The sequence below is a fragment of the Arthrobacter wenxiniae genome (genome assembly GCF_013376105.1).
Lineage (GTDB): Bacteria > Actinomycetota > Actinomycetes > Actinomycetales > Micrococcaceae > Specibacter > Specibacter wenxiniae.
The window spans coordinates 1-56,814 of record NZ_JAAMFM010000001.1 but is presented as its reverse complement, the minus strand read 5'-3'; the positions used below and the strand labels follow the sequence as shown (position 1 = coordinate 56,814).

52 protein-coding genes and 3 tRNA genes (1 of these 55 only partly in view) are annotated in these 56,814 nt (G+C 68.5%); 41 read left to right on the top strand and 14 right to left on the bottom strand.

Annotated elements, in window-relative coordinates; genetic code table 11:
* On the bottom strand, positions 1-146 hold the 5' end (the start) of the coding sequence (locus G6034_RS00275; RefSeq protein ID WP_343037883.1) for a hypothetical protein. 250 nt of this gene lie to the left of the window's left edge; 146 of the gene's 396 nt are visible here — the first part of the coding sequence; the start codon lies at positions 144-146; its stop codon lies beyond the left edge, outside the window.
* Positions 147-399: 253 nt separating this feature from the next.
* Here G6034_RS00275 and G6034_RS00270 point away from each other — a divergent pair, with 253 nt between their 5' ends.
* The 3 genes from G6034_RS00270 to G6034_RS00260 all read left to right on the top strand — a co-directional run bounded on the left by G6034_RS00270 (position 400) and on the right by G6034_RS00260 (position 4,337).
* Positions 400-1,785 carry a cystathionine beta-synthase gene (locus G6034_RS00270; RefSeq protein WP_176633100.1) on the top strand — a complete coding sequence of 462 codons (1,386 nt, stop codon included), beginning with the start codon at positions 400-402 and terminating at the stop codon, positions 1,783-1,785.
* A gap of 67 nt (positions 1,786-1,852) precedes the next feature.
* Positions 1,853-3,013: a cystathionine gamma-synthase gene (locus tag G6034_RS00265; RefSeq protein ID WP_176633099.1), complete on the top strand. Its 1,161-nt coding sequence runs from the start codon at positions 1,853-1,855 to the stop codon at positions 3,011-3,013.
* Between the two features lie 667 nt (positions 3,014-3,680).
* Positions 3,681-4,337 (top strand): transglycosylase family protein, encoded by a 657-nt coding sequence (locus G6034_RS00260; RefSeq protein ID WP_176633098.1) that lies wholly within the window; start codon positions 3,681-3,683, stop codon positions 4,335-4,337.
* 78 nt (positions 4,338-4,415) lie between these two features.
* On the opposite strand, the gene G6034_RS00255 is transcribed toward G6034_RS00260, so the two are convergent.
* Positions 4,416-5,840 (bottom strand): amidohydrolase, encoded by a 1,425-nt coding sequence (locus G6034_RS00255; protein ID WP_176633097.1) that lies wholly within the window; start codon positions 5,838-5,840, stop codon positions 4,416-4,418.
* 118 nt (positions 5,841-5,958) lie between these two features.
* Between G6034_RS00255 and G6034_RS00250 the strand changes: the two genes are divergently transcribed.
* From G6034_RS00250 to G6034_RS00180, 15 genes are all read left to right on the top strand, one after another.
* Positions 5,959-6,708, top strand: coding sequence for an SDR family oxidoreductase (locus tag G6034_RS00250; RefSeq protein WP_176633096.1), 750 nt, complete (start codon positions 5,959-5,961; stop codon positions 6,706-6,708).
* Between the two features lie 160 nt (positions 6,709-6,868).
* Complete coding sequence (gene kdpF, locus G6034_RS00245) at positions 6,869-6,961, top strand: K(+)-transporting ATPase subunit F (protein WP_176633095.1); 93 nt, start codon at positions 6,869-6,871, stop codon at positions 6,959-6,961.
* Between the two features lie 10 nt (positions 6,962-6,971).
* Positions 6,972-8,621, top strand: coding sequence for a potassium-transporting ATPase subunit KdpA (gene kdpA, locus G6034_RS00240; protein ID WP_176633362.1), 1,650 nt, complete (start codon positions 6,972-6,974; stop codon positions 8,619-8,621).
* Entirely contained in the window at positions 8,618-10,744 is a 2,127-nt protein-coding gene (kdpB, locus tag G6034_RS00235; protein ID WP_176633094.1) for a potassium-transporting ATPase subunit KdpB, read from the top strand. Before kdpA ends, kdpB begins: the two co-directional genes overlap by 4 nt.
* 22 nt (positions 10,745-10,766) lie before the next feature.
* Entirely contained in the window at positions 10,767-11,348 is a 582-nt protein-coding gene (kdpC, locus tag G6034_RS00230; RefSeq protein ID WP_176633093.1) for a K(+)-transporting ATPase subunit C, read from the top strand.
* A gap of 21 nt (positions 11,349-11,369) precedes the next feature.
* On the top strand, positions 11,370-13,976 hold the full coding sequence (locus tag G6034_RS00225; RefSeq protein WP_176633092.1) for a DUF4118 domain-containing protein: 2,607 nt from the start codon (positions 11,370-11,372) through the stop codon (positions 13,974-13,976).
* On the top strand, positions 13,973-14,647 hold the full coding sequence (locus tag G6034_RS00220) for a response regulator (RefSeq protein ID WP_176633091.1): 675 nt from the start codon (positions 13,973-13,975) through the stop codon (positions 14,645-14,647). The genes G6034_RS00225 and G6034_RS00220 overlap by 4 nt, the downstream gene beginning before the upstream one ends.
* A 114-nt stretch (positions 14,648-14,761) precedes the next feature.
* Complete coding sequence (locus tag G6034_RS00215; RefSeq protein ID WP_176633090.1) at positions 14,762-15,421, top strand: MOSC domain-containing protein; 660 nt, start codon at positions 14,762-14,764, stop codon at positions 15,419-15,421.
* Positions 15,422-15,824: 403 nt separating this feature from the next.
* Positions 15,825-17,789, top strand: a complete 1,965-nt coding sequence (locus G6034_RS00210; RefSeq protein WP_176633089.1) for a DEAD/DEAH box helicase — start codon at positions 15,825-15,827, stop codon at positions 17,787-17,789.
* Positions 17,790-18,159: 370 nt separating this feature from the next.
* Positions 18,160-18,231, top strand: a tRNA-Thr gene (locus tag G6034_RS00205).
* A 62-nt stretch (positions 18,232-18,293) separates the two neighbouring features.
* Positions 18,294-18,367, top strand: a tRNA-Met gene (locus tag G6034_RS00200).
* 136 nt (positions 18,368-18,503) lie between these two features.
* Entirely contained in the window at positions 18,504-19,151 is a 648-nt protein-coding gene (locus G6034_RS00195; RefSeq protein ID WP_176633088.1) for an NAD(P)H-binding protein, read from the top strand.
* A 519-nt stretch (positions 19,152-19,670) separates the two neighbouring features.
* A complete protein-coding gene (locus G6034_RS00190; protein ID WP_176633361.1) occupies positions 19,671-20,543 on the top strand; it encodes an HpcH/HpaI aldolase/citrate lyase family protein in 873 nt (290 codons plus the stop codon).
* 4 nt (positions 20,544-20,547) lie between these two features.
* Positions 20,548-21,507 (top strand): DUF2797 domain-containing protein, encoded by a 960-nt coding sequence (locus G6034_RS00185; RefSeq protein ID WP_343037891.1) that lies wholly within the window; start codon positions 20,548-20,550, stop codon positions 21,505-21,507.
* Between the two features lie 242 nt (positions 21,508-21,749).
* Complete coding sequence (locus G6034_RS00180; RefSeq protein WP_176633087.1) at positions 21,750-22,013, top strand: DUF3188 domain-containing protein; 264 nt, start codon at positions 21,750-21,752, stop codon at positions 22,011-22,013.
* Between the two features lie 36 nt (positions 22,014-22,049).
* Here G6034_RS00180 and G6034_RS00175 read toward each other — a convergent pair whose 3' ends face one another.
* The gene (locus tag G6034_RS00175) at positions 22,050-23,600 is read right to left on the bottom strand and encodes an MFS transporter (RefSeq protein ID WP_176633086.1); all 1,551 of its coding nucleotides are present in this window, start codon (positions 23,598-23,600) and stop codon (positions 22,050-22,052) included.
* A 79-nt stretch (positions 23,601-23,679) separates the two neighbouring features.
* On the opposite strand from G6034_RS00175, the gene G6034_RS00170 reads away from it, so the two are divergent.
* From G6034_RS00170 to G6034_RS00140, 7 genes are all read left to right on the top strand, one after another.
* The gene (locus G6034_RS00170; protein WP_176633085.1) at positions 23,680-24,255 is read left to right on the top strand and encodes a TetR/AcrR family transcriptional regulator; all 576 of its coding nucleotides are present in this window, start codon (positions 23,680-23,682) and stop codon (positions 24,253-24,255) included.
* A gap of 228 nt (positions 24,256-24,483) precedes the next feature.
* Positions 24,484-24,933, top strand: a complete 450-nt coding sequence (locus G6034_RS00165) for an FAS1-like dehydratase domain-containing protein (protein WP_176633084.1) — start codon at positions 24,484-24,486, stop codon at positions 24,931-24,933.
* Positions 24,933-25,358, top strand: a complete 426-nt coding sequence (locus G6034_RS00160; RefSeq protein ID WP_176633083.1) for a MaoC family dehydratase — start codon at positions 24,933-24,935, stop codon at positions 25,356-25,358. Before G6034_RS00165 ends, G6034_RS00160 begins: the two co-directional genes overlap by 1 nt.
* A complete protein-coding gene (locus tag G6034_RS00155; RefSeq protein ID WP_176633082.1) occupies positions 25,355-26,776 on the top strand; it encodes an MFS transporter in 1,422 nt (473 codons plus the stop codon). Before G6034_RS00160 ends, G6034_RS00155 begins: the two co-directional genes overlap by 4 nt.
* Positions 26,773-27,897: a UDP-N-acetylmuramate dehydrogenase gene (locus G6034_RS00150; protein ID WP_343037882.1), complete on the top strand. Its 1,125-nt coding sequence runs from the start codon at positions 26,773-26,775 to the stop codon at positions 27,895-27,897. The genes G6034_RS00155 and G6034_RS00150 overlap by 4 nt, the downstream gene beginning before the upstream one ends.
* A 193-nt stretch (positions 27,898-28,090) precedes the next feature.
* Entirely contained in the window at positions 28,091-29,218 is a 1,128-nt protein-coding gene (locus G6034_RS00145; RefSeq protein ID WP_176633081.1) for a fatty acid desaturase family protein, read from the top strand.
* Between the two features lie 31 nt (positions 29,219-29,249).
* Positions 29,250-30,377 (top strand): winged helix DNA-binding domain-containing protein, encoded by a 1,128-nt coding sequence (locus G6034_RS00140; protein ID WP_176633080.1) that lies wholly within the window; start codon positions 29,250-29,252, stop codon positions 30,375-30,377.
* Between the two features lie 66 nt (positions 30,378-30,443).
* On the opposite strand, the gene asd is transcribed toward G6034_RS00140, so the two are convergent.
* The 7 genes from asd to G6034_RS00105 all read right to left on the bottom strand — a co-directional run bounded on the left by asd (position 30,444) and on the right by G6034_RS00105 (position 38,885).
* Positions 30,444-31,589 carry an aspartate-semialdehyde dehydrogenase gene (asd, locus tag G6034_RS00135; protein ID WP_176633079.1) on the bottom strand — a complete coding sequence of 382 codons (1,146 nt, stop codon included), beginning with the start codon at positions 31,587-31,589 and terminating at the stop codon, positions 30,444-30,446.
* 85 nt (positions 31,590-31,674) lie between these two features.
* Positions 31,675-32,271, bottom strand: coding sequence for a dihydrofolate reductase (locus tag G6034_RS00130; RefSeq protein WP_176633078.1), 597 nt, complete (start codon positions 32,269-32,271; stop codon positions 31,675-31,677).
* A complete protein-coding gene (locus G6034_RS00125) occupies positions 32,268-33,086 on the bottom strand; it encodes a thymidylate synthase (protein ID WP_176633077.1) in 819 nt (272 codons plus the stop codon). Before G6034_RS00125 ends, G6034_RS00130 begins: the two co-directional genes overlap by 4 nt.
* 70 nt (positions 33,087-33,156) lie before the next feature.
* Positions 33,157-34,122: an NUDIX hydrolase gene (locus G6034_RS00120; protein WP_176633076.1), complete on the bottom strand. Its 966-nt coding sequence runs from the start codon at positions 34,120-34,122 to the stop codon at positions 33,157-33,159.
* Entirely contained in the window at positions 34,122-36,365 is a 2,244-nt protein-coding gene (locus G6034_RS00115) for an RNA degradosome polyphosphate kinase (protein WP_176633075.1), read from the bottom strand. The genes G6034_RS00120 and G6034_RS00115 overlap by 1 nt, the downstream gene beginning before the upstream one ends.
* Positions 36,366-36,456: 91 nt before the next feature.
* Positions 36,457-37,434, bottom strand: a complete 978-nt coding sequence (mshD, locus tag G6034_RS00110; protein ID WP_176633074.1) for a mycothiol synthase — start codon at positions 37,432-37,434, stop codon at positions 36,457-36,459.
* A gap of 752 nt (positions 37,435-38,186) precedes the next feature.
* Complete coding sequence (locus G6034_RS00105; RefSeq protein WP_176633073.1) at positions 38,187-38,885, bottom strand: response regulator transcription factor; 699 nt, start codon at positions 38,883-38,885, stop codon at positions 38,187-38,189.
* 169 nt (positions 38,886-39,054) lie between these two features.
* Here G6034_RS00105 and G6034_RS00100 point away from each other — a divergent pair, with 169 nt between their 5' ends.
* The 5 genes from G6034_RS00100 to G6034_RS00080 all read left to right on the top strand — a co-directional run bounded on the left by G6034_RS00100 (position 39,055) and on the right by G6034_RS00080 (position 44,049).
* Entirely contained in the window at positions 39,055-39,789 is a 735-nt protein-coding gene (locus G6034_RS00100; protein ID WP_176633072.1) for a permease, read from the top strand.
* Positions 39,790-39,949: 160 nt separating this feature from the next.
* Positions 39,950-40,549 (top strand): heme-binding beta-barrel domain-containing protein, encoded by a 600-nt coding sequence (locus G6034_RS00095; protein ID WP_176633071.1) that lies wholly within the window; start codon positions 39,950-39,952, stop codon positions 40,547-40,549.
* A 143-nt stretch (positions 40,550-40,692) separates the two neighbouring features.
* The gene (ygfZ, locus tag G6034_RS00090) at positions 40,693-41,790 is read left to right on the top strand and encodes a CAF17-like 4Fe-4S cluster assembly/insertion protein YgfZ (protein WP_176633070.1); all 1,098 of its coding nucleotides are present in this window, start codon (positions 40,693-40,695) and stop codon (positions 41,788-41,790) included.
* A 137-nt stretch (positions 41,791-41,927) separates the two neighbouring features.
* A complete protein-coding gene (locus tag G6034_RS00085; RefSeq protein ID WP_176633069.1) occupies positions 41,928-42,533 on the top strand; it encodes a PadR family transcriptional regulator in 606 nt (201 codons plus the stop codon).
* Positions 42,534-42,543: 10 nt separating this feature from the next.
* Positions 42,544-44,049: a DHA2 family efflux MFS transporter permease subunit gene (locus tag G6034_RS00080; protein WP_176633068.1), complete on the top strand. Its 1,506-nt coding sequence runs from the start codon at positions 42,544-42,546 to the stop codon at positions 44,047-44,049.
* A gap of 173 nt (positions 44,050-44,222) precedes the next feature.
* Here the strand turns inward: G6034_RS00080 and G6034_RS00075 are convergent, their stop codons facing one another.
* The 3 genes from G6034_RS00075 to G6034_RS00065 all read right to left on the bottom strand — a co-directional run bounded on the left by G6034_RS00075 (position 44,223) and on the right by G6034_RS00065 (position 47,210).
* On the bottom strand, positions 44,223-45,248 hold the full coding sequence (locus G6034_RS00075) for a 6-phosphofructokinase (protein ID WP_176633067.1): 1,026 nt from the start codon (positions 45,246-45,248) through the stop codon (positions 44,223-44,225).
* Positions 45,249-45,381: 133 nt separating this feature from the next.
* The gene (locus tag G6034_RS00070) at positions 45,382-45,636 is read right to left on the bottom strand and encodes a hypothetical protein (protein ID WP_176633066.1); all 255 of its coding nucleotides are present in this window, start codon (positions 45,634-45,636) and stop codon (positions 45,382-45,384) included.
* Positions 45,637-45,668: 32 nt separating this feature from the next.
* Complete coding sequence (locus tag G6034_RS00065; RefSeq protein ID WP_176633065.1) at positions 45,669-47,210, bottom strand: PspC domain-containing protein; 1,542 nt, start codon at positions 47,208-47,210, stop codon at positions 45,669-45,671.
* Positions 47,211-47,324: 114 nt separating this feature from the next.
* Here G6034_RS00065 and G6034_RS00060 point away from each other — a divergent pair, with 114 nt between their 5' ends.
* Both G6034_RS00060 and G6034_RS00055 read left to right on the top strand, forming a co-directional pair.
* Positions 47,325-48,656 (top strand): ATP-binding protein, encoded by a 1,332-nt coding sequence (locus G6034_RS00060; RefSeq protein WP_176633064.1) that lies wholly within the window; start codon positions 47,325-47,327, stop codon positions 48,654-48,656.
* Positions 48,653-49,309 (top strand): LuxR C-terminal-related transcriptional regulator, encoded by a 657-nt coding sequence (locus G6034_RS00055; RefSeq protein WP_176633063.1) that lies wholly within the window; start codon positions 48,653-48,655, stop codon positions 49,307-49,309. Before G6034_RS00060 ends, G6034_RS00055 begins: the two co-directional genes overlap by 4 nt.
* Positions 49,310-49,457: 148 nt before the next feature.
* Here G6034_RS00055 and G6034_RS00050 read toward each other — a convergent pair whose 3' ends face one another.
* A complete protein-coding gene (locus tag G6034_RS00050) occupies positions 49,458-50,681 on the bottom strand; it encodes a pyridoxal phosphate-dependent aminotransferase (protein ID WP_343037881.1) in 1,224 nt (407 codons plus the stop codon).
* Positions 50,682-50,968: 287 nt separating this feature from the next.
* On the opposite strand from G6034_RS00050, the gene G6034_RS00045 reads away from it, so the two are divergent.
* From G6034_RS00045 to rplL, 9 genes are all read left to right on the top strand, one after another.
* A tRNA-Trp gene (locus G6034_RS00045) sits at positions 50,969-51,041 on the top strand.
* 137 nt (positions 51,042-51,178) lie between these two features.
* Positions 51,179-51,472, top strand: a complete 294-nt coding sequence (gene secE / locus G6034_RS00040; protein ID WP_176633358.1) for a preprotein translocase subunit SecE — start codon at positions 51,179-51,181, stop codon at positions 51,470-51,472.
* Between the two features lie 90 nt (positions 51,473-51,562).
* Positions 51,563-52,411, top strand: a complete 849-nt coding sequence (nusG, locus tag G6034_RS00035) for a transcription termination/antitermination protein NusG (RefSeq protein ID WP_176633061.1) — start codon at positions 51,563-51,565, stop codon at positions 52,409-52,411.
* Positions 52,412-52,539: 128 nt separating this feature from the next.
* Positions 52,540-52,971, top strand: coding sequence for a 50S ribosomal protein L11 (rplK, locus tag G6034_RS00030; protein WP_026555792.1), 432 nt, complete (start codon positions 52,540-52,542; stop codon positions 52,969-52,971).
* A 165-nt stretch (positions 52,972-53,136) separates the two neighbouring features.
* Positions 53,137-53,844, top strand: coding sequence for a 50S ribosomal protein L1 (rplA, locus tag G6034_RS00025; RefSeq protein WP_176633060.1), 708 nt, complete (start codon positions 53,137-53,139; stop codon positions 53,842-53,844).
* Between the two features lie 119 nt (positions 53,845-53,963).
* Positions 53,964-54,215, top strand: a complete 252-nt coding sequence (locus tag G6034_RS00020) for a GNAT family N-acetyltransferase (RefSeq protein ID WP_176633059.1) — start codon at positions 53,964-53,966, stop codon at positions 54,213-54,215.
* Positions 54,216-54,233: 18 nt separating this feature from the next.
* Positions 54,234-55,325: a GNAT family N-acetyltransferase gene (locus G6034_RS00015; RefSeq protein ID WP_176633058.1), complete on the top strand. Its 1,092-nt coding sequence runs from the start codon at positions 54,234-54,236 to the stop codon at positions 55,323-55,325.
* A 334-nt stretch (positions 55,326-55,659) separates the two neighbouring features.
* A complete protein-coding gene (gene rplJ / locus G6034_RS00010; RefSeq protein WP_176633057.1) occupies positions 55,660-56,244 on the top strand; it encodes a 50S ribosomal protein L10 in 585 nt (194 codons plus the stop codon).
* Between the two features lie 139 nt (positions 56,245-56,383).
* Positions 56,384-56,761, top strand: coding sequence for a 50S ribosomal protein L7/L12 (gene rplL / locus G6034_RS00005; RefSeq protein WP_113719175.1), 378 nt, complete (start codon positions 56,384-56,386; stop codon positions 56,759-56,761).
* Positions 56,762-56,814: the final 53 nt, after the last annotated feature.

Below are 56,814 nucleotides of genomic sequence, written 5' to 3'. Positions count from 1 at the left end.
CGGATGAGCCGGCGCATCGACACCGCCACCGGAAAGTCCAGCCACACCAGAAGCTCCGCCCGTTCCGCCAGCAACGGCCGCGCCGCAGGATACTGCCACTCCGTGACCCAGGCCGGCGCACTGGTGAGGTGTGCGACGTCGTCCATGAAGTCCGCGCGCGGCTGCCAGTTGGGCCCGTGGAAAAGGGAGTCGATTTCCGTGTGCCGCAGATCCAGCAGCTGCCCGATGCGCGCGGCGAGCGTGGTCTTCCCGGACCCGCTGACGCCGCCACCAGGATCCGGCGCGGTCGTGCCGGCAAAGGATCGGACGCGGTGAGCATTCTCCCGATTCTAGGGCTGCGAACGCCCCAAGGGGTAACCTCCTTTGGCTGCAGCGGCACGCCGGGGATACTTTGGACTTATGAAGTATGCAAACTCCGTCCTTGACCTTATTGGCAACACCCCTTTGGTGAAACTCAACAAGGTGACCTCCGGGCTCAAGGCCACCGTGCTGGTCAAGCTGGAATACATGAACCCGGGCGGCTCCGCCAAGGACCGCATCGCCGTCAAGATGCTGGACGAGGCTGCCAGGGAAGGCAGGATCAAGCCCGGCGGCACCGTGGTGGAACCGACCAGCGGCAACACCGGCGTTGCCATGGCCATGGTGGCGCAGGCACGCGGCTACAACTGCGTGTTCGTGGTCCCGGACAAGGTGGGCGAGGACAAGCGCGCCGTGCTGCGGGCCTACGGCGCCGAGGTGGTGGTGACCCCGTCGGCGGTGGCCGCCGACTCCCCGCAGTCCTACTACGGCGTCTCCGACCGCCTCGTGACGGAGATCCCGGGTGCCTACAAGCCGGACCAGTTCTCCAACCAGAACGGTCCGCTCAGCCACTATGAGACCACCGGACCCGAAATTTGGCGCGACACCGAAGGCAAGGTCACGCACTTCGTGGCCGGCGTGGGCACGGGCGGCACCATCACCGGCACCGGACGCTTCCTGCGCGAGGCCTCCGCGGACCGCCCCGCCAAAGACGGCGGCGAGGTCCAGATCATCGGCGCCGACCCGGAAGGCTCCGTCTACTCCGGCGGCACCGGCCGGCCGTATTTGGTGGAGGGCGTGGGCGAGGACATCTGGCCCGCCTCCTACGATCCCAAGGTCCCGCACCGGATCATCGCCGTCACCGACAACGACTCCTTCGCCATGACCCGCCGCCTGGCCCGCGAGGAGGGCCTGCTGGTGGGCGGCTCCTCCGGCATGGCCGTGGTGGCCGCGCTGGAAGCGGCCAAGGGGCTGGGCGAAGAGGCCGTCGTCGTGGTGCTCCTGCCGGACAGCGGGCGCGGCTACCTGGCCAAGATCTTTGACGATGCGTGGATGCAGTCGTACGGCTTCCTCAAGGCCACCGACGAGCCCGCCATTGGCGACGTCCTCAAGACCAAGACGGGGCAGCTGCCGGACCTGGTCCACATCCACCCGAACGAGACCGTCCGCGACGTCATCAACCTCATGGCCGAATACGGCGTCTCCCAGATCCCGGTGCTTTCCGCCGAGCCGCCCGTGGTGATGGGCGAGGTGATCGGCTCCGTGGACGAACGCACGCTGACCGGCAAGCTGTTCCGCCACGAGGCCAAGCTGACGGACAAGATCACGGAGCACATGCAGCCCCAGCTGCCCATCATCGGGTCCCTCGAGCCCATTTCCGCCGCACGCACCAAGCTGCAGGACGTGGACGCGCTCATGGTCACCTTCGTCGGCGCCCCCGTTGGCGTCCTGACCCGCCACGACCTGCTGCACTACCTCAACGACTAGCGGTAATCGAGCTTGTCGGGATCCCTGGTTTCGACAAGCCCAACCACCGGAACCCCAAGGAGACACCATGACCGAAGGCTTCAACACCCGCGCCGTCCACGCCGGGCAGACCCCCGACCGCACCACCGGCGCCGTCATCCCGCCCCTCTACCAGACCACCACGTTCGCCCAGGACGGGATCGGCAAGCTGCGCAACGGCTACGAGTACGGCCGCGGCACCAACCCCACCCGCGACGCCCTCCAGGCCCAGCTCGCCGCGCTCGAGGGGGGCAGGTTCGCGTTCAGCTTCTCCTCCGGCCTGGCCGCGGAGGACGCCCTGATCCGCGCCCTGCTGGTCCCGGGCGACCACATCGTCATGGGCAACGACGTCTACGGCGGCACCTACCGGCTCATCAACCGGGTCCTGTCCGTCTGGGGCATCAGCAACGCGGCGGTGGACATGAACGACGCCGGTGCGCTGGCTGCCGCCGTTGCCGCCGGCGGTCCCGAGGGCAAGACGAAGATGGTGTGGGTGGAGACGCCGTCGAACCCGATGATGAAGATCACCGACATCGCCGCGCTGGCGAAGGTGGCGCACGGCGCCGGCGCCCTTCTGGTCGTCGACAACACCTTCGCGTCCCCCTACCTCCAAAACCCGCTCGCCCTGGGCGCCGACGTCGTGGTGCACTCCACCACAAAGTACATCGGCGGGCACTCCGATGCCTCCGGCGGCGCGATTGTGCTGTCCGACGCCGAGGCCGCCGAGAAGATCGGCTTTGTGCAGTTTGCGGTGGGTGCCGTGTCCGCGCCGATGGAGGCCTGGCTGACCACCCGGGGGCTCAAGACGCTCGGCGTGCGCATGGACCGCCACTCCGCCAACGCCCAGGCGATCGCCGAATGGCTGCTGACCCGCCCCGAGGTGGAAACCGTGCTGTACCCGGGCCTGCCGGACCACCCCGGGCACGAGCTCGCCGCCCGCCAGATGCGCGGCTTCGGCGGCATGATCTCCGTGCAGTTCAAGGGCGGCGAGGCGGCGGCGCGAAAGGTGGCCGAGTCCACCCACGTGTTCACGCTGGCGGAGTCCCTGGGCGGCATCGAATCGCTCATGAACTACCCGTCGGCGATGACCCACGCCTCCGTCAAGGGCACCGAGCTGGCCGTGCCGGAAAACCTGGTCCGCCTGTCCGTGGGCATCGAAGACGTGGCCGACCTGATCGCGGACCTGGACCAGGCCATCAGCTCCCTCTGACCCTCCGGGGCCTCCTCGGGGTCCGGGGTTCCACCGCACACGGGGTTCCACCGCACACGCGGCACAGCCCCAAATGGTCGTGCCCTCTCCTGACTTCCGGGATGAAAATCCGGGCATGTGTTCGAGTGGCCACCGGCCAGGCCGAGGCCTGCCAAGCAGCCCAAGCTGAGCCAAGGCCAAATCCGGCGCGGAGGGCTCCCTTTCAGCGCGGGCCGAAGGCCCCGGACGCGCAGGACCGTCCGGCAGCCGCCGCTGCTCGAAGACGGTTGCCCAGAGGATGCGCCAAGGAAGGGCCGGGCTCGCGCTGGCTGCGGACAGCTGAGGCGGCAGCGGGATCCGGGCAATGGGAACGGTGCGTAGAACAGGCGTGCGGGAAAAGTCCGGGGACACACAGCGGCGCCTTAAAATACACCATTATCCTGATGAAATCAGTGACAGTAAGGTCACGATTACCTGATTTGCATATCAATTTGGTTTCGATTTACGGTTGAGCATGCCCTCAGGGGCCGGCCGCGCCTCGTGCGGCCCACGAATGCCCGGGCCTGCCCACACCGCACACCGTCATGCGGCAGGCCACGGAAACGACCTCCAGATCAACAGGTTCGACGGTGGCGCGCGGAAGTCCGGGGACGGATGGAGCGAAGGTGGCCATTGGGAGCACGCATCCATGAAGAACTCCACATTGACCCGCAACATCAGCCGCGGACTCGCCATTGCCGCGATTGCCGGTGCCGGGCTGGCCGTCGCCGGAACAGGCGCGAACGCGGCATCCGGCAGCACCTGGGACGCCCTTGCGCAGTGTGAAAGCGGCGGCAACTGGGCCATCAACACCGGCAACGGATTCTCCGGCGGCCTGCAGTTTACGCCCAGCACCTGGGCAGCCTACGGCGGCACCGGCGCTCCGGAAAACGCCACCCGGGCACAGCAAATCGCAGTGGCCGAGCGCGTCCAGGCCGGCCAGGGCTGGGGAGCGTGGCCCGCCTGCGCCGCCCAGCTGGGCCTCTCCGGCGGTGGCGGCCAGGCCTACACCCCGGCAGCTGCGCCGGCCCCGGTGGCTGCACAGTCAACCAACGTCGCCCCCCTCCAGCAGGCACCGGTGCAGCAGGCCCCCGCCGAGCAGGCACCGGCCGAGCAGGCCCCCGCCCCGGCAGCGGTCCAGCTCAGCGGCAAGACCTACACCATCAAGTCCGGCGACACCCTGAGCACCATCGCCCAGAAGCTCGGCATCAAGGGCGGGTGGGAGGCCCTCTTCCAGGCGAACGCGAACACCGTGATCCACCCCGACCTGATCTTCACGGGTGCCGCACTGCAGCTCCCCGCCTGACCCCGCGCCCTGAGGGGGCGTTCCACCTGCACGAACGGAGGTGGAACGCCCCCTCCCTGCGTTTTAAGACCAAAGTCCCTACACGCGCGACGCCACGGTGCCCTGCCGGGAAACGGCGTCGTACGTGTAGACGGGCTTGCCGCCAATGAACACCTTAACGGCCCGCTGCATGACGTCCAGCGGATCGCCGCTCCAGAGCACCAGGTCCGCGTCCTTGCCCACTGCCAGGGAGCCGATCCGCCCGTCGAGTCCCAGCACCTTGGCCGGGTTGAGGGTGAGGGAGCGCAGCGCCGTGCGCCGGTCCAGCCCCTCCTTCACGGCGAACGTGGCCTGGTGGACCAGGAAGTTGATGGGCACCACGGGGTGGTCCGTGATCAGCGAAATTTCCACTCCAGCCGCAGCCAGCTTGGCCGGGTTGGCAATGGAACGCCCGCGCAGTTCAGGTTTGGACTTGGTCGTGAAGAGCGGGCCAATGAGGACGGGGACCCCGCGGGCGGCAAGCACGTCGCCAATGACATGCGCTTCCGTGCCGTGGTCAATGACCAGCTCGTAGCCGAACTCCCCGGCCAGGCGGAGGGCCGTGGCGACGTCGTCGGCGCGGTGGCAGTGCTGCCGCAACGGAATTTCGCGCCGCAGCACCATGGCCAGTGCCTCCATCTGGGCGTCCCGCGGGCGTGGCTCCGGCTTGGCCATCCAGTTCTGGGCCTCCATGAACGCCTGGCGGATCACCAGCGCGGTGCCCAGCCGGGTGGAGGGCGTCTGCTTCTTTTCGCCGTAAACGCGCTTCGGGTTCTCGCCGAGCGCTGATTTCAGCCCGCTGGGGGAGCGCAGCACCATTTCCTCGATGTAGCGACCGTGTGTGTGGAGGGCGACGGCCAGCCCGCCGATGGGGTTGCCCGAGCCTGGGTTGACGTTCACGGCCGTGATGCCGCCGGCCAGGGCGTCGTCGAAGCCGGGGTCGAAGGGGTCCACGGCGTCGATCGCCCGCACCGCCGCCATCACGGGGTCCGTCATCTCGTTGACGTCGCTCGTGGAGCCCACCTCGCCCTCCGGGTGCATGCCCAGGTGCACGTGGGCGTCGATGAAGCCGGGCAGCAGCCACTGGCCCTTCGCGTCCAGCACGTCCGCCCCGTCCGGGACCTGCACGGAGGCGCCGAGGGCCAGGATCCTGCCGCCCTCCACCAGCAATGTGCCGGTGAACTCCTCGCCGCCAATCGGCACCACACGGGCGTTGGTGATGGCCAGCACGCGCCTCTTGGCGGCGTCGGCGGCTTCCCGGATGGCGGCGCTGATCGAGGCGGTGTCCGCGGCAGGGCGGCCGGCCGCGGGCCCGACGCCCTTGGCCGCGGGCCCGGCGCCCGGCTTCCCGGCGCCCGGCTTCCCGGCGCCCGGCTTCCCGGCGCCCGGCTTCCCGGCAGGCGTGGCCGGGTGGGCCGGGGTGGCCGGCTTCGTCACGCGGCCCGGGACGAAGCCTGGCTTGGGGGTGGGCAGTGAGGGGGTCATGACGGCCTTTCGGTGCATGCGCGCGGGGTCGCGGCGGAAATCCGGCGGGCAGGTGGCCCATTCCCAAGCTACCGCTTCTGGCGCCGTGAAGCGCGGCTCCGGCCCGTAGGGTGGGTGCATGAACCACAAAACCGCACTTGTCACCGGCGTGGGCCGCACCGTTGGGATCGGCGCGGGCATTGCCCGGGCGCTCGCCGCCGACGGCTGGGACCTGGTGCTGACCCATTGGCAGCCCTACGATGCCCGCATGCCCTGGGGCGAGCAGCCCGACGACGTCCGCACCCTCACCGCCGAACTCACCGCCGCCGGCGCCCGGGTCTGGACCGTGCCGGCGGACCTCGCCGACCCGTCCGCCGTCGAACGCCTCTTTGCGCAGATTCAGCGGGAGGCCGGCCGGCTGAAGGGCCTGGTGCTCTCCCACAGCGAATCGGTGGACTCCACCATCCTGGACACCTCGCTGGAAAGTTTTGAACGGCATTTTGCCGTCAACACCCGCGCCAGCTGGCAGCTCATTGCAGCCTTTGCGCGCCAGGCCGGGCCCGACGGCGGGGCCATCGTTGCGCTGACCAGCGACCACACGGCATTCAACCTGCCGTACGGCGCCTCGAAGGGAGCCCTCGACAGGATTGTCATCGCGGCCGCCCGCGAGCTGGGCGGACAGGGAATCAGCGCCAACGCGCTCAACCCGGGCCCCGTCGACACCGGCTGGATGGACGGCGACGTCCGGGCGGAACTGACCGCACTGCAGCCGGGCGGCAGGCTTGGCACCCCCGCGGACGTTGCACCGACCGTGGCCTTCCTGCTCTCCCCGGGCGGGCGCTGGGTGAGCGGTCAGCTGATCAAGGCCGACGGCGGCTTCTCCTCCTGAGTGCCCGGCGCCGGCACTGCGCCGGCACGCAAGGGCTGTGCGGAAACCGTCAAGATGGCGCCGGCCGGCATCAAGAACGCGTCAAAGCGGGCTTCCCGTGCCCCGCCCGGGTGTGCGATGGAACCAGACATCACCGCAGACCGTGAAAGCAGGTTTCGCCATGGCATCGCTGACTTGGCTGCTCTTGGGACTCGTGGGGCTCGCCCTCCTCGTTTACCTTTTCGCCGCCCTCTTCCGGCCCGAGAAGTGGTGACGGCGTGGAGCTGAATACTTTCTCCTTCATGACCCAGATGGCCATGCTGGCCCTCGCCCTGGGAATTGTCCACCAGCCGTTTGGCGCCTACCTGGCCCGGACGTTCACCAGCCGCCGGCACCTGGCCCTGGAACGCGGGCTGTACAGGCTGTCCGGCGTGGACCCCCAGGCCGACCAGCATTGGAAGGTCTACCTGAGGTCGCTGCTGGCCTTCAGCGCGGTTTCCATCCTGGTGGTGTTCCTGGGCCAGCTGCTGCAGGGGGTGCTGCCCCTCAACCAAGGTCACGGGGCGGTGGACCCGTGGATTGCCATCAACACGGCCGTCTCCTTCGCCACCAACACCAACTGGCAAACGTACGTGCCGGAGGCAACCCTTGGCCTTGGCGTGCAAATGCTGCTGCTGGCTGTCCAGAACTTTCTCTCGGCCGCCGTGGGGCTGGCCGTGGTGGTGGCCCTGGTCCGCGGCCTGGTCCGGTCCGAGACGAGCAGGATCGGCAACTTCTGGGTGGACCTGGCCCGCGGCGCCATCCGCGTGCTGCTGCCGCTGAGTGTGGTGGGCGCCGTGGTCCTCATCCTGACGGGCGTGGTGCAGAACTGGGGCGGCACGGACATCCATACGCTTGCCGCGCACGCCGCGCAAACCGTGCCCGGCGGGCCGGTCGCGTCCCAGGAGGCCATCAAGGAGCTGGGGACCAACGGCGGCGGCTACTTCAACGCCAATTCCGCGCACCCGCTTGAAAACCCCACGGCGTTCAGCAGCCTGTTCGAGGTGTTCCTGCTCCTGTTGATCCCCTTCACCCTGCCGGCCATGTACGGGCGGATGGTGGGGGACAGGCGCCAAGGGCACACGGTGCTGACGGTCATGGTGGCGTTCTGGCTGGCCTCCAGCACCCTCATGGCCTGGGCCGTCGGCGCCTACGCCCGCACCGGCACGGGTGTGGGTGAAGGTTTCGAGCAGCGTTTCGGCGCCGCCCCGAGCGCCATCTTTGCCACCGCCACCACCCTGACCTCCACGGGCGCCGTCAACGTGGCCCACGACTCCCTGCCCCCGCTGGCTGGGGGCCTGGCCATGCTGAACATGATGCTGGGCGAAATCGCCCCCGGCGGCGTGGGCTCCGGCCTCTACGGCCTGCTGGTGCTGGCCATCGTGGCCGTGTTCATCGGAGGCCTCATGGTGGGGCGGACCCCGGAGTTCCTGGGCAAGAAGATCGGGGCCGGACCCATGAAGCTGGTGGCCTTCTATATCCTCACCACCCCCGTCCTGGCGCTTGCCGGGACGTCCCTGACCGTGGCCATCCCGTCCTTGTCAGCCAACGCCCCGGCCGCCGGCCCGCACGGGTTCAGCGAAATCCTCTACGCCTTCACCTCGGCCGCCAACAACAACGGCTCCGCCTTTGGCGGCATCACCACCTCCGGGCCCCCGCTTGCCGCGATGCTGGCGTTGGTCATGCTGCTGGGCCGCTTTGTGCCCATCGCCCTGGTCCTGGCGCTCGCCGGCACCCTGGCCGGCCAGCGCAAGGTCCCGGACACCGCGGGCACGCTGGCCACGCACGGGCCGCTGTTCGCCACGCTCCTGGGCGGAGTGTCCCTGCTGGTCGCCGCCCTGACCTACTTCCCGGCGCTCGCCCTGGGCCCGGCTGCTGAAGGAATCCTGAAATGACCCTTGCCAACACCCTGGCCGCGCTTCCGCTGGCGGTCCGCAAGCTCAATCCCCGCACGATGGTCCACTCCCCGGTCATGTTCACCGTGCTCATCGGCTCGCTGGTGTGCACCTTGGTCAGCGTCCAGCAGCTGGCGGCGGGCTCGCCGGCGGCGGTCTTCTCCATCTGGGTCACCGTGTGGCTGTGGCTGACCGTCCTGTTCGGCAATCTGTCCGAGGCCATCGCCGAGGGCCGCGGCAAGGCGCAGGCGGACAGCCTGCGCGCCGCCCGCACCTCCGTCATGGCACGACGCCGGGTGCCCGCCAGGGTGTCCGCGCCCAGCGGCGCCGCCAGCGGATTGGGCGCCGGCTTCGCGGAGGAACTGGTGGCCGGCACGGACCTGGCGGTGGGCGACATCGTGGTCTGCGAGGCCGGGGACCTGGTCCCCAGCGACGGCGACGTCATTGAAGGACTCGCCAGCGTGGACGAATCCGCCATCACGGGCGAGTCCGCGCCCGTCATCCGCGAATCCGGCGGCGACAGGAGTTCCGTCACCGGGGGTACCCGGGTCCTCTCGGACCGGATCGTGGTGCGCATCACGGCCGCCAGCGGCAAGACCTTCCTGGACAGGATGATCGCCCTGGTCGAGGGCGCCACCCGCCAGCGCACACCCAACGAGATCGCCTTGAACGTGCTGCTGGCCTCGCTGACCATCGTGTTTGTGGTCTGCGTGATGGCCCTGGCCCCCATGGCGCAATTTGCCGGCGCCCTGCCCACCCCTGTGGTCCTGGTGGCACTGCTGGTCTGCCTGATTCCCACCACCATCGGGGCCCTGGTCCCGGCCATCGGCATTGCCGGCATGGACCGGTTGATCCAACACAATGTCCTGGCCACCTCCGGCCGGGCCGTGGAAACGGCGGGCGACATCACCACCCTCCTCCTCGACAAGACGGGCACCATCACCTACGGCAACCGCCGCGCCGTGGAATTTGTGCCGGCCGACGGCGTGGATCCCCGGGTGCTCGCTGCCACCGCCCGCCTGTCGTCGCTGGCAGACGAAACACCGGAAGGCCGCTCGATCGTCGAGCTGGCGCTGCCGCGGGCCGGCGGCAGCGGCCCGGTGACCGGACCGGTGACCGGCCCGGAGGAGCTCACGCCGGACGTTGAGGTGATTGAATTCAGCGCCGCCACCCGCATGAGCGGGCTGAACCTGCCCTCCGGGCACCCCGCCAACCCGGGGACAGGCGTGCTGGAGGTGCGCAAGGGGGCCGCGTCCGCCGTCGTCAGCTACGCCAAGGAACGCGGCGGCTTTGAGCCGCAGGAGGTGGAGGAGGCGGTCCTGGAGATTTCCGGCACGGGAGGCACCCCGCTGCTGGTGGCCGTGTTCGACGGCGGGCGGGCGCGGATCCTGGGCACCATCCACCTCGCCGACGTGGTCAAGCCTGGCATGACGGCCAGGTTCGCGGAACTGCGCGCGATGGGCATCAGGACCATCATGATCACCGGCGACAACAAGATCACGGCCGGGGCCATTGCGGGGGAGGCCGGCGTGGACGACTTCCTGGCCGAGGCCACGCCGGAGGACAAGCTGGAGGTCATCAGGCGGGAGCAGCGGGCCGGGCGGCTGGTCGCCATGACGGGGGACGGCACCAACGACGCCCCGGCGCTCGCCGCCGCGGACGTGGGAGTGGCCATGAATTCGGGCACCAGCGCCGCGAAGGAGGCCGCCAACATGGTGGACCTGGATTCGGACCCGACGAAACTGATCGACGTGGTGGGGATCGGCAAGCAGCTGCTGATCACCCGCGGCTCGCTGACCACATTTTCCGTGGCGAATGACGTTGCCAAGTACTTCGCGATTGTCCCGGCGCTCTTTGCCGCCACGTTCCCGGGGCTGGGGCTGCTGAACATCATGGGTCTGCATTCCCCCGAGAGCGCCATCCTGTCCGCGGTTATTTTCAACGCCATCATCATTGTGCTGCTGGTGCCGCTGGCCCTGCGCGGGGTGAAATACCGGGCGGTGTCCGCGGCCAGGGCGCTCTCCCGGAACCTGCTGGTTTACGGGCTGGGCGGCGTCATAGCGCCGTTCATCGGCATCAAGTTCATTGACCTCGCGGTCGCCCTCATCCCCACCATCGGCTAGACCTCACGGACAGGAATTGGCAATGAACGCTTATGGACGCCAGCTGCTCACCTCGCTGCGGTTCCTCTTTTTCACCACGATCCTGCTGGGCCTGGCCTATCCTGCGCTGGTGTTCGGCATCGGGCAGCTTGTGGCACCCGCGCAGGCCAACGGATCCATCATCACCGTGTCCGGGCAGCCCGCCGGATCGTCCCTGCTGGCCCAGCCTGTCACGGGTCCCGCCTACTTTTACCCGCGGCCGTCCGCAGTGGGCTGGGACCCGTCGACGTCGTCGGCCTCCAACCTCGGACCCAGCCAGCGCGCCCTGGCCAAGGCCATCGCGGCCAACCGGGCCGTGGTGGCCCGCCGGGAAGACGTGCCGCCGGCCAGCGTCCCCCTCGACGCCGTGACGGCCAGCGGCTCCGGACTGGACCCTGACATCTCCGTGGCCTATGCGGCCCAACAGGAGCCGCGCGTTGCCGGGGCCACGGGGCTCGGGAACGCCAAGGTGCGCGAACTGGTGGCCGCCAGCACGAGCCGCGGATTCAACGCCTTCCTCGGCCAGCCCTCCGTGAACACCACCACATTGAACGCCGCGCTGCAACAAGCCATGGCCCGGCCGTAGCGTGCTGCGAGAATAGGCGCTATGGCACGGGGCATATTGCGGATTTTCCTGGGGGCGGCCCCCGGCGTGGGTAAAACCTACACCATGCTGGAGGAGGGGCACGTCCAGGCGGCCGCGGGCGTGGACGTCGTGGCCGGGATTGTCCTGGACCACGGCCGTGACCAGACGCGCGCAATGTTGGATGGCCTGGAGCAGCTGCCCGCCAAGACGGTCAGCTACCGCGGCTCCAACTTTGACGAGCTCGACGTGGCCGCCCTGCTGGCGCGCCGGCCCGCCCTGGCGCTCGTGGACGAATACGCCCACTCCAACGTGCCCGGCGCCGGAAACGGCAAGCGCTGGCAGGATGTGGAGCAGCTGCTGGCGTCCGGGATCGACGTCTACTCCACCGTCAACATCCAGCACCTGGCATCCCTGGGGGACGTGGTCGAGGCCATCACGGGGGTCCGGCAGCAGGAAACCGTGCCGGACGACGTGGTGCGCCGGGCCGAGCAGATCGAGCTGGTGGACATCCCGCCCGAACTCCTGCGCCAGCGCGTGAGCGCCGGCAACGTCTATGCCAGGGACCTGGTGGACGCGGCCCTGGCGAACTACTTTCGGCTGGGCAACCTGACGGCCCTGCGCGAACTGGCCTTGCTGTGGCTGGCCGACCGCGTCGAGGAAGGCGTGGCCAAGTATCGCGAAACCCACGGCATCGAGGCCAGCTGGCCCACCCGTGAGCGCGTGGTGGTGGGCCTGAGCGGCGGCGCCGAGGGCGAGTTCCTGCTCCGCCGGGCCGCACGGATTCTGAGCCGGGTCAGCGGCGGTGAGCTCATGGCGGTGCACATTCCCCGGTCGGACGGGGTGGCGGGCGGCGTCCCGCTGGCGCTGGAAAGCCAGCGCCAGCTCGTCACGGACCTTGGCGGCACCTACCACTCCGTGGGTGGGGACGACCCTGCCCGGGCGCTGCTTGATTTTGCGCGCAGCGTGGCCGCAACCCAGATCGTTATCGGCACGTCCCGGCGCAAGCCGCTGCTGGGCGTCCTGGCCGGACCCGGCGTGGGTGCCAGGGTGGTCCGCGACGCCGGGGACATCGACGTCCACATGGTCCCGCACCCGCTGGGCGGCAAGTCCGGCCTGCGGTTCAGCCGCGGCGAGCTGGACAGGGGGCGTGTCATTGCCGGATTTGTCCTGGCCGCCGTGCTGCCCATGCTGGTGCAGCTGGGCACGGGTGAGCTCAGCCTTCAACTGACCATGCTCATACAGTTCGCCGCGACCATCGCGGTGGCCCTGGTGGGCGGGCTCTGGCCGGCCGTGGTGGCCGCTGTATGGAGCAGCCTCCTGCTCAACTTCTACTCCGCCCCGCCCATCGGCACGCTGACCATCAGCGACCCGCAAAACCTGCTGGCACTGCTCGTGTTCCTGGTCGTCGCCGTGGCCGTGGCGCTCGCCGTGGACCAGTCCGCGAGGCGGTCCCGGGAGGCCGGCAAAGCCAGCGCCGAGGCGGCCACCCTGAGCGAACTGGCCCGCGGCATCCTGGCCTCCAGCGACACCGTCCAGGTGTTCCTCGAGCAGGTCCGAGAACACTTTGGCATGAGATCCGTGGCCCTGTTTTCCGGCCTGGGGGCCGCCGGCCTGGGAGCAGGCCCGGGAGCCGGCCCGGGAGCCGGCCCGGGAGCCGGACACGGCAACTGGCTGCCCGGCGCCAGCGTGGGGGACAACCCGCCGCCAAGCCCGGACGCCGCGGACAACGTCCTGGAGATTTCCGACCACTGGATCCTCGGGCTGAGCGGGCGCATCCTGCCTGCCAGCGACCGCCAACTGCTGAGCGCCTTTGGCGCGCACCTGATCGCCTTGGAGCAGCGCGAGGCGTTGACACTCACGCAGCGCGAGTACCGGCTGCTGGCTCAGGACAACAAGATCCGCACCTCCGTGCTGCGCGCAGTGTCCCACGACCTCCGCACGCCGCTGGCCGGCATCAAGCTGGCGGTCAGCAGCCTGCGGCAAAGCGAGGTGCGGTTCTCCGCGGACGAGGAGGCGGAGCTGCTGGCCACGATAGAGCACTACTCGGACAGGATGGACGCGCTGGTGGGGAACCTGCTGGACATGTCGCGGCTGAGTGCGGACATGGTCGCTCCCGTGCTGGGCCCGGTGGCTTGGCAGGACGTGCTTCCCGCCGCGCTGCACGGCGTCCCCGCGGGCCGGGTCCGCCGCGATCTCCCCGCCAACATGCCGCCCGTGGAGGCCGATCCGGGGCTGTTGGAGCGGGTCATCGCCAACATCGTGGAAAACGCCGTGAAATACGCGCCGGAGTCGGACATCCTGGTGGTCGGCTCGGTGGGCGGCAGCGGCAGCGCCACCGTGGACGGCCGGCCCGCCAGCGAGCTGCGCGTGGTTGACCACGGCGAGGGCGTCCCCGCGGAAAGCGTCATGGCCATGTTCCGCCCTTTCCAAAGGCTCGACGACGTCTCCTACGGCGCGGAGGGCGGCACCGGGGTGGGGCTGGGACTGGCAGTCGCCAAGGGCTTCACCGAAATCATGGGCGGACTCCTTGAGGCCGAGCCGACACCCGGCGGCGGGCTGACCATGGTCATCCGGCTGCCGCTGTCCACGGGGATCAGGACCACCAGGAGCCCGAGGGGGACCGCATGAACACTGTGCTGGTGGTGGACGACGAGCCGCAGATCCTGCGCGCCCTGCAAATCAACCTGCACGCCCACGGCTACCAGGTGGTCACGGCGCCCAACGGGGCCGCGGCGCTGCTGGCCGCACAAACCCACGCGATCGACGTCGTCGTGCTTGACCTGGGCCTGCCTGACATGGACGGGCTTGACGTGATTGCCGGGCTGCGCGGCTGGACGGAGGTGCCGATCATCGTGCTGTCGGCGCGGCACGGCTCCCTTGACGTGGTGGAGGCGCTCGACGCCGGGGCCGATGACTATGTGACCAAGCCGTTCGGGCTGGACGAGCTCCTGGCAAGGCTGCGGGCGGCGTCGCGCAGGGCCGGGCCGCAGACCGCCGAACCCCTGGTCTCCACCGCCGAGTTCACCGTGGACCTGGCCAACAAGATCGTGCTGCGGAAGGGAGTTCCGGTGCGGATGACGCCCACCGAATGGAGCGTGCTGGAGCTGCTGGTGCGCAACCCGGGGCGGCTGGTCAGCCAGCAGCAGCTCCTCACCGCGGTCTGGGGCCCGGCCTACGCGAAGGAGACCCACTACCTGCGCGTCTACATGGCACAGCTGCGGCGCAAGCTCGAACGCGACCCGGCGAACCCCGCGCACCTGCTCACGGAGGCCGGCATGGGGTACCGCTTCCAGCCGTAGCGGCCGTCCTGTCGGGCGCCGCGTGCCGGCCCCAGGCGGCGCTTGACGGTGTCCTGCGCATCGGCGGTGGCCAACGGGGCGCAGAACAGGACGGCGCTGCCGTAAATTGGAAGCATGAACCCCACCGCAGAAGGGACGGTCCTTGCCCTGTGCCGCGTCCACCAGCTGGCCGCGACCCAAACGGGCTTCGGCGTCACGGCGATTGACAAGCGGCCCGTGCCCGGGACCGTGGACATCCGCAAATATGGCGTCTTTGGCGACGTGCAGGGGGACCGGGAACACCACGGCGGGCCGGACCAGGCCGTATACGCCTACTCCCAGGCCGACGCCGATTTCTGGAGCCGGGAACTGGGCCGCGCCATCCCGCCGGGGCTCTTTGGCGAGAACCTGCGCACCCAGGGCGTGGAAACCACGGGCGCCGTGATTGGCCAGCGCTGGCGCGTTGGCAGGCACCTGCTGCTGGAGGCGACGTCGCCGCGCGTGCCGTGCGCCACCTTCGCCGAGCGCATGGGCGAGCCGCAGTGGGTCCGGCGGTTCACGGAGGCCGGCCGCGTGGGCGTGTACTTCCGGGTCCTGCACAAGGGCAAGGTGCAGGCGGGAGACAGCATCACGGTGGAACCGGCCCCGGCCCACGGCATTACGGTGGGCAAGTTCTTCTCCAACCCCACCGTGGAGGACGTCCACACGCTCCAGGCCCTGCACGACGCCGGGGAGCTCACCTTGAGTGCCCATTACGACAAGTACTTCCGGCGGATCCTGAAAAGCGACGTCTAGGCGGGGGGCGCCCGGGCGCGGCGGGCGGCGTCGAACATCCCCTCCGCAGGGCAGGCAACGGGGCCCTGTGCCCAACCTCACGGGGCCCCATCGACAACTGGGTCGGTGAATGGGTAGCGTATGCCCTATAATTTAAACATCCCCCACTCCGGTATCTCCTTTTATTTCTGCCCAATTTTTGAGGCAGGAGCCTGAAGTGTATGGGGCCCGCAAAGCAAGTTGGGCGGGCAGTAAAGCGTTCATAGGGGATTGCCGGCAAAGTAAACGCCATGTGGCGCCGGCACCCGCTGACGCCTGCAGACGCGCTAAAAGCGCCCAGCAATGGTGCGGAATTCCTGCCACGGGATGGTCCATAGCGGCTGGTTTTCCTTTGTAATGCGGCTCTCACAGGCCGCTTGGCCCTATGAATGAGGACATACTCACCATGCCCGAAAACCTGACCGAAACCAGCCCGGACGCCGTCACCATCAACAAGGACGACGCCCCGGAAGTAACTTTTGCCGAGCTCGGCATTGACCGCCGCGTGCTCTCCGCCCTGAGCGACGTCGGCTACGAGACGCCCTCGCCCATCCAGGCCGCCACCATCCCGCTGCTGCTCGAAGGCCGCGACGTTGTGGGCCTGGCCCAGACGGGCACCGGAAAGACGGCAGCATTCGCCGTCCCCGCGCTGTCCCGCATGGCCGAGCTGATGGACCTGAACGGCCCCACCAAGAACACCCAGATCCTGGTGCTGGCCCCCACCCGCGAGCTGGCACTGCAGGTCGCCGAGGCTTTCACCTCCTACGCCAAGTACATGGAGAACTTCAGCGTCCTCCCGGTCTACGGCGGCTCCGCCTACGGACCCCAGCTGGCCGGCCTGCGCCGCGGCGCCCAGGTGGTTGTCGGCACGCCCGGCCGCGTGATCGACCACCTCTCCAAGGGCTCCCTGGACCTGTCCAACCTCCAGTACCTGGTCCTGGACGAGGCCGACGAGATGCTGCGCATGGGCTTCGCCGAGGACGTGGAGCAGATCCTGTCCCAGACCCCGGCGGAAAAGCAGGTTGCCCTGTTCTCCGCCACGATGCCCGGCCAGATCCGCCGCATCTCCAAGCAGTACCTGAACAACCCGGCCGAGGTCACGGTCAAGTCCAAGACCACCACCGGCGCCAACACCCGCCAGCGCTACCTGCAGGTCATGGGCCCGCACAAGCTCGACGCCCTGACCCGGGTGCTTGAGGTGGAGGAGTTCGACGGCGTCATCGCATTCGTGCGCACCAAGATGGCCACCGAGGACCTCGCCGACAAGCTCAAGTCGCGCGGATTCCAGGCTGCCGCCATCAACGGCGACATCCCGCAGCAGCAGCGCGAACGCACCATTGAGGGCCTGCGCGACGGCCGCTTCGACATCCTGGTCGCCACCGACGTGGCCGCCCGCGGCCTGGACGTGGAGCGCATCTCGCACGTCATCAACTACGACATCCCGCACGACACAGAGTCCTATGTGCACCGCATCGGCCGCACGGGCCGTGCAGGCCGTTCCGGCGACGCGATCCTGTTCATGACCCCGCGCGAGAAGTACCTGCTGCGGGCCATTGAAAAGGCGACCCGCCAGCCGGTGGAGCAGATGCACCTGCCCTCCGCCGAGACCATCAACTCGCTGCGCCTGGGCAAGTTTGCCGAGAAGATCACGGAGACGCTGGCCAGCCAGGACGTGGCCAAGTTCCGCGACCTCATTGCCAGCTACGAGGAAGAGCACGACGTCCCGGCAGCGGAGATCGCCGCGGCCCTGGCCGTCATGGCCCAGGGCGGCCAACCGCTGCTGGTCAACGACCTGCCGGCCGCCCCGGAGTACCAAAAGCGCGAGCGCGCCAAGGACGGCTTCGGCTCCCGCGGCCCGACCCGCACGCTCACGGAGGGCAACGCCACCTACCGCATCGCGGTGGGCCGCCGCCAGCGCGTCATGCCCGGATCCATTGTGGGCGCCATTGCCAACGAGGGCGGCCTGTCCTCCTCGCAGATCGGCGGGATCGACATCCGCGCCGACCACACCCTGGTGGAGCTGCCGGCGGAGCTGTCCAAGGACCAGTGGCGTGCCCTGAGCAAGACCCGCATTGGTGGCGAGCTCATCAACCTCGAGCTGGACAATGGCCGCCGCCCGGCGTCCTCCGCCGCCGGCGGTGCCCCCTACCGCGACCGGAATGACCGCGGCCAGGGCGGCTTCAAGAAGAAGTTCGAGGGGGGCCAGGGCGGCTACCGCGGCGACCGTGACCGTGGCGCGGAACGCGGCTTCGGCGCAGACCGCGCCCAGGGCCACACGGGCCACGGCGGCGGCGACCGCCGTCCCCGCCATGAAGGTGGGCAGAGCTTCAACAGCAAGGGCAAGTGGTAGCAGGCGACGTTGCCGGACAAAATGATCCGGCCGGTGCCTTGAACCGGTTCGCCGACCCCGCGTCTTGAACCAGTTCCCACAAAAAGGGGGCGGACATTGGAAACAATGCGCCGCCCCCTTTTGCATGCCGCGGCGGCGGTGCGTCCAGGGAGCGGGGGCCTGTGAGGCATCTCATCATGCGGGGTTCCAGGCCCGGACAGGGCAGGGTTCTTGCGGGGATTCGGCCCGGTGAGGGTCCGCTTCGATCCCCCAACTGGCCCGTTTTCGGCGCAGAGGCAAGGAAGCCCGCATGTGATTTCAACACCCTCGAAAGGGGGCCGCACCCCCGATTTCGCTTCCTGCAAAACCGCTGGTAAAGTATTTTCTCGTTGCCCCCCTAGCTCAGTGGTAGAGCGCGTTCTTGGTAAGAACGAGGTCACCGGATCGATTCCGGTGGGGGGCTCGCAAATGGGGTGGCTCGTGTCAAGACGGTTTTGGCCGGCAACACGGACCAGACTCATTTATGGCGGCGTAGCTCAGTTGGTTAGAGCGCACGACTCATAATCGTGAGGTCGGGAGATCGAGCCTCCCCGCCGCTACCGAGAAAGGACCCGTGGTGCCCGGCCCGAAAGCCGGGCGCCACGGGTCCTTTGTTGTGTGTGCGCCGTGCCCGGTGTCTACTGGGAGGACGCAGGCAGGGGTCCGGGACCGCTGCCGTGACGAAGGGGCAAGCGCATGGGCAAGGTCATGATCATTGGCGGGCACGGGAAGATCGCGCTGCTGCTGGCACCGCTGCTGAAGGCCGGCGGCTGGGAGGTCTCCGGGGTGATCCGCAACGCGGCCCAGATCGACGACGTTGCCGCCGCGGGCGCCACGCCTGTGGTGCACGACGTCGTCTCCTCCTCCGCGGACGAGCTCGCCGCCCTGATGGCCGGGCAGGACGCGGTGGTCTGGTCCGCCGGGGCCGGCGGCGGAAGCCCCGAGCGCACCTATGCCGTGGACCGCGACGCCGCCATCCGCTCCATGGACGCGGCAGAGGAAGCCGGCGTGGGACGCTACATCATGGTGTCCTACCTGGGGGCCCGCACCGACCACGGGGTGCCGTCCGGGGACAGCTTCTTTGCCTACGCCGAGGCCAAGGCTGCAGCCGACGCCCACCTGCGCGGCACGGCACTGTCCTGGACCATCCTGGGACCCGGGGCGCTGACCCAGGACGAACCGACGGGGACCATCACCACCGCGCCGGATCCCGACCGCCGAAACACCTCCCGCGCCAACGTTGCCCTCGTGGCGGCGGCCGTCCTGAACCGGCAGGACACGGTCCGCCGCACCATCGAATTCACCGACGGGGACACCCCCATCGAAGAGGCCTTGGCCCCCTGAGCCCCGGCCGCCAGTGACTGTCAGGAACGGGGGCGGCCATGATGCGGACAACAACGGCGGTCCGGACGACGGCGACGGAGTCACGTGACCCCTCCGCCGGCCCGGACACCCGCCGTCCGGCCATCCGTTCGCCGTTGAACCAACGGCCCACGGTGAACGCCTTCAACGAATACACAACATCGCGGACCAAGGGAGGTCCCCTGCATTTCCTTCAGCTCACGGCCCAAGAGCGGCCTCAACCCGTAGGGGGTCGCCGTGGTGGCGACCGTGCTGGAGATCGAAAGGCATGCCCGCGCCGAGGACGCCGCCGAGCGAACTGCCCGCGCCGCATTCCGGGACGTCGCGGAGCTGCTGGTCACCGGGCGGGCGTTCGGCTTGGTGGGGCTCAGCGTGCCCGTCGTTGCGGTCCCGCAACCGCTCCGGCACCTCCCCACAGCTGGCGCATTCCGCCAGCCATTGGCGCCGGGTCTTGTAGACAGGCGCAGCGCCCCGGGCGCCAACTGCGTATACGGTAGATGTATGTCTAGTACCGCTCACACCGACGCCGTTTCCAAGCCCGCCCGCACCCGCAACATCCCGGCCGAAATTGCCCGGTCCTGGCTGCTCGTGCCCGCGACCCGCCCGGAGATCTTTGACGAGGCAGCGGATTCGCGCGCGGATGCCGTCGTGCTGGACATCGAGGACGCCGTGGACCCCAAGAAGAAGGACGCCGCGCGTGCCGACGTCATCGCGTGGCTGCGCAACGGCGGAGAGGCCTGGGTCCGCATCAATGACGTCCACTCGGATTTCTGGGCCGACGATGTGGCGGGCCTGCGCAACATCCCCAACCTGCTGGGCGTCATGCTGGCGAAGACTGAAAACGCCGAACAGGTCAAGGAGACTTACCACCGCCTCGATGGCAAGACCCGGGTCCTTGCCCTCGTGGAGTCCGCCCTCGGCATCGAGGAAGCCAACAACATCGCCCGCGCCGAAGGCGCCTTCCGCCTCGCGTTCGGCTCCGGCGACTTCCGCCGCGACACCGGCATGTCCTCCGACCGTGAGGCCATGGCCTACCCGCGCGCCAAGCTCGTGGTGGCCAGCCGCGTCGGCAACCTGCCCGGCCCCATCGACGGCCCCACGGTCGGCACCAACCACCCCATCCTGCGCGAGCAGTCAGCCATCACGGTCTCCATGGGCATGACCGGCAAGCTGTGCCTGGCCACCGACCAGACCACCATCATCAACGAGGTCATCAGCCCCACGCCCACCGACGTCGCGTGGGCCACCGACTTCATGAACGACTTCAACGCCCGCGGCGGCGTCATCCGCGACGGCTCGGACCTGCCCCGCCTGGGCCGTGCAGAGAAGATCATGAAGCTGGCCGTGGCGTACGGCGTCCAGCCAGCCGTCTAGCTTGGTGGACAGCCCGGTGGTCGGTCCTGTCGAGAGCCTGGCGCCCGGCGGAGCCCCGGCCTTGGTCCGCGGGATCACGTGGTCCCCGGACGGGCCCGCCCTTTCCCTGGCCGCTGACGACGGCGATGCCCGCCTCCCGCTTGGCCCTGGCCTGTGGCTGCGGTTCCGTGTGCTGTCCGGACCGGGTGTTCCGGCCCGGTACTGTCTCGGCTATTCGGCGGTGCACGGTCCGACGGAGGCCCGGCACCACCCGTGCCCCACGGGCCAGGCTGCCGAGCGTGGCTACCAGTGCGGCGCCTGTTTTGCCCGGGACGACTTCCGCTTCATGCACGACTTTCACCGCAGCGGCATCGCACCGCCCGGACTACGCGCGTACTTGGGTCAGCCGCACTGGCTCTACGTTGCCACGTTCGCCGACGGCACGGTCAAGGTGGGCACCGCCTCCCAGCGCAGCAAATGGGCCCGGCTGGCGGAACAAGGTGCCATTGTTGCCCGGTATGTTGCCCATGCCCGGGACGGCTCCGTGGTGCGCCTGCTCGAGGACGCCGTCTCCGAAGGGCTGGGCCTGACGCAGTTCGTCCGGGGCACCGCCAAATATGCGGCGCTGCTGCAGCCCAGGCCGGAAGCCGACCTTGATGCCGCCAACGGGGCCGCGGCGGACGCCGTGCGGGAATTTCTGGACGGCGTGGCGCTGGACGGCTTTGAGGCTGTGTCCGAACAGTTCGAGCCCCATGCCTTCACCGGGGCCGTGTCCCGCCCGGGCCGGCGGATTGCCTACCCGCGGCCGCTGGATTCAGGGGAGCACGGCATGCGGCTGGACTCCATGGTGGGCAGCCATGGGCTGGTGGCCGTCGACGGCGCGGAGTCGGTCTTCCTGGCAGACCTCGCAGCCCTGAAGGGCCACAAGATCGAGCTCGGCAGCTACACCACCGACATCCCCGCGCTTCAGGAGTCCCTCTTCTAGCGGGAGTTTCCCGGCGCCGGCGGCCGCCTGTGGCCCCGGATCGCCGGGGCGTTGCCACACCGCACGTGCGGTGCATCTTGCCGGTGCGGTCGCGGGGTGGGACAGTCATCGCGGAATCAACTTGCGGCGAGCCGCCGTCCTCGCCAGTGGCACCGTTTTCGGCGGGCGCATCGCGGCGTCGGCGGGCCTTTCCCGGCCAGGAGGCGGGGTTGGGGCTCAGTTTCCTCCACTAGACTTGGGCCGTGCTTAACGATTTTTGGGAAACCGCGCCCCCGGCGTACAAATACGCCGTCTTCGGCGGCATGGGCCTGACCGCCATCGGCATCATCATCATCGTGATCGGCGCCGTGGGCTCCACCCCGGCCCTGACTTTTGTGGGCTTGCCCTTCATCGGCGCGGGGGTCATTGCCCACATGACGTCCCTGATGCTCCGTGGCCGCGCCGTCCGCAAGGCGCTCAAGGACGCGGAACTGCGCGAAAAGGGGCGGCGCCAGCCGCGTCGGTGAAACGCTGCTGGCCTGACGGGGAACGGAGCGCCCTGGTCAGTGACCCGCGGGTCCGGAGCCGGATCCCGCGCTGCGCAGGGTGCGCAGGCACATGGCGGCAGTACCCGCCATCAAGGCAACACCCACCAGTGCCACCAGCCCCGAACCGGAATCAAACGCGTGCCTGGCGGATGCCAGCAGCGCCGATCCCTGGGCGGCAGGCAGGGTGCCGGCAACGTCGATTGCCCCGCCCAGCGTCTGGGCGGCCGTGTGCCGGTCCGCAGCGGGGAGCGATTCGGGCACCACCACGTTGATCCGGTACGCGGCGGCCAGGATGCTGCCCAGCACGGCAGTCCCCAGGACCGAGCCCACCTCGTAGGCCGTCTCCGAGATGGCCGATGCCGCCCCCGCCTTGGCCGGCGGCGCGGCACTGAGGATGAGGTCGTTGGAGATGGTCTCGGCGATGCCCACGCCCGCCCCCAGCACGGCAAACGCCGCCACAGTTCCCGCCACCGACCCGCCCGGGTTCAGCCACACTAGCCCAAACCCCACCGCGTTGAGCAGCAGCCCGAAGGACACCAGCCTGGACGGCCGGAAGAACTTGGCCACCGACGCGGCCAGCAGCCCGGTCACAATGGATACCACCAGCCCCGGGACCAGGACGAACGCCGCGGCCGTGGGGGAGAGCCCCACCACCAGCTGCAGGTGCTGGGTGACAAAGTACAGGAACCCCACCAGGGAGAAGATGCTCAGCAGGTTCGCCAGCACACCCCCGCTGAACACCGGATTGCGGAACAACCGGACGTCCAGCATGGGCTCGGCGCGGCCCAGTTGCCGCCGGACAAAAACAACGCCCAGCACCACGCCGGCAACGATCAGGGCACCATTGGCGAGGCCCGGCCCGCCCTGCGCCATTTCCTTGATGCCAAGGATGGTCGGCACCATCGCGCCGAAGGACAGCAGGATGCTCACGGGATCAATTTGTCCCGGCGAAGGGTCCCTCGACGCCGGCACGAAAATCGGCGCCAGGACCAGCAGCGGCACCAGGACGGGGACCGAGAGCAAAAAGACGGCACCCCACCAGAAATGCTCCAGCAGGAGCCCGCCGACAATGGGGCCCAGCGCGGCGCCGCCCGAGAAGCACGCGGCCCAGACGGCGATGGCCGTGCGGCGCTGGTCGTGGTGCACAAAAAGGTTCCGGATCAGTGAAAGGGTTGAGGGCATCAGCATGGCGCCAAACACGCCCAACAGCGCACGGTAGCCGATCAGGGCGGGTGCCGACGGCGCAAAGGCCGCCAGTACGGAGACCGCGGCAAAACCAATGCTCCCCAGCAGCAGCAGGCGGCGGCGGCCAAAGCGGTCGGCCAGGCTGCCCATCGGGACCAGCAGTGCGGCCAGCACCAGAGGGTAAACGTCAATGATCCACAGCAGCTCGGTGGCGGAGGGAACCAGCGCCAGGGAGATGGAGGGGACGGCAAAGCTCAGCACCGTGTTGTCAACCGAAATCAACAGCACAGGCAGCATGAGCACGGCCAGGGCAATCCAGGCGCGCGTGCCCGCACGGGGCGCGGTGGCCCCCGTCTTCGGAGTGTCAAGGATGAAGGCCATGACCATTAGTCTAGACCGTCCAGCCGGTACAGTAAACCGTCCGGACGGTGCAGTTCATCACTTCTTGTAGTCTTGTCCAATGACCACACAACCGTCGCAACCGCCAGCCCGCTCCCGGGTCCTGCAGGCCTATGAGGACCTGTTGATCAACGACGGCCCCCGCGCGGCCACCCTGGACGCGGTGGCGGCGGCGGCCGGCGTCTCCAAGGGCGGCCTCCTCTACCACTTCAAGAGCAAGGAAGCACTGACCGCCGGCCTCGTTGAAAAGCTGGGCGAACTGGCCGAGGTGGACTTTGCGCTCATGGCCAAGGACCCCGACGGCTGCGCCAAATACTACGTGCGCACCAGCGTCTTTGGCGGCACCACCTTCGACCGGACCGTGGTGGCGGCCATGCGGCTGGCCCAAGGCGACGACACCACCGTGCGGGCCGCCTTCTCAAAAATGCACGAGCGCTGGTACCAGCTCATCCTCGGCGACATCGGGGACCCCGCCATTGCCCGGGCCGTCATGCTGATTGGCGACGGCCTCTACTACAACGCGGCCCTTTTTGGACTGCCGGCCCATGTGGGGAACGACGCCGGACCGGACGGCAGCGTGGACGTCCAGTCGCTGCTCGCGGTGGTGGAGCGCATGGGGTCCGCACCCCGGACATAGCGTGCCGCCCCGCCCTGCCAGGCGATGGCGCCCACCGTCCTCCCCGCCGTCGCTTCTCCCCGGCGGCTCCCACGGCTGGCAAGCCCGCGGCGGGCCCCTCGGACGGTAGCGCCCACCGGCCTCCCCGCCTTCGCTTCGCTCAGGCGGGGCCTCTCGGACGGTAGCGCCCACCGGCCTCCCCGCCTTCGCTTCGCTCAGGCGGGGCCCCTCGGACGGTAGGCTTGCCGCATGACCATCAACCCCCACTTGCAGGGCCGCAGCTATCCGGCCGGCGACGTCTACAGCGTCGGCCGCGAGTCCATCCGCGAATTCGCGCGCGCCGTCAAGGCCGGCCACCCCGCCCATTTCGACGTTGCCGCCGCGCGGGAACTGGGCCATGCCGACCTCGTGGCCCCGCCCACCTATGCGATCATCGTCGCCCAGCGCGCGGACGCCCGGCTGATCAACGATCCCGAGTCCGGGATCGACTTCTCCCGGGTGGTCCACGCGGAGCAGAAATTCACGCACCACCGCCCCATCACGGCCGGCGACGAGCTCGTGGCCGAACTCCACGTGGACACCGTCCGGGCCATGGGCGGCGGCGCCATGATCACCACGCGCGCCGAGATCTCCACCGTGGACGGGGACGCCGTGGCCACCACGGTTTCCGCCATCCTGGTGCGCGGGGAGGGCCAGTAATGAACCTTGCAGAACTCACCGTCGGCCAGGACATCGGCAGCCGGCGCCTGGAAATCTCCCGCGCCGACCTGGTGAAGTACGCCGGAGCCTCCGGGGACTTCAACCCGATCCACTGGAACGAACGCTTCGCCCGCGAGGTGGACCTGCCCGGCGTCATCGCCCACGGCATGTTCACCATGGGCTCGGCCGTGCAGCTGGTGACCGACTGGGCAGGCGACCCGGCCGCCGTCGTCAGTTACGGCACGCGCTTCACCAAGCCGGTGCCGGTGGCGGACCTGGACGGGGCGCCGGGCGCCGTCGTCGAGGTCTCCGGCACCATCGGCGCCCTGGATGCGGCCGCCGGCACGGCCCGGATTGACCTCAACGTCACCCTCGACGGGCAAAAGGTGCTGGTCAAGGCGCAGGCCACGGTCCGCGTGGCGTGAGCGGCAGCAACGCCGGTGGCACGGATTCCGGCACCACCGGCGCGGATGCACGCACCGTCAAGGCCTGGCGCAACGGCGTGGTCGCCGCCTATGCGGGGTCGGGGCTGGTTTTCTCCACCTGGGTCTCGCGCATCCCCGCGATCCGCGACGGGCTTGGCCTGACCCCGGCCACTGTGGGGCTGATCCTGCTGTGCATGTCGCTGGGGTCGTTTGTGTCCGTGGCCGCGTCCGGGCTGGTGGTGCTGCGGCTCGGCTCCAGGCTGACCACCCGCGTGTGCACCACCGTTCAGGCGGTGGGCCTGGTCCTCATGGGCGTGGGTGCCAGCGTGTTCGTCAACCCGCTGGTGGTGGGCGCGGGCCTGGTCGTTGTGGGCCTGGGCACGGCGAGCTTCAACACCGCCTCCAACATTGAGGGCGCCGCCGTGGAGCGGGCGCTGGGCCGCCACATCATGCCGCGCCTGCACGGATCCTTCAGCATCGGCACCGTGGTGGGCGCCGGCCTCGGCGCCCTTGCCGCCTCCGTGCACCTGCCCGTGGCCATCCACGTCGCCGTCATTGCCGCGATCGTCTGGACGGCCATCTGGGTTGCCACCCGCCACTATCAGGCGGACCGGCACGCCGCGGACGCCGGACGTGGACAGGGCGCCGTCCGGCTTGGCGAGCTGGACTCCGTGCCGGGCACCGGGCCCATCCCCCTTGTCCGGCCGGGCACGACGGCGCGTCCCCCGGCCAAGGGGGCGGCCCCACCCGCCGCGGACGCGGCCGCCGCGCTCGCTGCGGAGACCCGCAGGCTGGCCCAGGCCAGGCTGGACGGCAGGGCCAAGATCGCCGCAGCCTGGCGGGACCCCCGCACCCTGCTGATCGGCGTGCTGGTCCTGGGCCTGGCCCTGGCCGAGGGCGCTGCGGGCGACTGGGTGGCCCTCGCCCTGGCGGACGGCCACGGCTCCTCCAACGCCACCGGCGCCCTGGGGTACGGCATCTTCGTCTCCGCCATGACGGTGGGCCGCTTCGCCGGCACCATGGTCCTGGACCGCTACGGCCGGGTGGCCGCCCTGCGCGTGAGCGCCGCCCTCGCCGTGGCCGGGCTGGCGGTCTTCGTCTTTGCGCCCAGCCAGGAGGCGGCCCTGGCCGCCCTGGTGTTCTGGGGCCTGGGCTCCGCGCTCGGCTTCCCCGTGGGCATGTCCGCGGCGTCCGACGACCCAGACCATGCAGCCGCCCGGGTCTCGGTGGTTTCAACCATCGGCTACGGCGCGTTCCTCGGCGGGCCGCCGCTGCTGGGCCTGCTCGCCGAACACATCGGGGTGCTGCACTCCCTGCTGGCCGTCCTCGTCATGCTGGTGGTCGCCTTTGTGCTGACGCCCGTGGTGCGCCAGCCCGCCGCGGCCGGCGCCAGGGAAGGCACTACTGTTGAAGCGTGAGTGAAAACGTGCTGCTGAGTTCCCTGACCACCCTCGGCGTGGGAGGGCCCGCGCGCAACTACGTTGAGGCGGCCACCGAGGCGGACATCATTGCCGCCGTCAGGGCCGCGGACCGCGCCGGCGAGCCCTTGTTGATTGTGGGCGGCGGCTCCAACCTGGTGGTCTCCGACGATGGCTTTGACGGCACGGTCCTGAAGATCGCCAGCCAGGGCTTCAAGGCCACTGCCCGGGACTCCTGCGGCGGGGCCTCCGTCGTGGTCCAGGCCGGCCACGACTGGGACCATTTTGTCCACGAGTCGGTGCTGCACGCCTGGAGCGGGCTCGAGGCCCTCTCCGGCATACCCGGCCTCACCGGGGCCACACCCGTGCAAAACGTGGGCGCCTACGGTGCCGACGTCTCGCAGACCATCGCCGCCGTGCGGGTCTGGGACCGGGAGAAGGACGCCGTGCACACGTTCACCAACTCGGAGCTGGGCTTTGGCTACCGTGATTCCCTCATCAAGCAGACCACCGTCAACGGCTCGCCGCGCCACGTGGTCCTGACCGTGGAATTCCAGCTGCCGCTGGGCCGCATGAGCGCCCCCGTGAAATACGCCGAACTCGCGCGCCGCCTGGGCGTGGAAGTCGGCAAGCGGGCCAACTCCCTGCAGCTGCGCCGCACCGTGCTGGAACTCCGCGCCGCCAAGGGCATGGTCCTGGATCCGGGCGACCGGGACACCTGGTCCACGGGCTCCTTCTTCACCAACCCGGTCGTCACGGCGGCCGAGGCCGCGACGCTCCCGGCCGACGCCCCGGGCTGGCCCGCCGCGGATGGCCGCACAAAGCTCAGTGCCGCCTGGCTCATCGAGCACGCCGGCTTCTCCAAGGGCTACGGCCTTGCCCGGGACGGCCTTGCCCGGGACGGCGTTGCCCGGGACGGCGTTGCCCGGGACGGCGTGGACGAGGCCGGGACGACGCCGCGCGCCTCGCTGTCCACAAAGCACACCCTCGCCGTCACGAACCGCGGCGGAGCCACGGCAGGGGACGTGCTGGAGATCGCGCGGGAGGTGCGGGACGGCGTCGTGCGCCGGTTCGGCATCACCCTGCACCCGGAGCCGGTGCTAGTGGGCTGCCACCTTTGACGCCGCACCACTTTTGACCGGTTTTTTGCTGACGCCGCACCACTTCCGGTGCCGCACCCCTACCCCGGTAGGGGGTCAAGACGGCTCCCCGGTGTGATGTGTCCCGGTTCCTTTTTACATAACGTAGAAGTTAGATTCAGACTTTTTCGTTTACGTGATGATTGGGCATCCGTGAGAAACCATGAGGAGCACCATGTCATCGACAACGCTGGACAGCGCGGACCTGCTGCTGGAAGAGACGCCGGCAGCCAAGCCCGTCCGCAAGCGTCCCGTCCGGGACCGCCACGTCACCGACTTCATCCAGCTCTGCGAGCAGGTGCGCGCCGCAGGCCTCATGGAGCGGGACATCACGTGGTACGTCACCCGCATTGTCCGCCAAAGCCTTGGCTACCTGGCCGTTTTGGCGCTGTTCCTGACGCTGGGCCAGAGCTGGTGGCAGCTGGTCACCGCCGTGCTGTTCGCCTTCCTGTGCACGCACACCGCCTTTCTCTCGCATGACGCCGCGCACCGCCAGGTGTTTGCCTCGGCGAAAAAGAACGCGTGGCTGGCCCGGATCGCCGGGAACCTGTTTGTGGGCCTGTCCTACGGCTGGTGGATGAACAAGCACGGCAAGCACCACCTGAACCCGAACAAGATCGGCGTGGACGGCGACATCGATCCCGGCGCCCTCGTCTTTGACCCGGAAAGCGCCGCGAAGCGCACCGGCTTTGCCAAGTGGTTCGCCCGCCGCCAGGGCGCCTTCTTCTTCCCCCTGCTGACACTGGCCGCCCTGGACCTGCACATCGCCGCCGTGGGACGCGTGCTGGACCGCCGTCAGGTTGTCCCCGAACGCAGGGCCGAGATCGCCATGCTCGTGGTCCGCCTCGTGATCCTCCCGGCCTTCACCGTCTTCTACCTGGGCTGGGCGATCGGCCTGGCGTTCATCGCCGTGCAGTTCATGGCGCTGGGCGTCTACATGGGCGGCTCCTTCGCCCCGAACCACAAGGGCATGCCGCTGGTCCCGAAGGACGTCAAGATCGACTTCATGCGCCGCCAGACGCTCATGAGCCGCAACATTTCCGGCGGCTGGTGGGTGGACGCCGGCATGGGCGGGCTGAACTACCAGATCGAGCACCACCTCTTCCCCACCATGTCCTCCAAGAACCTCAAGGCCGTCCAGCCGATGGTCAAGGCATACTGCGCCGAGCGCAACATCGCCTACACCGAAGCCACCCTCGGCCAGTCCTACATGATCGTGATGCGCTACCTGAACCGCGTGGGCCTGGGCCAGCGGGACCCCTTCGAATGCCCCATCACCGCCCAGCTGCGCTCCGCCCGCTGAGGCCACTCCGGGCGGGCGCTAGATTGGGTGCATGACACCTAGCGTCACCCCAAACACGATCGCCAGGCTCCGCCTCGCAGCCCAATGGATACTGCCCGCGTCCGCCAGTCCCAGTCCGGGGCCGGCGGACGTTGTGCGCCGGCTGACCGCACTGCAGGGCCAGGACTTCCCCGGCGCGCTGTGGTCCATCGGGCTGCGCGCGCCCGGCACCACCCGCGCGGATGTCGAGGCCGCCTTCAACAGCGGCGAACTGGTGCGCTCCTGCCCCCTGCGCGGCACCCTCCACGTCACGCTGGCGCAGGACCTTGGCTGGATCCTCGCACTGACCGCGGATCGCATGCGCGCGGGCCAGGCCACCCGCCACCGCCAACTGGGGATTACGACGCCGGACGTGGACAAGGTGCGCGGCATTGCCCTTGCGCTGCTGGAACAGTCGGACGGGAAAGCGACGCGCGAGGAAGTGCTTGCCGCATTTGAGCAGGCAGGCCAGGGGACAAAGGCCCAGCGCGGCTACCACCTCCTGTTTCTGCTCTGCGTCGAGGGGACCCTGGTCCAGGGGCCCGTCAATCCGGAGGGCGGAAACGGCAAGACACAGTACTATGTCAGCCCGGCCGCCTGGATCAGGAATTCACGCGACCTGGACCGCGGGGAGGCCCTGGGCGAGCTGGCCCTGAGATACTTCCGCAGCCACGGCCCGGCCACCGTCAAGGACTTCCAGTGGTGGTCCAAGCTCACCCTGGCGGACATCACGGCGGCGCTTGACCTCGTGGGGCACCTGCTGGAGACCGTGGAATGCAACGGTGCCAGCTATCTGCTGGCGCCGGAAACCGCGGAACTGCTCGGCGGCACGGTGCCCGGGGCCAGGGCGGTCCTGCTGCTGCCCGGCTTCGACGAATACCTGTTGGGCTACACGGACAGGAGCGCCGCGCTGGCACCGCACCACGCACCGCTCACGGTGCCCGGAGGCAACGGCATGTTCAGGGCAACGGTGGTGGCCGGCGGCAAGGTGGCCGGGACCTGGCGGAAAGCACAAGGCGCGGCCGAGAAACAAAGGGAGGTCGCCGGCGTCGTGGTGCCGGAATTGTTTGGCGGGCTGAGTCCGGCTCGGCACAAGGCCCTGGAAAGGTCCGCGAAGGCCTACAAACGCTTCCTCACGTGAAGTGTGAGGCACTTGTTGCCGATAACGCGGCGATTATCAGCAACAAGTGCCTCACGGTTGGGAGGGTTACAGCGTGCCGACCGCGATGCCCAGCATGCGGCGCAGCGGCTCGGCGGCACCCCATAGGAGCTGGTCGCCCACGGTGAACGCGCTGATGTATTCCGGGCCCATTTCCAGCTTGCGGATGCGCCCCACCGGCACGTCCAGCGTGCCGGAGGCCGCCACCGGGGTGAGGAACGCCATGGAGGCTTCCTTCGTGTTCGGCACCACCTTGGCCCACTCGTTGTCATTGGCCAGCAGCGACTCGATCTCGGCCACGGGGAGGTCCTCGCGCAGCTTGAGGGTGAGCGCCTGGGAGTGGGAGCGCATGGCGCCGATCCGCACGCACAGCCCGTCCATGATGACCTTGGTGTCCTCGGCGGTGCCCAGGATCTTGTTGGTCTCCACGCCGGCCTTCCACTCCTCGCGCGACTGCCCGTTGCCGAGGTCGGAGTCGATCCAGGGGATCAGCGAACCGGCCAGCGGGACGCCGAACTGCGAGGAGTCGATGCCCTCGCGCTGGTGGGCGAGGACCTTGCGGTCGATCTCCAGGATGGCCGACGCCGGGTCGTCCAGTTCGGTGGACACCTCGGAGTTGAGCGTGCCGAACTGGTTGAGGAGTTCGCGCATGTGGCGGGCGCCGCCGCCGGACGCGGCCTGGTACGTCATGGCCGTGCCCCACTCGACCAGGTTGTTCCTGAACAGGCCGCCCAGGCCCATGAGCATGCAGGACACGGTGCAGTTGCCGCCAATGAAGTCGCGGGTGCCATTGGCCAGGCCCTTGTCGATGACGTCGCGGTTGACCGGGTCCAGGACGATGATCGAGTCGCTGTTCATGCGCAGGGTGGACGCGGCGTCGAGCCACAGCCCGTCCCAGCCCCGGCTGCGCAGTTCGGTGTGGACGCGCTTGGTGTAGTCCCCGCCCTGGGCCGTGAGAATGATGGGCAGCTTGGCCAGGGTGTCAATGTCAAAGGCGTCTTCGAGGGGACCGGCATCGCCGCCGGCAATGGCCGGGGCCGTGCCGCCGGCGTTGGAGGTGGAGAAGAAGACGGGATTGATGCTGGCGAAGTCGCCCTCGTCCCGCATGCGCTGCATCAGGACGGAACCGACCATGCCGCGCCAGCCGACCAGGCCAACTGATGGGACGGCGGAGGGAACAATGAGAGAGGTCATGCCCCAAGTTTAGGGCGGCGGGCCTGCCGGGGCGAAGTCCGTGTCATCTGGTGAACGCCCCGGCGGCCTTCCGCCGGGTCCAGGACTATTCGGGCGCCTCAAATTCGGTCTCGCCCCTGGCCCACAGGGTGAACCGGTATTCAGTGCCGTTGGCCGAGGTGTGCCAGCCTTCCTTGGGCGTGGCGCCGCGGAACATCCACTCCGGGCCCATCACGGGAGCCTGCGTGTCCCCTGGCACGTCCGTGTTAATGACGGTGACGACCGCGACGTTGCAGTCGTCCATCGCCTGGGCGAAGATTTGCCCGCCGCCCAGCACCCACACCTCGTCGCCGCCGGGGGAGAGCTGCGCCTCCACGAGCGCCTGGTCCAGGGAGTCAAGCACGACGGCGCCGCCCGCCTCCGGCGTGGAACCCCACCCGGGCTGCCGGGTCACCACGATGTTGGTGCGCCCGGGCAGCGGGCGGTACTTTGCCGGAAAGGAATCCCACGTCTTGCGGCCCATGACCACGGGGTGCCCGCCGGTGATGCGCTTGAAGTGGGCCAGGTCTTCGGGCAGGTGCCAGGGCATGCCGCCGTCGGCGCCAATGACCCCCTGGTTGGTTTGGGCCCAGATCATGCCCACGATGGGCTGGGTGAAGCGGAACACGGCGCGCTGTCGGGGGGAACCGGGCTGGGGGCTCATACGGCGATCGGTGCCTTAATCGTCGGGTGGTGCTGGTAGTTGGCCAGCTCAAAGTCATCAAGGGCGTAGTCAAGGATGGATGCGGGCCTGCGGGTGAAGCGCAGCCGCGGGGACGGGTAGGGGGCACGCGAGAGCTGCTCGGCCACCTGCTCCAGGTGGTCGTCGTAGATGTGGACGTCGCCGCCGGTCCAGATGAACTCGCCCGGGTCCAGGTCCAGCTGTTGCGCCATCATCATGGTCAACAGGGCGTAGGAGGCAATGTTGAACGGGACGCCCAGGAAGGTGTCCGCCGAGCGCTGGTAGAGCTGGCAGCTGAGTTTGCCGCGCCCGTCCCCGGTGGGGGCCACGTAAAACTGGAAGAAGGCGTGGCACGGTGGCAGGGCCATGTCCTTGAGCTCGCCCACGTTCCAGGCGGAGACGATGTGCCGGCGGGAATCCGGGTTGCTGCGCAGGGACTCCATGACGGCGGCAATCTGGTCGATGTGCCCGCCGTCCGGCGTGGGCCACGAGCGCCACTGGACGCCGTAGACGGGGCCCAGCTCGCCGTCGTCGTCCGCCCACTCGTTCCAGATCTTCACGCCGTGCTCCTGCAGCCAGCGCACATTGGAATCGCCGCGCAGGAACCACAGCAGCTCCAGGGCCACGGACTTGAAGTGCACCCGCTTGGTGGTGACCAGCGGGAAGCCGTCGGCAAGGTCGAAGCGGAGCTGGCGGCCAAAGACGCTGCGGGTTCCGGTGCCGGTGCGGTCCGATTTGGGGGTGCCGTTGGCCAGCACGTCCCGAAGCAGGTCCTCATACGGGGTCACAATAGTCACGCCCACCAGTCTACTGGTCCCGCTGCCGGGGGTGCGGCCTGCCGCACTTGCGCCGGCGTGACCGGCCGGCTCAGTCCTCGTAGGGCCTGTGCTGCTCCACGGCCACGATGCGGCCGGGGTCGCCGACGGACACGTGCGCCACCAGGACCTCGCCCGGGGCCAGGTGCGGGTCGCCCAGCGGCAGCCTTGCCGCCAGGGGGGCATCCATGTGCCTGGCCAGCGTCCTGAGCACGGTCGGCAGCACGGGCCGGTGCGTGCACACGGCGACGGCGCTGGACTTGGACAGCAGCTTGTCAATGACGGCGGCCGCCTTGGCGGGGTTCCGCTTGTGGTCGGCCTCCGTCAGAGCCGGCACCACCTTGACCTTGGCCTTCGTGGCCTGGGCATAGGGGGAGATGGTGGCGATGCAGCGCATCCAGCCGCTCGTGAGGATCTTGGCCGGGTGCCAGGCCATCAGCAGCCGCTGGAGGTAGAGCGCCTGCCGCTTGCCGGTGGCCGCCAGCGGCCGGTCACCCTCGGCGCGGGTCCAGGCCGAGCGCGGCTTGGCCTTGGCGTGGCGGACCACCAGCAGCGGCCAGGTCTGCAGCGTGCCGGCCTCATGCGCCTCCAGCAGGGCGTCCAGGGGCTCGACGTCGGATGGGTTGGAGAGCAGGCCCCTCGCCTTGGTGGCGGAGCACCAGACGGCGGTGTCCACCTCCTTGCCGTCGGGCAGCGGCGGCAGGTCGTCGACCTCGGCGGCCCAGTAGTGCACCTCCTTCAGGCCGGGCTTGACGGCGTAGCGGATCGAGGGGAGCGGCACGCCCAGGGTGATCGGCAGGCCCACTTCCTCGTACACCTCCCGCACGGCACATTCGGCCAAGGTTTCGCCCTTGTCCAGCTTGCCCTTGGGCCAGGACCAGTCGTCGTAGCGTTGCCGGTGGATAAGGAGCAGCTCCAGCTTCTTCTTCTTGACGCGCCAGCACAGCGCGCCGGCCGCGTACACGGAAATTTCCGCGGCGCCGGCTTCCACGTCCTCCAAGTGCTCGCTGCTGCGCATTACCGGCGCAGGGCGGAACGCTGGCGGGAGCGGCTGGACAGCAGCCAGGACTGGACGTCGCTGAGCGGGTTGCCGTCGGCGTCGCGGTGGTGGCGGGTCCATTCGCCGTCCTGCCCCAGGTGCCAGCTGGACGTGCCGGCGTCGAGGTAGCGGTCCAGCAGCGCGTTGACGTCGCTGATGTCGTCAGGGTTGGAAAGCTTCACCAGGGCCTCCACCCTGCGGTCCAGGTTGCGGTGCATCATGTCGGCCGAGCCGATGTAGACCACCGGGTCCCCGCCGTTGGCAAAGGTGAACACGCGGGAGTGTTCCAGGAAGCGCCCCAGCACCGAGCGCACCGTAATGTTTTCGCTCAGCCCGGGCACGTCCGGGCGCAGCGAGCAGATGCCCCGCACCACCACGCCCACGTCCACACCGGCCTGGGAGGCACGGTACAGCGAATCGATGATGGCCTCGTCCACCATCGAATTGACCTTGAAGCGCACCTGCGCCGGAAGCCCGGCCTTCTTGTTGGCAATTTCGGCATCGATGCGTTCAATCAGGCCCGAGCGCACCGAGCGCGGCGCCACAAGCAGGCGCTCAAACTCGGACTTCGGCGCGTAGCCCGAGAGCTGGTTGAACAGCTTGGAGAGGTCCTCGCCCACCTGGTCGTCGGCTGTCAGCAGCCCCAGGTCCTCGTAGTAGCGGGCCGTGCGGGGATGGTAGTTGCCGGTGCCGATGTGGCAGTACCGGCGCAGCCCATCCTGCTCCTGGCGCACCACCAGGGACAGCTTGCAGTGGGTCTTCAGCCCGACGATCCCGTAAACCACGTGCACGCCCGCCTGCTCCAGCTTCCTGGCCCAGGAGATGTTGGCCTGCTCGTCAAAGCGGGCCTTGATCTCCACCAGCGCCAGCACCTGCTTGCCCGCCTCGGCCGCATCGACCAGGGCGTCAACAATGGGGGAGTCGCCGGAGGTCCGGTACAGGGTCTGCTTGATGGCGCGGACCTTGGGGTCCGAGGCGGCCTGCTCGAGGAACGCCTGGACCGAGGTGGAGAAGGAGTCATAGGGGTGGTGGAGGAGGATGTCGCGCCGGCGCATGGCCGCGAACACGTTGGCGGCCTTGGACGTCTCCGACTCGTTTAGATCGCGCGAGGTGTGGGCCACGTGCTTGGGGAACCGAAGGTCGCCGCGGTCGATGTTGCCAATGACGGACAGCCCGCGCAGGTCCAGCGGCGCCGGCAGCCTGTAGACCTCGGCGTCCTCGACGTCCAGCTCCCGGACCAGCAGCGCCAGCACGTTGGGGTTGATGTCCGTCGCGACTTCCAGGCGGACGGGCGGGCCGAACCGGCGGCGCAGCAGTTCCTTCTCCAACGCCTGCAGGAGGTTCTCGGCGTCGTCCTCCTCCACCTCCAGGTCCTCGTTGCGCGTGACGCGGAAGGTGTGGTGCTCCAGCACCTCCATGCCCGGGAATAGCTGGTCCAGGTGCTGGGCGATGACTTCCTCCAGCGGGATGAACCGGGCCACCCGCCCGGGCACGGTGCCGGCGCGGGGCCCGTCCACGGACACGAGCCGGTCCAGCAGGTCCGGCACCTTCAGCCGGGCAAAAAGTTCCTTGTCGCTGACGGGGTTGCGGACCACCACGGCCAGGTTCAGTGACAACCCTGAGATGTACGGGAAGGGGTGCGCCGGGTCCACGGCCAGGGGCGTGAGGATGGGGAACATTTTCTCGGCAAACATCCTGCCCAGCTGGTCCTTGGCTCCGTCGTCCAGCTCGTCCCAGTGGACCAGGTGGATGTGCTCGTAGGCCAGGGCGGGGCGGATCTGGCTGGCAAAGACATGCGCGTGCCGCGCCTGCAGCTCGTGGGCGGCGTCGCTGATCTGCTCGAGCACCTCGATGGGGCTGAGCCCTGCGGGGGACGGCACGGCCAGTCCCGCGGCGATCCGGCGCTTGAGCCCCGCGACGCGGACCATGAAGAATTCGTCCAGGTTGGAAGCAAAGATGGACAGGAAGTTGACCCGCTCCAGCAGGAACAGGTCCGGGTCCTCGGCGAGTTCAAGGACGCGGGCGTTGAAGGCCAGCCAGCTGAGTTCGCGGTCCAGGAAGCGGTCCGGGCTGATGTCCCCCTCCGGCAGGAGGTTCGGCTCGAACTCGGGGATGGCGATCCGGTCCTGTGTGGCGCGGGCGGACTGCACTTCGCCGGTGCCAAACCGTTCCCCGTTGAGCGAAGCCGCGGTTTGCACCGGTCCCTTGTATTCGCGTTTCATCGATAAATCCTCAAAGTTGGTGCCTCGTTGTTCCAACACTACAAGCCGCCGCGGTCCGTGGCAGTCCCTGCCGGAGGGTTCGTTGCGCCGGTCAGGAAGCGGAGACCGGGCCGTACATGACGTCGGAATCCCATTTGGTGAACCCCAGCTTGCGGTACAGGGCCACGGCGGGCTCGTTGTCGGCGTCCACGTACAGCATGATGGCGCGCAGCCCCTGCGCCTGCAGGTAGTCGATGCCCTGCACGGTCAGGGTCCTGCCCAGTCCCATGCCCTGGGCAGCCGGGGTCACGCCCACCACGTACACCTCGCCCATGGGTGACTGCCCGGCCCGGCCCGGGTGCACCTTGGTCCAGTGGAAGCCCAGGATCGCTCCGGAGCCGTCCACCGCGAGGAAGAACCCGGCCGGGTCAAACCAGGGCTCGGCCATGCGGGCCTGGAGGTCCTCCAGCGTCAGGGCGCCCTGTTCCGGGTGGTGGGCGAAGGCGGTGGCGTTGGCCGCCAGCCAGGCGGCCTCGTCCTGATGCGGCACAAAGGTCCGCAAGGTCACGCCGCCGGGCACTTCCGGGCGGTGCGGTTCCAAGGCCGCTTCCGGTGCCCGGCGGACCAGACGCATGCGCCACAGCTCGCGGATGGCGCGGTAGCCGTAGCTGGCGGCGAGGTCCGCGGCGGCCTCGTGGTCCCCGTGCGACCACGCCCTGATGCCCTGAAGCCCGCGCACCTCCACCAGCTTGTCCACCAGCATGGACCCGACGCCCTCGTTGCGGTAGTTGGGGTGCACCGCGATCTCCAGGACCCCGTCCCCGCCGTCCAGCACGACGATGGCCACCCCGGCCAGGTCTTCGCCTTCCGTCGGCGAGTTCTCCTCCGGCGCATATGTGAGCAGGACCAGCACCGTGTGCGGGCCGGCATGCCTGGCCTTCAGCTCCACCAGGGTCTGCTCGGAAAACGGCGGATTGCCGTCAACGTCCTCGGTGTCCGCGACCAGGTCGAGGATGTCGCGCAGGACGTCGGGTTCGGGGGTGCCCGGGACCACCGTCACGGGCCAGCTGCCAGTCTTTGCGGGGCTCATGACCACAGCCTAGTCCCCGCGCCCTCCCCGGGCGACGCCGGCGCCCGTCACGCGGGGCCCGTCGGGCGCGTGGGCCCGCCTCGCCATGCCAGGCCGGCGCCCGGCACCCGGGGCCCGTCGGGCGCGTGGGCCCGCCTCGCCATGCCAGGCCGACGCCGGCACGTCCCCCGGGGCCCGGTTTGCACCGGACGCGGGTGCTGGCCTAGAGTTTGAGGGCAGCAACCCGAGGGGGATGCACCAGTGGGGTGTCCTCGATACGTTCGACCCGTATGTCCTCCACCATTTCAAGAAGGTCCGCTCCCGAGCGGGCTTTCTCGTTTAAGTGGCCATCCATGTCGTTTCCGACGGCGGGGCCAACCCGCGCTGGATCCGTGAGGGCGGGGCCAACCCGCGAGAAGGGTGCGAAGATACGCCGCCCTCGCGGCTTGGCCCCGCCCTCACGAAAAAATCCCCGCCACCATGACGGCTTGGCCCCGCCCTCGCGAAAAAATCCCCGCCGCCATGACGGCTTCGCCCCGCCATCGCAGCCAAGACCAGCCCCCAGGCCCTTACCTCCCCCCGCACCCATGCCGGGATGCGTGCGTTCGAGCGGCGCCGAAGGGCAGTGGCCACGGCAGGCAGGCGGCGCAAGGGTCGCGGACTCCCTCGCCATGGCAGCGACGCGGATGGCCACTCTTGTTTAATCCCCGTCCACCGGCGGGACCCCGTAGGCAGGTTGTGCCCGTGGCGGGAGGTGCGCGGCACCTCCGCCGCTACGCCTCGGCCAGTTCGTCGTCGGGCATCTTGGCAATGGTCAGGCGGTATCCGACGTTGCGCACCGTGCTGATCAGGCTCTCATGGTCCGAGCCCAGCTTGGCGCGCAGGCGACGCACATGCACGTCCACGGTGCGCGTGCCGCCGTAGTAGTCATAGCCCCAGACCTCGTTCAGGAGCTGCGCCCGGGTGAAGACGCGGCCCGGATGCTGGGCCAGGTATTTCAGCAGTTCAAATTCCTTGTAGGTCAGGTTCAGCACCTTGCCGTGGACGCGCGCGGTGTAGCTGTCCTCGTCGATCACCACCCCGGCGGCCTGGATTTCCTGGTGGACGGAGTCTTCGGCGTCTGCGGCCCGTGTGAGGGCCAGGCGGATGCGCGCCTCCACCTCGGCGGGGCCGGCCGTTTCGAGAATCACGTCGTCCGCCGCCCACGACGCGGTCACGGCCGCCATGCCGCCCTCGGTCAGGATCAGCAGCAGGGGAACGCTGATTCCCGTGGCCCGCAGCAGCTGGGTCAGGGACCGGGAGCCGGCCAGGTCCTTCCGTGCGTCCACCATGATGAGTTCGGACGGCGTGGCGTCCAAGAGGGCGGTGGGAACGGCCGGAAGGATGTGGATCGAGTGGCTGAGCAGTTCCAAGGCAGGCAGAACGTCCACGGAACTGCCGTGGTTGTTGGTCAGCATTAAGATCTGCGACATGTCTTCCTCCAAAGTGCGTCGATGTGCGCATCTTTGAGCGGCGAACCACCTGACACCCCCGGGGCCGGAAAACGCGCACCGTGCGGCCAAGGCGGCATGAACCGTGGCACAACGCTCCGGAGCGAGGGTTGTTCCACAGTGTACCGCGAGAGTAGGGCAGGATTGATGTGTGAAGTCATCATTAGCCGGACTTGTAGGGATCGTTGCGCTCGCAGCCATTGTCGCCGGGCACATTTTCGGGCTCGGCTACATTGTGGGCGTCGCCGTGGCGCTGTCCGCCGTGTTCGGCTACGGCTGGCCGCACTATTTGGGCATTCCGGCGAAGAAGACTCTGGGCGCCGTCATTGCCCTCACCGGCGCCGCGGCGGCCCTCACCAGCGGCCTGACGGCCGACGCAAACTTCCTGGTGTGGACGCCGATCTTCATCGCCTTTGGCTTTGGCGCCGTCCTGGTGGTGCAGCTGATCCGCGGCACGGGCCAGGCGCACCGGCTGGAATCGACCCTGGGGGCAGGTGCCGGCGTCCTCATTGCCGGGTTTGCCGGCGGGTGGGTGGCCTCCTACCGCTTCCTCGGCGCGCCCGGCATGACGCTGATCATCGCGGTGAGCGCCGCGGTGGCGCTGTGCATCGGCATGCTGCCCTGGCCGGACAGGGCCCTTGCGCCCCTGGCCATAGTGCTCTCCGCACTGGCCGGTCCGCTGGCGGCCCTCCTCGTTTCAGACGTCCGGATCCTTCCCGCCGCCGTGCTCGGGGCACTCGTGGCGGCGGTGATCGCCAGCTTCCGCAGGCTGCGCACACTCACCGGGCCGATGCGCGGCGTCACGGGCGCCCTGGCCGCGGCCGCGGCGCCCGTCCTGTCGCTGGGCGCGCTGGTCTATTTCATCGAAAAGCTGCTGCTCGCCTGAGCGTGACCGGGGCGCCAAAAGATCACGATAGTATGGCTGCATGAGCGTACTTGCCTTGGAAATCTTCTTCATCTGCCTGCTGGTCCTTGCCGGCATCACCATGGCCTGGTTTGCCGGACTGGTGGTGTGGCGTCTCTTCAAGGGCCAGCAGTAGGCTGCCATGGCCATTGAGATTCCCACGGACCTGACACCCGAGCTGGTCCCGCTGTCCTGGCTCCTGGGCACCTGGAGCGGCCGCGGCCGGCTGGGCACGGGGGAGGCCGACGACGAGCACTTCACCCAAACGGCGACGTTCAGAACCAACGGGATGCCGTACCTGCAATACACCGCCGAGTCCTGGCTCACCGACGAGGACGGGACCGTCCTGCGCCCGCTGTCCGTGGAGACCGGCTTTTGGCAGCTTGACCGCCCCATGCACGACGCCGACGGCGGCCCCGGGCTGGTCCCCGCCGACATTGTGCCCGCCTTTCGCACCGCCGACGACGTCGAGGCCCTCCGCAACGCCGACGGCGGCTTCGACATCACGGCCACCATTGTCCACCCCGGCGGCATCTCCGAGTTGTACTACGGCACCATCAAGGGCCCGCAGATCCAGCTGTCCACCGACGCGGTCATGCGGCACTCGGGTGCCAAGGACTACTCCGCGGCCACCCGCATCTTCGGCCTGGTCAACGGCGACCTCTACTGGCGCTGGGACGTTGCCGCCCAAGGCCGGTCGCTGGAAGCGCACGCCTCGGCGGCACTGCACAAGGTCCAATAGGCCAAGGTTTTTGACCCGTCCGGCGCCGGGCAGGGTGCGGGCCGTGCGCAGATCAGCGTCATGCGCGGTGTCGGGGTCGCCCGTCCCGCATAACAGCGCGCGCAGCTCGGAATAGGCACATCGAGGAAGGCGTTGCACCCGTTATGAGCTATTTGAGTCCTTTGCTAAACCGCCATGGCGCAGTTCAGGCCGGAGGGCTGGATGCCGGCGTGGCCGCGCACTACGGCGATCCGAACAAGGAGCAGCGGCTCCTGGCCGGATACCTCGGGAAGCCGGGGACCGCGGTCGTGGATCTCTCCCACCGCGGCGTGGTCACCGTCGCCGGCCCGGACCGGCTGAGCTGGCTCAACACGCTGTCGTCGCAAAGCCTCGCGACGCTGCCGCCCAAGGTTGGCACCGAGCTGCTGCTGCTGAGCGTGCAGGGCCGGATCGAATATGACGCCCGTGTGGTGGACGACGGCGCAACCACCTGGCTGATCGTGGAGGCGGACGAGGCCGAGCCGCTCGCCGCCTGGCTGAACTCGATGAAGTTCATGCTGCGGGTCGAGATTGCGGACGTCTCGGCGGACTGGGCCGTGCTGGGTTCTGTGGTGGAGGTTCCGGAGTGGGCCGGGCTGCTGGTGTGGACGGACCCCTGGCCGCACATTGGCGCCGGAGGCTGGAGCTACGCCGCCGTCGACGAGGACAGCCACCCGGGGCTCGAGCGTCCGTGGCACGAGTACCTGGTGCCCGCCGGCGAGCTTGTGGCCACGGTGGGGGACCGTCCGCTGGCCGGAGCCTGGGCGGCCGAGGCGCTGCGGATTGCCGCCTGGCGCCCGCGCCGCGGTGCGGAGACCGACGACAAGACCATTCCCCACGAGCTTGACCTGCTGCGCACCGCGGTGCACATGGCCAAGGGCTGCTACAAGGGCCAGGAAACCGTGGCCCGCGTCCACAACCTCGGGCACCCGCCGCGCCGGCTGGTGTTCCTGCAGCTGGACGGCTCCCAGCACACCATCCCGGCCCCGGGCAGTGAGGTGTTTGCCGGCGACCGCAAGGTGGGCGTGGTGACCAGCGTGGCGCAGCACTTTGAGATGGGCCCCATCGCCCTGGCCCTGGTCAAGCGCACCGTGGACCCCGGCGTGGAGCTCATGGTGGACGACGCCGGCGAGAGGTACGTTGCGTCGCAGGAGACCATCGTGGCCACGGACGCCGGCCAGGTGGTCGGCAGGGCCACGGGCTTCCTGCGCGCACCCCGCTAGGCCCGCGCGACGCACCCGCGCCGGTGCCGCCGGCCAACATGAGGACACCATCACGGACCCACCGCGGGAACCTGTTGATTTTTACATAGTCCACGTGGAATAATTCTTGTGGACTAACCGGCGGAGGGATGGCGCGCATGGCAGCCACACGGCAACTGACACCCTTGGGCGTGGCCGCCCTGGGACTGCTGGCCGAGCGCGCCATGCACCCCTACGAGATGTACCAGTTGCTCATCCACCGGCGGGAGGACCGGCTGGTCAAGGTCAGGCCGGGCACGCTGTACCACACGGTGGGCCGGCTGGCCGAGGCCGATCTGGTCAAGGCCGTCGGCACGGAGCGGGAGGGCAACCGCCCGGAGCGCACCACGTACGCGATCCTGCCGGCAGGCCGCGAGGCCCTGGAACTGCGGCTGAAGGAACTGCTGGCGCGTCCCGCCGCCGAATACCCCAGCTTTCCCCAGGCGGTGGCCGAGGCACACAACCTGCCGGCCGGCGTCGTGCTTGAACTCCTCGCCGAACGCCTGGCCGCCTTGGAAACGTCCCTGGCCGAGCTGGAGACGGACGCCCGCCTGGCGCGGTCCCGGGGCGTGGAACAAAGGTTCTGGATGGACGTGTTATACCAACGGGCCATGACGGGCGCCGAACTGGACTGGATCCGGCAGCTGCACTCGGACATCACCACCGGCGCCATGCCCTGGCAGGCGCCGGCGTCCTTCGACAATCCGGCCAGCAACAAACTTTAAGGAACAACGCATGGAAACCGTGGCAAAACCGTGGCCCGCGTTATGGGCGCTCGTGCTGGGCTTCTTCATGATCCTGGTCGACTCCACCATCGTCTCGGTGGCCAACCCCAAAATCATGGAGGGCCTGCACACCGACATCAATTCCGTCATCTGGGTCACCAGCGCCTACCTGCTCGCCTACGCGGTGCCGCTGCTGGTCACCGGCCGGCTGGGGGACAAGTACGGCCCCAAGAACCTGTACCTGATCGGGCTGAGCGTGTTCACGCTGGCGTCGCTGTGGTGCGGGCTCTCCGGCAGCATCGGCATGCTGATCCTGGCCCGCGCGGTCCAGGGCCTCGGCGCCGCCATGATGACGCCGCAGACCATGGCGGTCATCACCCGCATCTTCGCCCCGGACAAGCGCGGCCCCGCCATGGGCCTGTGGGGAGCCACGGCCGGCGTCGCCATGCTGGTGGGCCCCATCCTCGGCGGCGTGCTGGTGGATGGGCTGGGCTGGGAATGGATCTTCTTTGTCAACGTGCCGGTGGGCGTGGTGGCGTTCATCATGGCGTTCCGACTGGTGCCCTCGCTCAGGACGCACGACCACAAGTTCGACCTGCTGGGCGTGGCCCTGAGTTCACTCGGCCTGTTCATGCTGGTCTTCGGCATCCAGGAAGGCGAAAAGTACAATTGGGGCACCATCACCGGCCCCATCTCGGTGTGGGGCCTGATCATCGCCGGCATAGTGTTCCTCGGCCTGTTCATCGTGTGGCAGGCCGTCACCAGGGGCGAACCGCTGGTGCCGCTGCACTTGTTCAAGGTGCGCAACTTCTCGCTGGCCAACGCGGCCATCACCACCATGGGTTTCACGGTCACCGCCATGAGCCTGCCGCTGTTCTTCTACTACCAGCTGGTGCGCGGCATGTCACCCACGCAGTCGGCGCTCATGATGGTCCCCATGGCGCTGTTCTCCGGCGTGCTGGCACCCTTCGTGGGCAAGCTCGTTGACATCGTCAACCCGCGCTACGTCGCGCTCACCGGGTTCATCCTGATGGCGGTGTCGCTGCTGTGGACGTCGTCGCTCATGAACGCCGACACCGCCATTTGGCTGTTCCTGCTGCCCAGCGGCCTGCTCGGCATTGCCAGCTCCGGCATTTGGGCCCCGCTCTCGACGACGGCCACCCGCAACCTGGGCCCGCGCGAGGCGGGGGCGGGCGCGGGAATCTACAACACCACCCGCCAGATCGGGTCCGTGCTGGGCTCCGCGGCCATCGCGGCGCTGATCGGGGCACGCCTGGCGGCGGAGATGCCCGCCGGCGCCAGCCAGGGTGCCAGCGGGGTCAGCGGCCAGCTGCCCGAGTTCCTGAGGGCCGGGTTCTCGACGGCGATGGGCCAGTCGATGATCCTGCCCGCCATTGTGGTGCTGGCGGGCGGGGTGATGGCGCTGCTCTTCGCCAAGCCCCGTGCCGTGGACGCCATCTATGCGGAGTTTGACGGTGTTGAAGGGCAACCGAAGTCTGAATCCCGGCCACGCTGAAGCCGGCGGACCGGCACCGGGCGCTTCCGCGTCCGTGCCGGTAAATTTGTCCCGGCGGCGGGAGAGGCCGGCGTCGTTCACGTCGTCGGCATGGGCCCCGGCATCCCCAGATGCCGCTGCCAGGCGAGCCGGACAATCAGGGCGGAACTGATCTCAAGGCCCCTGCCCAAACGCTAGCCGAACAGGATGGCGGCCTCGTCATAGCGGTGCTGCGGGACGGTCTTCAGGTTGCCAAGCGCCGCTTCAAACGGCACGTGCTCAATTTCGGTCCCCTTGAGCGAGACCATGGTGCCCCAGCGTTCGTCCACCACGGAGTCGACCGCCGCCATGCCCAGGCGCGTGGCCAGCACCCGGTCAAAGCTGGATGGCACGCCGCCGCGCTGGATGTGGCCCAGGATGGTGGCGCGGGTTTCAATGCCGGTGCGGGCCTCGATCTCGGGGGCCAGCTGCTCGCTGATGCCGCCCAGGCGCGGCCGGCCGAACGTGTCCAGGCCGCGCTCCGAGTGGGCGGAGTCCCGGTGGTCCGGGACGAAGCCTTCAGCCACCACCACGAGCGGCGCGCGGCCGCGGTCGTGGGCTTCCTGCACCCACTCGACTATCTGGTCCATGCTGGTCTGCTGCTCCGGGATGAGGATCGCGTGGGCGCCCGTCGACATGCCTGCGTGCAGTGCGATCCAGCCAACGTGGCGGCCCATGACCTCGGCAATCATGCAGCGGTGGTGGGATTCGCCGGTGGTGCGCAGCCGGTCGATCGCCTCGGTGGCGATCTGCACGGCCGTGTCGAAACCGAAGGTGTAGTCGGTGGCGTCGAGGTCGTTGTCCACCGTTTTTGGCACGCCCACGATCTTCAGTCCGGCGTCCGTGAGGCGGCGGGCGGCGGCCAGCGTGCCTTCGCCGCCGATGGCGATCATCGCGTCGATGCCCAGCCGCTCCATGTGGGCCTTGATGACTTTCGGCCCGCCCGCGCCCTCAAAAGGGTTGGTGCGGGAGGTGCCGAGGATGGTCCCGCCCTGTTTGGAGATGCCGCGGACCATCTGGCGCGGGAGGTCCATGACGTCGCCCTCCACCACGCCGCGCCAGCCGTCACGGAAACCAACGAATTCGTGGCCGTAGCTCTTGATGCCCTTGAGCACGATGCCGCGGATCACGGCGTTCAGTCCGGGGCAGTCGCCGCCGCTTGTCAGGATGCCAATCTTCATGGGTAATGGGGTCCTTCAGGGATGGAGTCAATGTGGTTTGAGCGCACCGTTGAGCTCCTCTCTCTTGGACATTCTAGACGGTCATGTGACGGGGGCAACTTGGGCCCGCTCCATGGACGGGCGGCCGCCGGGCTCACTTGCGGCGCAACACGTTCACCGCCCCGCCGGCCACCATGGCCAGGCCCGCCCCGAAAAGCAGCCACATGGTGGCCTGGCCGGTGTCCAGCTGCAGCCCCGCCTGCCGTGTTGCCAGGACCAGGAGGCCAATGACGACGACGACGGCGCCCCACACGAGGGTGCCGACCCTCACCGGGAGCCTGGGGCCGGCGTCTTCCGCCCTGCCTTTCGGCGCGTCGGGAAAATCCAGCGGTTCTGTCGGGTTGTTCATGGCGATTTCTCCAATTGCTCGTTGCCGGCCGGCTATTTGCCGGCCACGGGGATGATGGTGACGTTGGCGGCCGCGCCCTGCAGGGTGACCACCAGCCCGTTCCCGGTGGCGTCGGGATTGACGTGGGTGGTGGACGCTTGCACCACGGCTTTCCCATCGGTGCCCGGCTGTCCCTGTATCTGAAGGGTGGAGACCACAAGCTCGCCCTTGATCGTGACGGGAATGTTGGCGGGCACCTTGACCACCGCCTTCGCGGCCAGCACGTTCACGGGGATCTGGAGGTCACTGGCCAGGGGGGCTCCGGCGTCGAGCCCGGTGAGGTCGATGCTGGCGTCAGCCATGGCCACGGACAAACCGTCCTGCGCCGCGCTGACGGTGGTGGGTGCCCACGACTGATTCGCCATGGAGGTCCACGGCGCGTGCAGGGGAACCATGCTCAGCAGTCCGGCGAACACCAGGGCAATCACGGCAAAGGTGCCCACGCCGCCCGCCGAGCGGCCGCGGATGCCGGAGGCCATGATGGCCAGGCCTGCGGTGATCGCCGCGGCGGCGGCAGCGGCGGCGACCTGGTAGCCGTGCAGGTTCAGGACGCCCGATGAGTTGAGAATCAGCACCAGGGCGCCCACCATGACGGCCAGGCCCACGGACATCAGGCTGGCCGCGGCGCCCAGGCGCGGCCTGGCCTTCAAGGCCAGCGGGCCGCTGGGCCCGAGGGGGCCCGATGCGCCGAGGGGGCCCGATGCGCCGAGGGGGCCCCCGGACCCGAGTGGGCCGTCGGACCCGAGCCTGCGGCCGCTCCAGCCGCCGGCGTTGCCGCTCCAGCTGGGGGTGCTGCCGTTCAGGGGCTCAGTGGGGCGCTCGCCGTCGCCGGGCCGGTCTGCGGGAAACCGGGCTGGACCGTGTGGGCCGGTTTCCGGGGCAGGCGCGTAGGTCTGGGCCGGGTCGGCCGCGACCGGCGCAGCGGGCGCGCCGTAGTGGTACTGCCGGCGTGGCTGCCGGCCGGTGCCGGACGGGCTGTCCTTGCCGCGGTTCATCGCCCAGACCACGCAGGCAACGATCGCCGCGACCCACAGCACCGGCCAGGGGAACCAGCCGCCGTGCCAGTTCCAGGCAATGCCCTGCCCGGGGCCGGCCAGTCCAAGGAAGGTGGCAATGCCGGCGCCTGTCATGCCGGTGGACCAGTGGCCGCGGGCCACCTGCTCCACGTGGATGCGGCCGTCGGGCTCGGGCAGCAGCGCCCAGGCGACGCCGTAGGCCAGGAGGCCGATCCCGAAAAACAGGGTCAGCACAACGGCCAGGCCGCGGACTATCACGGGGTCAATGCCCCACTTCTCCGCGAGACCGCTGCACACCCCGCCCACCCAGCGGCTGCTCCCGCGGCGGACGCCGAGGGAGCGAATCCACACGAAGAAGCGGGCGCCCTGCTGCGGAGCCGGGCCCGAGGCGTAGGCCGGTTCCGGGCGCGGTGCCTGATACGGGCTGCCCGGCTGCGGGACGGGCCCGGCGTCGGACTGTTCGTTGAGGGGCGGCTCTGCGCCCGGTTCTGGCTGCGGGTCTTCATGGCTGTCATTCATGGTTCAATCGTGCCGCGGGGGGCACAGGCACGCCATCGGGGGTCACCCTGAATCAACCCTGAAGCAACCCTTGCAAACGCCGCCGCCGGGCCCGGGGCGTGCTTGGATTGGACCATGAGCGCAAAGATGTACCGGTCCACGGACCGGATGGTGGCCGGAGTGTGTGCGGGCCTGGCCGAGCACCTCGGGCTGCCCGTGCGCGCCGTCCGCGCCATCATGGCAGGCTCCTGCTTCTTCTTCGGCGCGGGGCTGGTCTTCTACGCCTGGCTGTGGATCCTGGTTCCCCTCGCCGGTGAGGATGCCCCCGCCGGTGCGCGCCCGGTGGACGACGACGGCGCCCCGCGCCTGAAGCTGTTCCGCCCGGCTCCCGCCGGCGCGCCCGGTCCTGACAGGGACGGGCCGGCATCCCTGCCCGCTGCGCGGCGTGCGGGTGCCTCCATGGGGCTGAGGGAAATCCTGATTGGCGGCGCCCTGGTGGCGGCGGCACTGGCGTTGTTCGGCGCGAAGGCAGGGGTCAACCTTGACCTCGGCACGCTGATTCCCCTGGGCGTGATCGCGGCCGGCGCCGTTCTGGCCTGGATGCAGCTGGACGCCACGCGTCGCGTGGGCCTGCTCAATGCCGCCAGGATGGACACCCCCTGGTCGATCGCCCGGTTCGCCGCCGGAATTGTCCTGGTGGTGGCCGGCGTCCTCATCATTGTGACGGGCTCGGGGTCATGGACCCTGGTCTGGGCTTCCGCGGTCGCCTCCCTGGCCGTCCTGGCCGGCGTCGGACTGGTCCTGGCCCCCTGGGTGCTCAAATTTTGGCGCGACTTCCAAAGCGAGCGGGCCGGGCGCATCCGCGAAACCCAGCGCGCGGAAATTGCCGCGCACCTGCACGACTCCGTCCTCCAGACACTGGCGCTGATCCAAAAGCGTGCCGACTCCCCGCAGGACGTCGGCCGTCTGGCGCGGGCACAGGAGCGGGAGCTGCGCAGCTGGATCTATCAGGACGAAGGCAAGGATCCGGGGAAGCTCGTCGCCGGGATCCAGGCAGCCTGCGCCGAGGTCGAAGACGTCCACGGGCTGCCCGTGGAGGTGGTGAGCGTGGGCGACGCCGAACTGGACGAGTCCACGCGGGCGCTGGTCCAGGCCACCCGCGAGGCCGTGCTCAACGGGGTGCGCCATGGCGGAACGGCGGTGTCCGTGTACGTGGAGGCGGGCGGGTCCGGCGTCGACGTGTTCGTCAAGGACAGGGGGGCCGGCTTCGATTGGGGCGCCGTGCCGCCGGACAGGCTGGGAGTCCGGGAGTCCGTCGTCGGGCGGATGCAGCGCAACGGCGGCTCGGCTGAGATCATTAGCTCGACGGAAGGCACGGAGGTGCGGCTGCACCTGCCCGCCCGGCCGGCACCGGCGGGCGCCCCCCGAGGCAGCGGCAAGGCACCCCCCAAGGAGGAGACGAAATGACAGAGGCAGGACGGCCGATCAGGGTGGTCGTGGTCGACGACCACGCCATCTTCCGTTCGGGACTCCGGGTGGATCTCGCCCCCGACATCCACGTGCTCGCGGAAGCCGCCACGGTGGAGGAGGCCATTGCCGCCGTCGCTGCGCATACCCCCGACGTGGTGCTGCTGGACGTCCACCTGCCCGGGGGGCGCGGCCAGGGCGGGCGGGAAGTGATCGCGGGCTGTTCCGGGCTGCTGGGGCAGGTGAAGTTCCTGGCCCTCAGCGTCTCCGACGCCGCCGAGGACGTGGTCTCGGTGATCCGCGCCGGCGCCCGGGGCTACGTCACGAAGTCAATCTCCGGAAGCGAGATCTCCGACGCCGTCCGGCGCGTTGCCGGGGGCGACGCCGTGTTCTCGCCCCGGCTGGCCGGCTTCGTCCTGGACGCGTTCGGCACGGCCGAGGTCGCCGTGGAGGATGAGCTGGACAAGCTTTCCGCCCGTGAACTGGAAGTCATGCGGCTGATCGCCCGCGGATATTCCTACAAGGAAGTGGCCAAGGCGCTGTTCATTTCCATCAAGACCGTGGAAACCCACGTCTCCGCCGTCCTGCGCAAGCTCCAGCTGTCCTCCCGCCACGAGCTGACCCGCTGGGCCGCCGACCGCCGCCTGCTGTAGTCGAGCCCCGGCAGCGGACCGGCATTCCCTCGGCCGCTATCCGACCGACGGCCGCGGACGGCCTTACGGCCTCCTTTACGCGGCCTACGGAAATACCGGATCCGCCGCCTGTATAAGACAACGAAGCCGCCGGTCATGGTGTTTCCGGTTACGCCTTCGCGGTGCCGAGCAGCTCCTGCAGGCGGCGCACGCCGGTGGCGAGGTCGTCGTCGCCGAGGGCGTAGGACAGGCGCAGGTAGCCGCTGGGGCCGAACGCCTCGCCGGGGACCACGGCGACCTCGGCCTTGTCCAGGATGAGGGCGGCCAGTTCGGCCGACGTGGCCGGGCGGATGCCGCCGATGTCCCGGCCCAGCAGGCCGCGGACGTCGGCGTAGGCGTAGAAGGCGCCGTGCGGGGTGGGGCACTCCACGCCGTCGATTGCGTTCAAGGCGGTGACCATGGCCTTGCGGCGCCGGTCAAAGGCCACCTTCATCTCATCCACGGCCGTCAGGGGGCCGGACACGGCGGCCAGCGCAGCCATCTGGGACACGTTGGCCACGTTGGACGTGGCGTGCGACTGCATGTTGGTGGCAGCCTTCGCGACGTCGGCGGGGGCGATCATCCAGCCCACGCGCCAGCCCGTCATCGCATAGGTCTTGGCGACGCCGTTGAGCACCACCACGCGGTCGCCCAGCTCCGGGGCGGCTGTGGCAATCGAGGTGAACGGCACGCCGTCGTAGGTCAGGTGCTCGTAGATCTCGTCGGTGATGACCCACAGCCCCCTGGATGCGGCCCATTGGCCAATCTCGCGGGTCTGCTCGGGGGAGTAGACGGCCCCCGTGGGGTTGGACGGGGAGACGAACAGCAAGATCTTCGTGCGCGGGGTGAGCGCCGCCTCAAGCTGGTCGACGGTGACGAGGTAGCCCTGTTCGGGGCCGGCGAAGACCTCCACGGGGACGCCCCCCGCGAGCCGGATGGCCTCGGGGTAGGTGGTCCAGTACGGGGTGGGGATGACGACCTCGTCGCCCGGGTCCAGCAAGGTGGCGAAGGATTCGTAGACGGCCTGCTTGCCGCCGTTGGTGACCACCACCTGGGAAGGTTCCACGGCGTAGCCCGAATCACGCAGCGTCTTGGCGGCGATGGCCGCCTTCAGCTCGGGGAGGCCCGCCGCGGGCGAGTAGCGGTGGTACTTCGGCTGCCGGGCCGCTGCAATGGCGGCCTCCACAATGTAGTCCGGGGTGGGAAAATCCGGTTCGCCTGCGCCAAAGCCGATGACCGGGCGTCCGGCGGCCTTGAGGGCCTTGGCCTTGGCGTCGACCGCCAGCGTGGCGGATTCGGCAATTGCGGCGATGCGGGCCGAAACCCGGCGTCCGGCGGCTTGGTCGGCGCTCACATTGGCAGACATCTTCTTTACTCTCTTTCGAAAGGGCGGGCCCTGCTGGGGGACTTCGGTGCTGGGGAAACGTCGGGGCCTTGAACCCACGGTTCTACTTTAGGCGCATCCCGCCGCCGGTTCGACGTGGCGGGCAACAATGCGTAGACTGGACAACCGGTGTTGAAACGCCATGATGGTGCACGCCTTGGGGCGGGTTTGGAAAACCCCGGCCCAAGACTGTAAGTTGTTTCATGGCCTTCGGCTCCGGTGCGGCCTTTCGGGGTGGCACAGCAGGCAAGTTTCATAGGGTAGTGGCGCAATTGGTAGCGCAGCGGTCTCCAAAACCGCAGGTTGCAGGTTCGAGTCCTGTCTGCCCTGCGCTAGGGCGCAGCGGGTTTGATGTGCGGCAATTCCGTCTCGTGCGGAACTTGGCGCACACCAGGTCCGCCCAGCCTGGCGAATAAAGGCACACGACACGGTCCGTTCGCGCGGGCTCGCGTGTTTTCCAACTAATGATGAGTGAGGCAATGGTGACCGAAACTGCGGCAAGCCGCTCCAATGGCCGCCCCGCCAAAAAGAACGCCAAGCCCAAGGGTCCCGGTTTCTTTGCACGCATAGCCATATTCCTGCGCCAAGTCATTGGCGAGATGAAGAAGGTTGTCACCCCCACTCGCAAGGAGTTGCTCAACTACACCGCGGTTGTGCTGGTATTCGTTGTCATTGTGATGGGTATTGTTACCGTCCTGGATCTGGGTTTCGGCAAGCTCGTGCTTTGGGTCTTTGGCGGCAGCGTAAACATCGAGCACTAAACGCTCAACCTTGGCCGGCCCCGAAAGTGATTTTTTGACACGGGGACGGTTTGAGCCATTTAAGAAACGCACCAGGAAAGCAGGAAATTCGTGTCTGAGCAGGAGCCCGAGGCAACTTACAGTGAGCAGGACCAGGACACTGTGGTTGCCGATGCTGCCATCAGTGCTGACCTTGATGCATCCACGGACGACGCCGTAACGGCCGACCCCGCCGACGGTGCCGGCCCGGCGGTTGCCGAAGAGGCCGCAGATGTCCACGACGCCGAGGCGGCCGACGACACCGCCGAGGCGGCTGCGGCCGAGTCTGCCGCCGACGCCGTCCCCGCCGAGCCCGAGGTGGATCCCGCGGAGGAGTTCAAGGCCAAGCTGCGCCGCCAGGAGGGCGACTGGTACGTCATCCACTCCTACGCCGGCTACGAAAACCGCGTCAAGGTCAACCTGGAATCCCGCAGCCTGTCGCTGAACATGGAAGATTACATCTTCGAGGTCCAGGTCCCCATGGAAGAAGTCGTGGAGATCAAGAATGCCCAGCGCAAGGTGGTCAACCGCGTCCGCATCCCCGGCTACGTCCTGGTCCGCATGGACCTGACGGATGCCTCGTGGGGCGTTGTCCGCCACACCCCCGGCGTCACCGGCTTCGTGGGCAACGCCCACAACCCTGTCCCGCTGCGCCTGGATGAGGTCTTTTCCATGCTTGCCCCGATCTTCGAGGAGCAGCAGGCAGAGGAAACCGGCGTTCCGCTGCGCCACCTGCCCGCCGACGCCGAGATCGACTTTGAGGTTGGCGAGGCCGTCATCGTCAAGGACGGCCCGTTCGAGACCCTCTCGGCCACGATCTCCGAGATCAAGCCCGAGTCCCAGCAGCTCGTTGTGCTGGTCTCCATCTTCGAGCGCGAAACCCCTGTCACGCTCGCGTTCAACCAGGTCACCAAGATCTAGTCGAACCACTGATTTCGCTGGACGGCAGTTTGCTTAGTTGCCGCGCAGCGTCCGGCCGGACGCCATCCGGCCACCCATCGTGGACGCGCTCCGTCGTCCAGGAAAGTTATTGAGAGAAGGACCCTACATTGGCTCCCAAGAAAAAGGTCACCGGCCTTATCAAGCTGCAGATCCAGGCAGGCGCCGCCAACCCGGCCCCGCCGATCGGTCCCGCGCTTGGCCAGCACGGTGTCAACATCATGGAATTCTGCAAGGCGTACAACGCCGCCACTGAATCCCAGCGCGGAAACGTCATCCCGGTTGAAATCACGGTTTACGAAGACCGTTCCTTCACCTTCATCACCAAGACCCCGCCGGCCGCGGAGCTCATCAAGAAGGCTGCAGGCGTCGCCAAGGGTTCAGCCACCCCGCACACCGTCAAGGTTGCCCAGCTGACCAAGGCACAGGTCACCGAGATCGCCACCCAGAAGCTGGTCGACCTCAACGCCACCAGCATCGAAGGCGCCGAGAAGATCATCGCCGGCACGGCCCGCTCCATGGGCATCACCGTCGAGGCCTAAGACCCCGACGCCCTGGTGGACGAGCCCGTCTCGGCCGCCGCAGCACCACCAAAAACAATAAGAACGACGCCGGACAGTCTCCCCTTTGGGTGCCTGGCGGCGGACGTACGTGGCAGGGCCCGCGCGGTCCTTACGACCACAACTGCACAAGGAGAAACAAGCAGCATGGCAAAGCGCAGCAAAGCATATGAGGCAGCCGTAGCCAAGATCGATGCGGACAAGGTTTACGCACCGTTCGAGGCCATTCAGCTCGCCAAGGACACCAACCCGTCCAAGTTCGACGCCACCGTTGAGGTCGCCTTCCGCCTGGGCGTCGACCCCCGCAAGGCGGATCAGATGATCCGCGGCACCGTCAACCTGCCCCACGGCACCGGCAAGACCGCCCGCGTCCTGGTTTTCGCAACCGGCGAGCGTGCCGAGGCGGCCATTGCCGCCGGGGCCGACTTCGTCGGCACCGACGACCTGATCGAAAAGATCCAAGGCGGCTGGACCGACTTCGACGCAGCCGTTGCCACCCCTGATCTCATGGGCAAGGTTGGCCGCCTGGGCAAGGTTCTTGGTCCCCGCAACCTGATGCCGAACCCGAAGACCGGCACGGTTACGAACGACGTCGCCAAGGCCGTCAACGACATCAAGGGCGGCAAGATCGACTTCCGCGTCGACAAGCACTCCAACCTTCACTTCATCATCGGCAAGGTGTCCTTCGACGCCGTCAAGCTGGCGGAGAACTACGCGGCAGCCCTGGAAGAGGTGCTTCGCCTGAAGCCGTCCGCTTCCAAGGGCCGCTACCTGCAGAAGGCCACCGTCGCCACGACGTTTGGCCCCGGCATCACGGTTGACCCGGCCGTGACGAAGGTTGTCATCGACGCATAGGCGATGCGCATGAACGTTGCCTGATGAGAGGGCCCGGAGTAGCGACCTGCTACGCCGGGCCTTCCCTTTTATATGGTTGAGTGGCAAGGGGGCCACGAAAAGTACTTTGGGAGCAGCGAATGGGAACCACCCTCCGGCAGGCAGGCAGTGACGACGCCCCGGCCCTGGCAGAACTCGCGTCCGTGACGGTCCCGTTGCGGAGGACGGCCGGGCGCGGTGCCAGGCAGGCATGGCTGGGCGTCAACAGCGAAAATTTCCGGGCCAGGGGATTCTTCGAAAGGCATGGCTTCAGAGTGGCCGGCAGCAAGGATTTTCAATGGGGGAACCGGGTTGACCATGACCACGTCATGGTGCTGCCGGTGCAAAGCTAGTTTCAGGAGCAACAAGACATGACTGACATTCAGATTGAACAGCTCCACGTGCCCGACGCGCTCGAAGGCGAGGCGGCCGCGGACTTCTTGAGCGCCGTGGAAGTCTCCCGCCAGGTGCGGGTCGGCACCTGGGGGAACGACGACCTCGCCTACACGGGGGAGGAACTGCTGGCGCTGTGCCACGACCCCTTCGAGTGGTACGTCATGCTCGTGGCCCGCCTCGACGGCGGGATTGTGGGACGCGCGGGCATCGCCATGCCGCTGGACGAAAACACCGAGCTGGCACACGTCACCTTGGACGTGCTTCCCGCGACGGAGGGGCGCGGCGTGGGTCGGCAGCTGCTGGAGGCGGCGGAGACATTTGTACGCGGCGAGAACCGCCGGGTGGTGGTGGTGGAGACGAACCACTCCGCTTCGGAGCTCCAGGCCCAGCTGTCGGGCGGCGACGCTGCGCAGCTGCTTCATCCGGCCGAGGGAGGGGGCGCGCTCCCGTTGGAAAACCGCCAGGCCAGCTTTGCCTACAATGCCGGCTACGTCTTGGAGCGGGTGGAACAGTTCAGTTCCTGCCGGCTCCCATTCCCGGTCGACCGCGCTGCCGAACTGAAGAGATCGGCCGATGCCGCGCACGGCGAAGAATACGTGGTGCATCAGTGGACCGACACCTGCCCGGAGAAATGGGCCGCGGACGTGGCCCGCCTCGAGCAGGCCGTGGCACCGCAGGCCGGGGAGGCTGCCTGGGACGTGGCCCGGCTGCGCGAGGCGGAGGAACTGTCCCAGTCGACGGGCCGGCACACCCTGGTGACTGCCGCCGAGAGCAGGGCGTCCGGGCGGCTTGTCGGATACACCTCCATTTCCGTGCTGGGCAAGCGTGACGACGTGGTCTTCCAGGACGACACCATCATGGAGGACGGGCACCGCGGCCGTGAATTGGGGCTGCGGATGAAACTGGCCAACCTGGAACTTTTGGCGCGGGGCTACCCGAAGTCGCATGCCATCTACACCTGGAACTCGGCCGAGGACACGCAGCTGATCAACATCAACTCGCGCATGGGTTTTGTCGCCGCCGGCGTGACAGGGCAGTGGCGAAAGTCCTTTGACGTCGACGCATGAGGGGCGCGGCCGATTTGGAATGGGCGCGGTGGCTCCTGTAGGCTTAAGGCACCAAAGACCGTCGGTCGATGGAAATCACCCCCACGCGCCAGTTGCATCATGCGCCTTGCAGTGTGGAACCGGGAAGGTTTTCATCCGAAAGTCCTGAACCGGGACGGCCAGCGCAGGTGCACAAAGCTTAGGCAGCGAACGAACCGGGTGAAAGCCCGTGGATCCGCGGCCCAAACGCCCCGTACATCTGTGCGGGGCGTTTTTGTTTTCCCCCCGCCTTCCTTCACGGGAAGCGCAGCGGGCAGGACCCGAAGGACCGGCACTAATTCCCGGAAGGAGGGTTATGGCAACGCCAACAAAGGTGGCCGCAGTCGCAGAAATCAAGCAGGATTTCAGCGAGTCCACTGCAGCAGTCCTAACCGAATACCGTGGGCTCACCGTTGCCCAGCTCAAGGAGCTGCGCGTTTCTCTCGGCCAGGACACCAAGTTCACGGTCGTCAAGAACACCCTGACTGCCATCGCGGCCAAGGAAGCCGGTGTTGACGCTTTCGAAGGTCAGCTCTCCGGTCCCACCGCCATTGCGTTCATCAAGGGTGATGCTGTTGCAGCAGCGAAGAGCCTGACGGATTTTGCAAAAGCCAACAAGGCGCTGATCATCAAGACCGGCATCTTCGAAGGCAAGGCTTTCAACGCTTCTGAGGTTGCGGCCCTGGCCGCCCTCGAGTCCCGTGAACTGCAGCTGGCCAGGGTGGCCGGCATCCTCAAGGCTCCGATGGCCGCCGCAGCGCGCACCATCGAGGCCCTGCGTCTCAAGCTGGCCGACGGTGCACCCGCCGAAGAGGCCCCGACAGCCGACGAAGCGACTGCCGCTGAGGAAGTCCCCGCCGCCGAGGCAGAGACCACTGAGGCAGCGACTACCGAGGCCTAGTCCACAATGGCTCCCGCTGCTCGCAAGCCCGCGGCGGGGCCCTCGCAATTGCGGGCCCACTGTATTTCCCTAAATCCACGAGGACTTAGGTCATAGAATCGCCCGTCACCGGGCAAGAACAAGAAAAGGAGCGCCACCCATGGCTAAGCTCACCAACGACGAGCTCATTGAAGCTTTCAAGGAACTGACCATCATCGAACTCTCCGAGTTCGTGAAGAAGTTTGAAGAGGTCTTCGAAGTTACCGCTGCCGCTGTTGCGGTTGCCGGCCCGGCCGGCGGCGCAGCTGCCGAGGCTGAGGAAGAGAAGACCGAGTTCGACGTCATCCTCGAAGCCGCCGGCGACAAGAAGATTGCCGTCATCAAGGAGGTGCGCGCCCTGACCTCCCTCGGACTGAAGGAAGCCAAGGACGTCGTTGACTCCGCCCCCAAGGCTGTCCTCGAAGGCGCCACCAAGGAAGCCGCAGAGAAGGCCAAGGAAGCCCTCGAGGCTGCCGGCGCCACGGTTACCGTCAAGTAACCACCAACGCACTCCACAAGGAAGCCCCGCACCAGGAGGTGCGGGGCTTCCTT

Bases quoted from the DNA above. Each gene is read 5' to 3' on its own strand.
- asd (WP_176633079.1), bottom strand. From the start codon at position 31,589: ATGACCTCTCTCATTGTTCCCTCCGCCGTCCCATCAGTTGGCCTGGTC.
- G6034_RS00265 (WP_176633099.1), top strand. From the start codon at position 1,853: ATGACCGAAGGCTTCAACACCCGCGCCGTCCACGCCGGGCAGACCCCC.
- G6034_RS00215 (WP_176633090.1), top strand. From the start codon at position 14,762: ATGAACCCCACCGCAGAAGGGACGGTCCTTGCCCTGTGCCGCGTCCAC.
- G6034_RS00165 (WP_176633084.1), top strand. From the start codon at position 24,484: ATGACCATCAACCCCCACTTGCAGGGCCGCAGCTATCCGGCCGGCGAC.
- G6034_RS00190 (WP_176633361.1), top strand. From the start codon at position 19,671: ATGTCTAGTACCGCTCACACCGACGCCGTTTCCAAGCCCGCCCGCACC.
- G6034_RS00055 (WP_176633063.1), top strand. From the start codon at position 48,653: ATGACAGAGGCAGGACGGCCGATCAGGGTGGTCGTGGTCGACGACCAC.
- G6034_RS00255 (WP_176633097.1), bottom strand. From the start codon at position 5,840: ATGACCCCCTCACTGCCCACCCCCAAGCCAGGCTTCGTCCCGGGCCGC.
- G6034_RS00270 (WP_176633100.1), top strand. From the start codon at position 400: ATGAAGTATGCAAACTCCGTCCTTGACCTTATTGGCAACACCCCTTTG.
- G6034_RS00210 (WP_176633089.1), top strand. From the start codon at position 15,825: ATGAATGAGGACATACTCACCATGCCCGAAAACCTGACCGAAACCAGC.
- G6034_RS00095 (WP_176633071.1), top strand. From the start codon at position 39,950: ATGGCCATTGAGATTCCCACGGACCTGACACCCGAGCTGGTCCCGCTG.
- G6034_RS00220 (WP_176633091.1), top strand. From the start codon at position 13,973: ATGAACACTGTGCTGGTGGTGGACGACGAGCCGCAGATCCTGCGCGCC.
- G6034_RS00120 (WP_176633076.1), bottom strand. From the start codon at position 34,122: ATGCGCAGCAGCGAGCACTTGGAGGACGTGGAAGCCGGCGCCGCGGAA.
- G6034_RS00195 (WP_176633088.1), top strand. From the start codon at position 18,504: ATGGGCAAGGTCATGATCATTGGCGGGCACGGGAAGATCGCGCTGCTG.
- G6034_RS00070 (WP_176633066.1), bottom strand. From the start codon at position 45,636: ATGAACAACCCGACAGAACCGCTGGATTTTCCCGACGCGCCGAAAGGC.
- G6034_RS00085 (WP_176633069.1), top strand. From the start codon at position 41,928: ATGGCAGCCACACGGCAACTGACACCCTTGGGCGTGGCCGCCCTGGGA.
- G6034_RS00080 (WP_176633068.1), top strand. From the start codon at position 42,544: ATGGAAACCGTGGCAAAACCGTGGCCCGCGTTATGGGCGCTCGTGCTG.
- G6034_RS00260 (WP_176633098.1), top strand. From the start codon at position 3,681: ATGAAGAACTCCACATTGACCCGCAACATCAGCCGCGGACTCGCCATT.
- rplL (WP_113719175.1), top strand. From the start codon at position 56,384: ATGGCTAAGCTCACCAACGACGAGCTCATTGAAGCTTTCAAGGAACTG.
- secE (WP_176633358.1), top strand. From the start codon at position 51,179: ATGAGTGAGGCAATGGTGACCGAAACTGCGGCAAGCCGCTCCAATGGC.
- G6034_RS00130 (WP_176633078.1), bottom strand. From the start codon at position 32,271: ATGAGCCCCCAGCCCGGTTCCCCCCGACAGCGCGCCGTGTTCCGCTTC.
- G6034_RS00140 (WP_176633080.1), top strand. From the start codon at position 29,250: ATGACACCTAGCGTCACCCCAAACACGATCGCCAGGCTCCGCCTCGCA.
- G6034_RS00065 (WP_176633065.1), bottom strand. From the start codon at position 47,210: ATGAATGACAGCCATGAAGACCCGCAGCCAGAACCGGGCGCAGAGCCG.
- G6034_RS00075 (WP_176633067.1), bottom strand. From the start codon at position 45,248: ATGAAGATTGGCATCCTGACAAGCGGCGGCGACTGCCCCGGACTGAAC.
- ygfZ (WP_176633070.1), top strand. From the start codon at position 40,693: ATGAGCTATTTGAGTCCTTTGCTAAACCGCCATGGCGCAGTTCAGGCC.
- G6034_RS00250 (WP_176633096.1), top strand. From the start codon at position 5,959: ATGAACCACAAAACCGCACTTGTCACCGGCGTGGGCCGCACCGTTGGG.
- kdpF (WP_176633095.1), top strand. From the start codon at position 6,869: ATGGCATCGCTGACTTGGCTGCTCTTGGGACTCGTGGGGCTCGCCCTC.
- G6034_RS00105 (WP_176633073.1), bottom strand. From the start codon at position 38,885: ATGTCGCAGATCTTAATGCTGACCAACAACCACGGCAGTTCCGTGGAC.
- G6034_RS00015 (WP_176633058.1), top strand. From the start codon at position 54,234: ATGACTGACATTCAGATTGAACAGCTCCACGTGCCCGACGCGCTCGAA.
- G6034_RS00170 (WP_176633085.1), top strand. From the start codon at position 23,680: ATGACCACACAACCGTCGCAACCGCCAGCCCGCTCCCGGGTCCTGCAG.
- G6034_RS00175 (WP_176633086.1), bottom strand. From the start codon at position 23,600: ATGGCCTTCATCCTTGACACTCCGAAGACGGGGGCCACCGCGCCCCGT.
- rplA (WP_176633060.1), top strand. From the start codon at position 53,137: ATGGCAAAGCGCAGCAAAGCATATGAGGCAGCCGTAGCCAAGATCGAT.
- G6034_RS00145 (WP_176633081.1), top strand. From the start codon at position 28,091: ATGTCATCGACAACGCTGGACAGCGCGGACCTGCTGCTGGAAGAGACG.
- G6034_RS00020 (WP_176633059.1), top strand. From the start codon at position 53,964: ATGGGAACCACCCTCCGGCAGGCAGGCAGTGACGACGCCCCGGCCCTG.
- G6034_RS00060 (WP_176633064.1), top strand. From the start codon at position 47,325: ATGAGCGCAAAGATGTACCGGTCCACGGACCGGATGGTGGCCGGAGTG.
- kdpC (WP_176633093.1), top strand. From the start codon at position 10,767: ATGAACGCTTATGGACGCCAGCTGCTCACCTCGCTGCGGTTCCTCTTT.
- kdpB (WP_176633094.1), top strand. From the start codon at position 8,618: ATGACCCTTGCCAACACCCTGGCCGCGCTTCCGCTGGCGGTCCGCAAG.
- mshD (WP_176633074.1), bottom strand. From the start codon at position 37,434: ATGAGCCCCGCAAAGACTGGCAGCTGGCCCGTGACGGTGGTCCCGGGC.
- G6034_RS00225 (WP_176633092.1), top strand. From the start codon at position 11,370: ATGGCACGGGGCATATTGCGGATTTTCCTGGGGGCGGCCCCCGGCGTG.
- G6034_RS00160 (WP_176633083.1), top strand. From the start codon at position 24,933: ATGAACCTTGCAGAACTCACCGTCGGCCAGGACATCGGCAGCCGGCGC.
- rplJ (WP_176633057.1), top strand. From the start codon at position 55,660: ATGGCAACGCCAACAAAGGTGGCCGCAGTCGCAGAAATCAAGCAGGAT.
- G6034_RS00115 (WP_176633075.1), bottom strand. From the start codon at position 36,365: ATGAAACGCGAATACAAGGGACCGGTGCAAACCGCGGCTTCGCTCAAC.